Raw genomic sequence first — 46,509 nt, forward strand, 5'->3', positions numbered from 1 at the left:
CGTTGTCCAGCGCATTGACTGGACCATTACCTTCAGCAGCCATATATATTGGCTCGTTATCAATATTAATCTTCACGATCGCTTCGGATACAACAGAGCGATTGTTGGATTTCTCTACTAATATTTTAAAGGATTCAAACTGAAACGGTTCGTGTTCACCGCCAATCGCTTGTCGCAGCATCAGCTCTAATGAAGCATCGGCTCCTTCAAATTGATAGCCTTCATGCTCCAATTGCTTAATGCGTTCGATAATTGCTTTCATTGCAGGCTTGCCAGCGTCCAATTCATAGCCGAGCTGTTGTGCTTTAGACAATACGTTGCTTTGACCTGCAAGTTCTGAGACGAGTACACGCTGCTTATTGCCAACTAGTTCTGGTTGGATATGCTCATAGGTACGCGAATCTTTTAAAATAGCGGAGACATGTATGCCACCTTTATGGGCAAAGGAGGCATTTCCGACGTACGGTTGATTAACGGGCATATGAACGTTAGCGATTTCGCTTACGTAACGTGCAACAGAAGTTAATTGTTGAAGCTGATCGTCTCCGATGCAACTATAGTCGAGTTTTAGTTGAAGATTTGGTATAATCGAACATAAGTTTGCATTTCCGCAGCGCTCTCCATAACCATTCATTGTACCTTGTACTTGGAGGGCGCCTGCTTGCACGGCCGCCAAGCTGTTCGCGACTGCTAATTCACAATCATTATGTGTGTGTATGCCAATCTTCACTTGCGTACTTTGCAAAGCAGCGCTTACAATTTGCTGGATTTCATGGGGAAGTGTACCACCATTCGTATCACAGAGCACAACCCAATCGGCGCCAGCATTCGCAGCTGTACGCAGCACTTGTAAAGCATATTCACTGTTGTGCTTAAAGCCATCGAAGAAATGCTCAGCATCAAGCATCACTTCTAATTGATGCTGCTTCAAGTATGCGATAGAGTCAGCAATCATTGCTAAATTTTCCTCTAATGAGGTTTGCAGTGCGGTATGCACATGGAAATCCCATGCCTTGCCGACGAGTGTTGCTGCGGGAACTTGGGCTTCGATAATACGATTCAAATTGGCATCTTGATCGGCAATCGAGTCTTTGCGTCGTGTGCTTCCGAATGCGACAAAGCGTGCGTTCCAAGCGTAGGATTTGATTCTTCTGAAAAATTCGATATCTTTGCTGTTGGAGCCCGGGATGCCGCCTTCAATATAATGAACGCCAAGGGAATCAAGCCGCCTTGCGATCTTAAATTTGTCTTCAGCTGATAGACTAATGCCTTCTCCTTGTGTACCGTCACGTAAGGTCGTATCGAATATTGCAATCGACTTTTTCATGATAGTTCCTCCTCCAGATCGTTTCAGGATGAATCTGGTATTATTTTTTTTCTAATTATAGCACTGCGTTTGCATTTGTATAGCAGTAATTTCCTGCGTCACCCGATTAATGCCCCAAAGAATAACAAAGAGTATAAATGTATTACAATACATAAGAAGAACAAGCATCTGTGTTACAAGATATAGTATTGTGCTGAACTACGATGAACTACATAAGAGACTTTCATTTTCCTGAGAATATCTTAGTCTTTTAGTAAAGAAAGAGAGGAAGGTACGAGATGAACGAGAGTACTTCCAATGAAGATGTACATCGATACTACCCGACAAAGGGAAAAGTTATTCTTCATTTGGACATGAACGCTTTTTACTGTTCTGTACATGCAGCGGAGGAGCCGGATACGTATCAACATAAGGCAACGGCTGTAGCGGGTAGCATCGAGCAGCGTAAAGGGATTATTGTAACTTGTTCTTATGAAGCTAGACGTTATGGTATTCGCACAGGTATGCGTGTTCGTGAAGCTCAGAAAATATGCCCGTCTCTTATCATTATTAAGCCAGACTTTCATTTATATCGTAAATATTCACGCGCTTTTCTAAATATAGCTAGTTCCTATACACCATTAGTGGAAGCGGTATCTATTGATGAGTGTTATTTAGATATAACAGGTTCAAAATCGTTCGGAACTCCACTGCATATTGCAGAAGAGCTGCAGATGCGTATTCGTGAGGAGCTAGGCATTCCTTGCTCAATTGGTGTTGCGCCGAATAAATTGCTTGCTAAAATGGCATCGGATATGAAAAAGCCGAATGGCATTACGGTGCTGCGAATACGCGATGTGGCTGATAAGCTGTGGCATCGTCCATGTCAAGAGTTGTTCGGAATCGGGCGTAAAACGGCCGAGAAGCTACGTCGTCTTGGCATTCATACAATTGGTGAGCTTGCCCGGACAGATGTACAGAGGTTGGAGAACCATTTTGGCGTATTTGGAATAGGAATGAAGCAAGCTGCAAATGGCATTGATCATGGTGAAGTTCGGGCTGAGAGGGAAGCTAGCAAGTCCATTGGGCACACAACCACGTTACCGCAGGACGTTGAGTCAGATGGCGATATACGTCGAGTACTGCTAAATTTGGCTGACCAAGTGGCTCGTCGCATGCGTAAGCAGCACATGATGGCGCAGACGGTGCAGTTAACTTTGCGCACTCCAGATATGAAGACGTTTACGCGCTCATTAACGATGGATACACCGACAGATGATGCACAGCATTTGGTGGAAGCATCATGGAAACTGTACGAGCGCCATTGGCAAGGTCGTGGACCATTGCGGTTGTTGGGAATTACAGGGCAGAATTTAGTTCCTAAGGAAGAGGCGGTTGTACAGCTTGATTTATTTGCCTATGAACAACAACCGAAGCGAGACAAATTGAACGAGACGGTAGACAGTTTGCGTAACAAATATGGTGAAAACGCGGTCGTTATGTTGGGTATGCTAGGAGATGATCCTTCCACGCTTATCCGTAATCATCGAGTAAGGGGAACCTCCTTGCAAACGGATTTCTTAAGAGAATATGAGAATCGGGATGGTGAGGATTGGAAATAGCTGTGTGATAGTCATTTGGGACATAATAGTTTATACAAATTTAGGTGAAAATACTATCTAGAATTATTATAAAAAACATGGAAATCGTTTGAACTTGAGGCTTGTTTGTATTATATTTGAATACGGAGGAATCAAGACGATCTGACTTGAATACCAGGAGGGAACTACCAATGGGAAAATATACTTGGGTTGATAAAGACACGTGCATCGCTTGTGGTGCTTGCGGAGCAACGGCTCCTGACGTTTATGACTACGATGATGAAGGTCTAGCAGAAACAATTTATGATGGAGACGGCAACATGGGTGTGAAGCTAATCCCTGAAGACCTATTTGATGACATGCAAGATGCATGCGATGGCTGCCCAACAGACTCCATCAAGATTGCTGATACACCGTTCAACTAAGTTATATAGAGATTATAAAGAAAATACAACCAACCAACCAAATCCTCGCCTCGGCGGGGATTTTTAAATATATATATTTTCATACAAAGGAACACTTGTGATCTAGTCCACAATTGCCGATATAGAAAATATAGAGCCAGGGGGAGTTGAGGGCATAGTGAGCAATCGGCTGGATGAATGGACGGAAAAAGACGAAGCCTATATGAAGAAGTATGTACAATCTCATCCTGACAACCGCATGGCATGGTATTTACTGGGGAAGCAATATGAAAAAGAAGGTCAGCTGCGTAAAGCTAGCTATTGTTATAACCAAGCAGGTGATATATATAAGGCGTTTGAGAATGAGCCTTTGCCGATAGAGCGTTTTCAGGAAGAACAAATGTTGCTGATGCAAGCTATCCAGAAGCGGATAAGAAAGCGTAATCGAATCAAACAAGGAATGAGAGTGTTTGTAGCTCTTCTTCTATTTCTATTAATAGGGCCGATCATAATAGGTGAAGATGCGATGGCACCATCAACCGAGCAGAACGTGGAAAAGGTTGCCCAGCCAAATCCTGAAGGTGAGACTCATACTTCTAAACCTGTGGATAAACAATTAGAAGGTAAAGAGGAAGGTTCGAGCAAGGGACATATTTTGCCTGTATCAGGCCATGGATCGGTAGTGTACGTGGAAAAGACGAGTTCAGCCCAGAGTGATCGTCAGCTGAGACAGGCTGTAGTAAAGGCTGCGAAACAGAATCAGTCGTCCACACTTGTTACCTTACAGAAGCATGGTCGATGGAGTATTTGGACAACTGAGCCACAGGTATGGGCAATCGTTAAAAGTAAAGCGCAAAGTGAAAGTAGAAGCAGTCAAACGTATTTCCCTGGAGATGCAGATTGCGAATGTGAGCCAGAACGTATACAAGCAGAAAAGGAAGCTGCTGCATGGGCTCGTGATGCAGAACATCGCTTAATGGCGATGTCTACACATGCTACTGTCCTGGAACGAGGGGGGCTGCCACCAGTTTCGGTCGGAGAGCTAGCGAAGGGATATCCTCGTAATGTAGTTTCCGGCATACATGCAGAATGGTCAGAAATATATAAGGATGTACATAATAAGCTTGCTGTGAAGACTGTGCCTAAGGCGAAGCGCGCCCTAGACAAGCAGTGGGCCACAGGAGCAGCAGAACCTTTCAAAGAGCCACTTCGCATTATTATTGATAAAAAGTCCCATCGATTGGCTGTCGTGAGCGGTTCCATCATGCTACGCAATTATAAAGTAGGATTAGGCGGAGAGCGTACACCGGAAGGTTCATTCGTTATTTCGGAGAAAGTGGTCAATCCGAATGGGAGTTCCTCAGGTGCATATGGCAGCCGTGGAATGGCTTTGTCTCATACGCAGTATGCTATTCATGGGACTAATGATCTGGATTCCATTGGACAGGATCAATCACTTGGGTGTATTCGGATGTCCAATGCGGACGTGGAGGAGTTGTTTGATTTGGTGGCGATGGGTACGAAGGTGACCATTACGTCGGGGCATTTGCCAGACTTAACCGTTGTCCCAGCAGATGATGAGCGTTACCGTGTACCTTTAACACCAGGACAAGAGAATCCTAATAAAGTCTACAAATGGTTGGATTAAATTGTAATTTGATTTCATAAGGATAAAAGTAAGGTCTGCTCTGTGGAAGGAGCAGACCTCTTTTTGCTAGTAGAAGTGGATTTTTATTTCAGTAAAATAAATACGCTTAGTAGGACGGTAACAATAAGCAATGAACTCCCAACGATGTAGATTGCTTTGCGGTTTACCTGTGCTTCTTGTTTTGTTTTTCGAGTTGGCGGCATTCGCTTTGCACTCATAAATTCATCACCTTTCGTATGTATTCCTATTTTTATTGTAATCGCTTACTATGTAGAAGGCTAGTATGATATTGAATTTCGATCTCTTTTCATTTTGATTGGAAATCAGTAAAATAGGATAGGATGGATACGCAAAATTGTATCAGATTAAGCGTATTTTCGAGACCGAACCCCTTTTTTATGTTAGAATAGATAACATAACAAAATATAAAGCTATTTTAATGAAGAGCGAAGAACGGAGTGGAACGATTGATATACCGCAGCATTGGCAAACCGATATTTTTTCGAATGGATCCAGAACGTGCACACCACCTCGTCATCGGAGGGCTTGCAGGGGCTAGTAAAGTTCCTGGCATGAAGCCGCTGATGCGTTCGATATATGGGGTAAAAGAAGATCCAGCACTTGCGACCGATTTATTTGGCTTACATTTTCATTCGCCAATCGGACTCGCCGCAGGGTTAGACAAAAATGCCGCCGCTGTGGAAGGCTTCTCCTCCATTGGATTAGGATTCATGGAAGTAGGAACCGTTACTCCTGTCGGTCAGCTAGGCAATGAGAAGCCTCGCATGTTCCGACTCCCTCCAGATGAAGCACTCATCAATCGCATGGGATTCAATAATGAAGGCGCAGATCAAATGCTGAATCGCCTTTCCAACGTTAAGGAACGACGTATACCTGTATGGGTGAACATTGGCAAAAATAAAGTAACGCCAAATGAGCAGGCCGAGCAGGACTATTTGGCATGTATACGTAAACTTTATGATGCAGCAGATTTATTCGTGGTGAACATTAGTTCTCCCAATACGCCTAATTTGCGTAATTTACAGCATGGTGATGAGCTGCGATCTTTGCTGAATGCAGTTGTAGCAGAAATGCAGACACTAAATGATAAAAATCAGAAAAATAAAGCAATCCTTGTTAAAATAGCACCTGATGTCACAGACGAAGATTTGATCCATATGACAGAGACAATCGTGCAGAGCGGAGTTTCTGGAATTATTGCTACGAATACAACGTTGTCACGTGCAGGTACCAATCATCCGAATCGTATGGAAGCAGGCGGCTTGAGCGGCAAGCCATTGACTGAGCATTCTACAGAAATTATTCGGAACGTATACCGTCATACGGGCGGGCGTATCCCGATAATTGGCTCTGGCGGTGTATTTACAGCAGAAGATGCATACGCAAAAATATGTGCTGGTGCAAGCCTAGTGGAAGTGTATACAGGGCTTATTTATCGCGGTCCAGGCATTAGCCGTGAGATAACGACGGGCTTGAAAGCCTTGTTGAAGCGAGATGGCTACCGACACATATCTGAGGCAATTGGTCGAGATCATAAATAATTACCTATAATAAAGTCAGACAACGTTAACATACCTAACCGCATACAATGAACGATGGGAACGGACAGGAGGCGTTCGTTATGGACGGAAGAGATTGGAAGAAGTTTTTGCTGCCCTATGAACAAGCTGTCGAAGAATTGAAAGTTAAATTCAAAACGATGCGCAGCGAGTTAAAAAAGCGTGAGGAATATGCGCCAATAGAATTTGTAACGGGACGCATTAAGCGGATTTCGAGTATTTTGGAGAAGGCAAAACGATTATCTATCGATATGGATGATATTGAACGTGGAATTGAGGATATCGCAGGTATTCGAATCATGTGTCAGTTCGTAGAAGATATTCATTCACTTGCAGAATTGATCCGTCACCGTAAGGACATGACTGTTCTTTATGAGAAGGACTACGTAACGAACTTTAAGGAAAGTGGCTACCGCAGCTTCCATATGATCGTAGAATATCCGGTACAGACAGCGTTAGGTTATAAGCATGTACTGGCCGAGATTCAGATCCGTACGTTGGCGATGAACTTCTGGGCCACAATTGAACATTCATTGAATTACAAATATCGGGATAGCTTGCCTGATGAAGTGCGTGAACGCTTGAAAAAGTCTGCGGAAGCAGCCTTTATTCTAGATAATGAGATGTCCAGCATACGTCAAGAAATTTTGGATGCTCAAAAGAACTTCGAAGATGATGCGAAGCTCGTCCAGAAGTGCTTGACGCTAATTCAAGATTTGTACTTCTATCATCGCATTAGTGAAGCGATAGCTTTCCAAAGCCGCTTTAACAGTCTGTGGATGGAACGTGACCTCACAGGCTTCAAACAATTGGAAGAAGAACTTACTCTTTTGATTAAAGAATGTAAGAAAAAGAGTGGCGAATCAGAAGGATGAGAACGTCCTATGATCGATTGTTCGTCCGTTTTCTGAAACTGTTCAATGAACATCGTGATTACTATGCTTGCCATGATGTAATGGAGGAGCTCTGGCTGGAAGAAGGCCGGAAACCATTCTATCAAGGATTGCTGCAAGTTGCAGTGGGACTGCATCATTGGCACCACCATAATACGGTGGGAGCGATTAAATTATGGGAAGCAGCTTTACATAAGCTGTCGCCATATCCGGATAATTGTATGGGCATTGCGCTTGGTACTGTACGGATCGAGACAGCTTTACTACTAGAACTTGTGTCTAGTGATGAAGGAGCTCAAGCTGAGCCAAGAGACATCACTATTCCAATAACGGATGCTGAATTGATACAGCTTGTCAGCTTGGATGACATCGATTTACATGTGGACGAAACGAACGAAACAACACCCTAGCACAACTTGAGACATGATAACAAAAGCAGTCCAACCCATTTGCGTGGGAGGACTGCTTTTGTTCGCTTCGCATTTCGCATGTTAGTAATAGAAATGAATTATTGCAGTGTTACTTGCTCTCCAGGCTTTAGTCCTTCCAGCACCTCTGTCTTGTCGGCTGTCTCCAAACCTACTTTTATATTTTGACGCTTTACTGTACCATCAGCACCTTTGAGCATTACATAAGATCCTTCGCTGTCTTTCATAACTGCAAGTGTAGGTACAACAATCGTGCTATCCTTGCGTTCCACCTCAACCTTTCCGTTTAAGCTAAGGCCTGCAATCAGATTTGGATTTTTAGCTAGACTTACAATCACTTCGAATTGAGCCGGTGATACAACCGTACCGTCTGATCCTGTTTTAGCGAATTTAGATACTTTTACGACATCACCATTTAATTTAATATCTTTATGCGCAGTTAGCTCTACTTCGACGGACATGCCTGGTTTAAGTGAGAAGATATCTTGCTCCCCAACATAAGTTACAAGCTGAAGTTGATTCACATCTACAATTTTGCCTACACGCATATTTTCCTGTACTTGCTGCGGGAGCTTAGCCGCATCATCATAGAGGAAAATACCTGACACAGGCGCGATATAATGAGATTGAGCTATTTTTGATTTTTTCTCTGCAATCTCTTTTTGTTGAATGGTACGTGTAAGGGAATTGATTTCTTTCTGTACCCGTTCCGTTTCTTTTTGTACATAGTGCTGCTTGGAGCTTTCTTCCGTCAACGGAGCATTTTGTTCGTTTGTTGCAAACTCACCTTTGAACTTAGCTAGCTGCTCTTCGAGATCTTGTTTCTTTATTTCGGTTTCTGCTCTTGAAATCTCTTGTTGAATAGAAGTTGGATCGAGCTGGAACAACGTGTCACCACGTTTCACTTGTTGTCCATCCTTGACATTCCACTTGTTCACTTTTCCATTATAAGGTGCATATACAATCGTTTCACTGACATAAGATGACTTACCTGTTATTGCGATTGTCTTTACTAACGTTTCCTTAGTAACGGGGAAGGTAAGCTCTTGAGATGCTGCTGTATCTAACGGCATCGTTTTAGGCTGAGAAAATGAATATAGTCCATAGCTGATACCGCCTAACAATCCGAGAATAATCGTCCATTTGATTATTTTTTTTATTTTCATATCGGGAGTGCTCCTCTTCTAATTTACATATACTAGTCACGGCTTAGTCACGGCGAATGGCTGTCAGAGCATCTGTACGAGACGCATTGATTGCAGGGTATAGTCCAGCCAGTATTCCCGTAATAATCGCGAAGAACATACCCAATGGTATAATCCAAGGCGCGATAAATAGAATCTCAGCAGCTTCAGCACCGCTCGAAAGTACAAGGCCGTTAATTCCCCATATAATCCAATGAGAGAGGATTACCCCCATAATTCCACCGAGTAGACCAATTAGCGTAGCTTCTACGATGAACATGTTGCGGATTTGCCTTAAGTTAGCACCGAGTACCTTCATAATTCCGATCTGACGTCTACGTTGATGAGTAGACATCGTCATGGCTACAACAATTGAGATAGAAGCGATGAATAGAACAAATAAGCCGATACCAAGTGCGATCGTGCGCACCATAGCAAATTGTTTTTCAAGACGCTCTTTTTGTTCTAAGTTGTTCCTTGCAGTAAGACGCAGCTGCTTAATTTTGTTTTCCACTTGCGTTATGTGTTGTTGACTATCTACTTTTACTGTCACTAATGGATAATGCTCCACGCTTGCCGATACCGTATTCATGGATGCATCTGATGCAATAGGTCTAAATCCTGGCTGCTTACGCAACCATTCTGCTGTTTCGAGAGATACATAGATAATTTTCTGGTTCATTGACATATTATCGGTTTGGCTATCTGGTTTCTTCAGTACGCCCGTCACTCGAAGTGGGGGAGAAAGCATTTCTCGACCAGATTGTTGGTCGTATTGAACAAATTGAATAGACTGCTGGTATAAGTTCGCTGGCAGACGATCTAAATTTTCGAGCTGCTTGTATATTTCATCATCATATGGATTTTGACGCAGCTTATCGTAGAGCGATTGCCTTGCTTTTTCATCCACGTATCCGAATGTTGCGCCAAAGTTAGCAATTACGGTTTGAGGCAAATCCGAGACAGCTCCCAAACGCATTTGATGTCCGAAAGCTTGTAAGCTATTCAGATCAGTTGCGATCACTTGCGCATAAGAACTAGTTCCATTGGCTAGTTTCGTTTGATAGTGACCGATCTCCTCCATCGGAGCAGCGGCTAGTACATGTGGAAATGTACGAATCAGTTCAAGCTTCTGTGAAGTAAGCAGTGACCCTTCATCAATTTCAGGCTTTGCAGATGGATCACCAGATTGTCCCGCACTTTGTGGGGAGACGGTAATCTCATCAAGCTTAAACCAGCGGCTCATCTGCATTTCTGAATATTGGGCGGCAGATTCACCAATGCTCATCGCTACGACAATTGCAGCACAGCCGATCGAAATTCCCATTGCACATAGCATGGTAACGACTTTACGCCTACGAAGCTGGTCAAAAGATATGCGGATATAATCACCAAACCTCATGTATGTACGCCTCCTAGATCGGAGCCAGATGCTTGCGCATTTGTTGTTACTGCATCTTCAATAAGATGGCCGTCTTTAAGGGTTAGTACGCGTTCTGTATGCTCAGCAACTTCTCGTTCGTGGGTAACGATAACGAAAGTCGTATTCATCTTCTTATTGAGCTGCTTCAGAATGGAGATGACTTCATCCTCTGTTTTCGTATCCAAGTTTCCAGTAGGCTCGTCCGCAAAAATAACAGACGGTTCTGTAATAAGTGAACGTGCGATACTTACGCGCTGCTGCTGGCCACCTGATAGTTGAGAGACGAACATCTTTCCTTTGTCTGGTAAGCCGACTTGTTCGAGTAAATGTTGGGCTTTCTCACGTCTTTTACGAGGAGAGATGCCTTGGAACACGAACGGGAGTTCAACATTTTCGATAACGGTTAAGTTCGGAATAAGTTCATAGGCTTGAAAAATAAATCCGATATTTCCTCTGCGAAATTCAGCGAGTTGATTTTCATTCATTTTCACGATGTTGTGTCCGTTTATATAAATATTTCCTTCCGTAGGCTTCATAAGGCCTGCCATCAAATTGAGCAGTGTTGATTTGCCTGATCCTGAGCTGCCTAGCAGTGCGACCATGCTGCCTTTCTCTACTTGAAAGTCGATGTGCTGCAGGACGGGAGTGACCTCATCTCCATTGCGAAAGGAGTGGGACAACTGTTCGATACGTAGCATTGGGGCATTACCTCCTTCTTGTGTTCTAATGTCATGTTCATCTTGTTGTTGTGTCATGAGTATGACCAATGCCTTTCTATTAACTAAATTATCATATCAACTTATGGATGGGCATGCGAGCTTAAATATCGTGAAATTAGCTAATGTGACAAAAATGAAAGATTTAAGCAGGGAGAATCACGAATAAGACAACTTTCGACAGAGTTACCCCTTCATTTCTTTCAAAAAAATAGCCAGACGTGATATGCTATTTAGAGATGTTGTTTGGGTTGTTGCCTATTTCCTATGTGCAATAGCTAGCTGAAAGGATGACAAAATGAAGACGTTACCTCAAATGTTTATCGAACAGATGCAAAATCGACTTGGCGAGGAGTGGGAGTCTTTTTTGCACAGCTATCATATATCGCCTTATGCGGGATTGCGGGTAAATACGCTTAAAAAAAGTGTAGAGGCATGGAAAGAAATTGCCCCTATGGAACTGAAGCCGATACCTTGGACGCAGGATGGATTTTATATTGATCCTTCACTTCGCCCAGGCAAGCATCCTTATTATCATGCTGGTTTCTATTATATTCAGGAACCGAGTGCGATGGCGCCAGTTGAGCTGTTGGAGCCGCAGGATGGGGACTATGTGCTGGACTTATGTGCAGCACCTGGAGGAAAGTCGGTTCAAATCGCATCCAGGATTGGGCAAAATGGAGTGCTTGTTACGAATGACATTCATCCAGATCGGACCAAAGCACTTGTAAGAAACATGGAGCTGTACGGAGTCACACGAGCGGTTGTGTTAAATGAAGACCCATCACGAATTGCCGATGCTTTTCCGCAATGGTTTGATCGTGTGCTCGTGGATGCACCGTGTTCTGGAGAAGGGATGTTCCGCAAAGACCCTGATATGGTTCGTGCATGGGAACGTGAGCCGGTTACTGCTTATTCGGCTATGCAGCAGGAAATATTGGATAGTGCTGCCAAGCTTGTTGCTCCAGGAGGTCGTTTAGTCTATTCGACTTGTACATTCTCTCCTGAAGAGAACGAAGCTTCGATTGCACGATTCCTAACTAAATATCCTGACTTCCGTGTGAGAGCGGTAGATTTGAAACACGGAATGGAAGCGGGACGGCCAGAGTGGGCCCGAGCATGTATGGAAGAGCAGGGCTGGGAGGCTTCAGATGAAGCAATTGAAGCAACGGCAGGAACGATACGCTTATGGCCCCACCGAGTAAATGGCGAGGGTCATTATGTTGCTGTATTGGAACGTGAAGGGGAGCGATCAGCTCGCTCTGTTGCAAGCCTACAACAACCGGCAGCAGATGCTGATACAGTTCGTAAACTATCTTATGTCTCTAGTCGTCCCAAGCTGAAGGGCAAAGGGAAACAGACCCATAAGTCGGACTCCCGTAAAGATCAGATGGTAAGATTACCGAAAGGACTACGCCGTCCAGAACAAGAGTTTATTGATACGTATGCAGGGTGGAGCAAGCAACAGCTATCGAATGACAGGTATGAGCTAAATGCTTGTATTGGCAGTTATGCTTATGATTGTCCGCTTCCAGTAGAAATCTTGCTAAAGTTAAAAGTTGCACGACCAGGCCTGTTTTTAGGTACGTTGAAAAATGGACGCTTTGACCCTTCTCATGCGTTAGCACTTGCCTTGCAGCCAAGCGATATGCTTCGTGTATTGCCATTGGAATTGGAACAGCAAGAAGTGATTGCTTATTTACGAGGCGATACGTTGACGATTGATCCGGAGCGACTATGTACTGCTTCCGATTTAGGTGTGAAAGATAGGAAGGGTTACGTTATGATAACTGTAGATAATTGTCCGCTTGGCTTCGGCAAATGGGTGGATGGTATTTTGAAAAATGAATATCCAGCTGCATGGAGGTGGACAACCTAATGGCTAAAATGAGATTGGACAAGCTGCTCGGACATATGGGGTTCGGTTCTCGTTCAGAGATTAAACGATGGGCAAAGGCTGGGCTTATAACGGTAAATGGTTCTGCTGTCAAAGACAGCGGCAAGCAAGTGGAGCCTGATACAGATGATGTACGATTCGATGGGGAGAAAGTGGAGTATCGAGAGTATGTCTATATTATGCTGCATAAGCCGCCAGGGGTTATTTCCGCGACAGAAGATCGTCGTGAGCGAACAGTGATCGATTTGCTTCCTGACGAGATGCTATGCTTCGAGCCATTCCCTGTCGGAAGGCTGGATAAAGATACAGAAGGATTGCTGCTACTTACGAATGATGGCAAGCTGGCACATGAACTTCTAGCACCGCGCAAGCATGTGCCGAAGACATACTTCGCTCGTGTCAGTGGGGATGTAACAGAAGAGGATGTAGCAGCCATGACTCTTGGGGTAACGTTGGATGATGGTTATGTAACGAAGCCAGCACAGCTTGTCATAAAGAGCAAGGAGTCGTTGCCAACGGGAGAAGTTCTCAGCCACATTGAACTTACGATTACCGAAGGCAAGTTCCATCAGGTAAAGCGTATGTTTGAGTCAGTCGGCAAGCACGTTGTGTACTTAAAACGACTAACGATGGGACCTTTGCAGCTCGATTCTGAGCTGCCAATCGGCCAATGGCGGGAATTGAGCGAGGAAGAACTGGCTTCGTTGCAGCAAGCTACTACTTAGCTTTTTAGCTTCTTGGCTTCTTAGTTTATTAGTTTGAAAACAGCAGATGGAGGTTGACAGCATGAATAACATTAAAATGATTGCCCTTGATATGGATGGAACTTTGCTCCATGATGATCATTCTTTATCTGAGGTGAATGCGAATACGATCCGAGAAGTTGCTGCTCAAGGCGTGGAGATCGTATTGTGTACAGGTAGAAGCCCAGTGAGTACATTGCCTTATTTGGAGCAGTTGGGTCTAGAAGGTGTTGTTATTACTCATAATGGAGCGGCTACAGTAGCTTCTAAAGATAAAAGCATGCTTCATCAATTTGAGCTGAGTCAAATGGAGCTAGAGCCATACGTAACATACTGCAATGAAGAAAAGGTGCATTATGATATCAACACAGCCTTTGACCTTTATGTGAACCAAGTTGATTTACTATCCGCTGATTGGTTGGATACGTATAAGCAATTTTTAATTGAGCCGAAAAACTTCCCAGGCTGGGATAACCTACCAAGTCCTGTTTTGAAGCTGACGATGAGTGGCTACAAAGAAGATATGGATCGTGTTCAACAGGCGTTGAGCCTATGGGATCATAAAGTCCAATTTATTCGGTCTGGCGATTTCTTTATCGATATCATGCATAGGGAAGCAACGAAAGGTAACGCCTTGAAGCATTTGACGCAGCTGCGCGGCATTTCGAGCGAGAATGTAATGGCTGTCGGCAACTATTATAATGACATGACCATGATTCAATTTGCTGGTATCGGCGTTGCAATGGATAACTCACCGCTCGATGTCAAAGCAGCGGCAGATGAAGTTACGTTACCGAATAATGATGACGGTGTTCATGCAGTACTGAAGAAATATTTCTTAACTTAATAGATGAACGCCGAAAAAGGAGGGGAGCAGTCCCCTCCTTTTTCGTGTTGCCATCGTTCGCGGCATCAGTAAGTTAAAGCACGAGAGATGATGACCAACAAGATGAACAATACCAAAACAACACCTATCGAATTGTAGTATCCTCCTACTGCGCCCATCTTCTCATTCCTCCTCTACCCTTGTAGTTAGCTCTACCGAAGGGGGTACAGGGTTCCGTGCAGATGTATTGATGCGGCGGAACTTCCGTCATTCGGCATATCGTATCATATGCTTATATCACGTCTCGGTATAGGCGATTGTCCAAGGTGATGTGTAATTGGGCGCATGCCTAACCGTTTAGCTAGGCATGCTAATATTGATTAATACTTGTCAGAATAAGCAGGGGGTTATGTATGCATCTCTTAGAATTGAGACCGGACTTTGTAACGGCAGGGGCAGAAGCAATCGATATACTCATAGATGGCGTATATACGGCAACGTTGCTCGTCATGTATAGGGAAGGAAGTAGGTTATATAGTACGCTCATTATCGATGAAGAGGTGCTAAGCTCAGGTGAGATGGAGCAACAATTGGAACAAGTCGTAGAGCGCTACATTGATCGATTGTCTGATGCAGTAGATGCTGAGCAGCGGGAGCTGCAGGTTATTAATGGGAAGTATTCGCATATTGTAAGTTCTTCTGTTGAGACATCGTGGGAGGAATGGGACGATGAAGAAGAATATGAAGTTGATGATGAGTATGTTCTCGATGATGAATATCAAGAGGGTCAAACTGACGATAGGAACGTCGTTCAAGATTATTCAACGCTCAAGCTAACGACATCGAATCAAGGGCTTCAACAGCATATAGGCGACTACAAGCATGAATTAGCAATTTGTCCCCCACATCCAAGTGAGGCACTTGGCATCCAAATCATTCTCGCAAGAGATGATGGAGATACGCTAATGTATGATATTTATACGGAGCAGGGAGGCTCATTGCCGGTAGGTTTGGCAACGATTAATACGGAAGGTGAGCAGTTGTCAGGTTTTATTGACTTTAGAGTTCCAGGTACGAGCCGTGAGCGACATTATATGGGAGAGTCGATCGTGCAAGAGCTGGCAAAGGAACAATCGTTTGCAGCATTGCATCTGAACATGATGTACCATGATGAAATAATTGATGATGCTTTATTTTACGTTCATGTATGATGAAGATTAGGAAGAAATAGTATACAGATTTGTAAATGTGCATTGCCCATTACATGAGTGTAAAGCTGAGCAAAGATACAATAAACGAAACCGCGGCTATATTTATGTAGCCGCGGTTCGTTATACGTACAAGAGTACATGAAAGCTAGAGCAGGTAGACAGCACGCAATCCTTTTGGATAATGGTTCTTAATCATATCGTTAGCTAATTTACCCCAGCCAATTGGCAAGCCATCGATAGCGACAAGTGTCCAGCCTTTCGCAACTTCACTGCTGTCGGCTTGTATATCTTGATCAAGCAGTAATGCTTCACCGTTCAAGTATTTCTGAATGGCTGCTGCATCGGCTGCTGTAGACAACTGAATAGATGATGATGCAGATGCCGGATCAAGCAAAGATAATGCCAATGCATGAGCAGGCTCAATGCGCTGTTTGAGCACATGGGCAAGATGCAGGCCGGGACGTGGTACACGAAGTCCATTCAACTTTCCTTCCAGCCAGTTGCTCTGCTCCCCGCTGAAATCAGATGGAGCTGGGAGCCAGTATAGCTCCTCTCCGAACAGAATAGGCTTACCGGACAAAGGAGTTTGCCAGTCAGGCATATATTCGTACGTCCATTGCACAAACTGTTCATATACAGCATCTACATTTGAAGACGAATTATTTTTTCGGCCAGCTGCCTTTTTCTGTTTTCCTTTATTTCCTTTTTCAAAGCGAGTTGAAGTATCGCCAGTTGCGTACGACGTCATAGCAACGGAAGCTGATGAAATCGGGCTTTCTGCTGTATCCTCAAGATGGCTAGCACGACGTAATACAGCTACATAATGGCCTTCGCCGCGTTGTTTATGCGGCCATATGCGTTCTTGTTTCACAAGTGTAAAGTCTGGATAACGATCCAGCCAGCGTTCAATCGTATGTTCATTTTCCGCGTAATTGAACGTACATGTGGAGTAAGCGATCGTACCTCCAGGCTTTAGCATTTTAACCGCGGCTTGAATGATGTCCCATTGACGAGTTGCGCACAATGTCACGTGATCAGGAGACCATTCTTGAATAGCATCTGTATCTTTACGGAACATGCCTTCGCCAGAGCATGGCGCATCAAGCATAATGCGATCAAAGAACATAGGGAAGCGTTCTGCTAATGTATCTGGATCGGAGTTCGTAACGATTGCATTCGTACATCCCATCCGTTCCACGTTGCTTGCTAATATTTTGGCACGTTCGCGATGTATTTCATTTGCGATAAGCAGTCCTTTGCCTTGGAGGCGTCCAGCAATATGTGTCGTCTTCCCACCTGGTGCAGCTGCTAGATCGAGTACGATTTCACCTGGCTGTGGATCGAGCAATTGAACGGCTGACATGGCAGATGGTTCTTGGATGTAGTACAATCCTGCTGCATGATACGGGTGTTTACCGGGACGTGTATTGGAATCGTAATAATAACCTTCGTTACACCATGGCACCGATTGCAGGGAAAAGGTGCTCATCATTGGCTCTAGTGTCGTTTTATGCAGTTGCCACTTAAGTGGATGGATACGCAGTCCGTACGTACGTTCTTCATAAAAGCTCTGCAAAAATGCTTCTGTTTCTTCTCCCAGCATCTGTTTTATTTGCTGCTTATACGTTTCTGGGAGGGTAGGTTGGGTATTGATATTGGTCATACTTGAGTTATTGCTCCTTTTAGTAAATTCAGCTTGAACAATTATTTATTGTGTAATACTACTATAGTAGTAGTGTACCGAACGTAGGCCATTGCATGCAATGTTCTAGTTGATTCCATTTTCTTAAGATATTGTAACGAAACTAAGCAGCTATTGAAACGTAAGGACATAGTGTTCATTAAACGGATAAATGGATAATAAGTTTGTGTGAACAACCGTATCGCAGATGTTGGATACAGAGATAGATGAAAGGGGTCAACAACAGATGAATGATATCGTAGTGGAACTGCGAAATGTCACCAAAAAAATTCGTGGAAAAACACTAATTGATCAGCTCTCCTTCCAGGTAAAACGTGGAGAGATTTATGGTTTCTTGGGCCCTAACGGTGCCGGCAAGACAACGACCATTCGAATGATGGTCGGGCTAATGAGTATAACTTCAGGTACTATCCTTATAGAGGGACATGATGTAGTTAAGGATCGGGCTAAGGCGATGGCTCATGTTGGGGCGATTGTAGAAAATCCAGAGCTGTACAAGTTTATGACTGGCAGACAGAATCTTCTGCACTTTACGCGTATGAGCGGGAAATCGGTTTCTCAATCACGCATAGATGATATCGTAAAGCTTGTCGAGCTGGATCAGGCTTTGGACAAAAAGGTGAAAAACTACTCTCTAGGTATGAGACAGCGTCTCGGTATTGCACAAGCGCTGCTGCATCAGCCGTCGATTCTTATTTTGGATGAACCGACAAACGGTCTTGATCCTGCTGGAATTAGAGAGCTGCGGGATTATTTGAAGCGTTTAGCTAGAGAAGAGAACATTTCTATCTTGGTATCTAGTCACTTGCTATCAGAAATTGAGCTTATGTGCGATCGAGTAGTGGTTATCCAACACGGTAAATATGTAGGAGAACAAATTCTTGATACGAAGCACACAGAAGAGCAGCAGACGACTCGTACTATTCAATTCCATGTGGAGCAAGGAGAGGCGGCCGTACAGTCGTTGGAGGGAACTTCCTATCAACCAGCACAGGTGGAGAATAACGTCGTAACGCTCACACTTACTCGCGACCAAATACCTGAAGTTGTGGAACACTTCGTTCGTCATCACATCAAGATTTATGAAGTACGCTCTATTGCGGAAACATTAGAGGACAAGTTCTTGTCGATGACGAAGGGAGGTCACATTCAATGAGTTACTTTACATCATTAGTTCAGAATGAATGGATGAAGATAACGAGCAAGAGACAGCTGCCGTACTACCTTCTCTTCTTGCTCGTCGTTCTAGCCGCTGCAATTGGCCTTCAGTTATGGGTTCAATCAAAGGGTGGTAGTGAAGTGGGCAGTGTTGGATTCACTTCGGTTATTTTTGAAATCACGAGCGTGTTTACAGGTATTTTCTCCGTCGTCATTGCATCGCAGATCATTACAGATGAGTTCAAAGATGGAACGATTAAGCAATTGCTGATTAGACCTGCTAGCCGAACAACCATTTTAATGTCTAAGCTGGTTACGATTATTTTAGTCGTCTTGTTCGTTAATTTGGCCATGCTGCTTGTAACGGCGCTTGCCGCGTTTATTTTATTTGATGCTTCCGCTGGCGGAATTAATGTGTTATGGGAAGGAACCATTCTTCCATTCTTTTTGACTTTGCCAAATGAATTGTTTTATATATTTATTGCGTTCACAGCAGCTGTATTGACAAGAAGTCTAGGGCTTTCCATCAGTATTGCAGTAATATTGAATACGTTGGCCGGTATGATTAACATGTTTGTTTTCGATAAGCCGTGGTATAAGTATACGGTGTACCCTCATCTGAATTGGAATTCTTATTATGCTGGTGACCTACCATTTGAGGGAGCAACATTCGGCTTCTCATTCGCTATGTATGCACTGTACATGTTAGCGCTGCTTCTTGTCTCCATCTTGGTGTTCAAAAAGCGTGATATTCAATAATTGTTTGTTCGATTGTAAAATATGCATTGAGAAATGAATGAATGAAAAACCTCCAGATCCACTGCGCTAGTGGAAATGGAGGTTTTGTTCGTTATATGTATGGTGTTATTGTCGGCGTATGGAAAATGAAATTAGTACGAACTAAGTGGTGTAATTTTCCCTTCAATTTCTTGATAGCAGGTAACACGATTTTTGCCAGTTTGCTTGGAATGATACATCGCTTGATCTGCTTCTCGAACGAGTTCCTCGATCGTTTGTCCTTTTATTAGGGAACTGTAGCCGATGCTAATCGTAGAGCCCGTTTCTTCTTCAACTCGTGCTCGAATTTGTTCTGCGATATGTGCGGGAGACAGTTGTTTCTGCTTCTGCTGAACAAATGCAATAATTTCTTCTCCCCCAAACCGCCCCGCCAACCCACAATCATCTACTTCATCTCTGACGATTTGGGCGACTTTTATTAATACTTCATCTGCTACAAGATGGCCCTTCGTATCATTGAGTCGTTTGAAATTATCAATATCACAAAAGATAACGGATACTTTTTGGCTTTTGGCAATATATTGATTCATTCGTTGATACATAAAGCGACGATTGTACAATCCTGTTAATCCATCGGTAATGGAAGAACGATACGTGGTTTGTAAATTTTCGATAATTCGTTCAAAGAAGATAAACAGTACGATTGTAAAATAAATTAAAATCATAAACAGCTTCGTAATGAGCAGTGACTCACTCATGCCACCGTACCACAATACATTAATAAATATAGTAAGCAGTACGCCAAGGTAGGCAAGGATCGCACAGGTGTAACGAGTGCGTTGATTGATTTTTGGGGCGATCCACCTGTAACATAATAATGCGATGACTACTTGATAAATAATAAGCGGCCACGCTGTAATCTCGATGTAGCTACCATCAGGAGACAACAGCATAGATAAGTAAGAGGTGATCGGCACACCTAGAAACAAGATCATGAAACGCATGCGCATTTTGCGATTGAATCGTTTGTATAGTCGCAAAATGGCGACATTAATCATTAAAAATGAGGTCATGAATAATACGGATCTTCCCGCACCGAGCACTTGCTGTGTCGGATTGTCCAGAGCCGAGTCATTAATAATCATTAATCGATCCAACGCCATAATGACGACAGATAGGAAAAGTAATATATAAGCATTTGAACGTTGTTTCATATACAGGCGAAAAGCCATCAGCATCATAATAAGCATGATATATAAGTGACACATACTCGTTAGTGCGATGATGTCGCTATCTGTGAACAACAATTTCACATTCTCGTACATGGGGGCACTCCTAATATTGTACTTTACTGTTATTTAACTTCTAATATATTATAAACGATGGTGTGTGAAATGCGAAGAAAAAGGAGGGCCAACTTTGAAGATTTTACAAGCTTTGTTCTTCCCGCCTGAACAGCCCGGCGGTGTATCCTCCATGATTCCTCACTTATTGGAGCGATTCCAGTCCTCTAACTGGTCAATGGAGCTATTCTCACTGCCTAAACGCATTCGTGGTAAAGGTCAAGATAGTGTAGAATTTGAAACTTTTAATTGGGAGAAGTATGAGAGTTCTCCTATCGTTCAAAAATATATTCAGACCTATCGAGATTATATTTGGTGGACCAAGCTGCGTATCCAGCAGCCCTATGATCTTATTCATGCGCATCATCCAATCGCTGCGCTAGCGATGAAGCGGCTGTTCCCGGATACTCCGCTCATTGTGACGATTCATTCTAGTTATGAACAAGAGCTTATACTAAATGAGCATATTAAGCCAGGAAGCATTGAACATACATTTTTAACATCGATCTATAAGGAGCTGGAAGCGAGAGCGGATAAGATTATGACCGTGTCGGAGTCATTTAAGTCTTACTTGGGCGCGTATGTCCAGCAACCTGAACAGATTGAAGTATTGTCAAATGGATTCGATGAGAAAAGATTCAAGCCAATTGCACATGATAACGAGGTTCCTCAGTTAATAACGGTATGTCGTCTGGTTCCTGCAAAAGGGCTGGATGTTCTACTGCATGCTTGTGCTGAATTGAAACGAAGAGGGTATCCGTTCGTGCTTCATATTATTGGAGATGGCCCGATACGAAAGCAATTAGAGCAGATGGCTGTAGAGTTAGAAATTTATGATGAAACAATATTTTACGGCTATATGCTGCATCCAGAGGAGTTCATGCCGTTTTCTGATATATTCGTTCTACCGTCTCGTGCAGAAGCGTTCGGTTCTGTATTTGCAGAGGCTGCTCTGTGCTGGTTGGCGCTGGTGGGAACCAATGTGGGCGGAATTTCGGAACAAATTGAGGATGGTGTAAATGGATTGCTAGTTCCTCCTAATGATGTTGGAGCGTTGACGAATGCGATGGAGCGGGTAATAACAGACTCCTTTTTCCGCTATGAACTGGCGAGATCAGCATGGTCTAAAGCAAAGCAGGTGTATTCTTTATCACGTGTTGTGCACGAACTGAAGCAAACCTATCTTACGTATCGCAAGTAAGTAGGGGAGTATATCCCTGATCGATTGATACGAGGTAGCACGACAATGTAAATAAGCCTGTGTATGAAATAAGCCGGTGCATAGCGATGCATCGGCTTATTCGGTATACTAGAGAGAAAGTATGTTCGTAAGGAGGGCTGCCGATGAGCAGAATGCTGCGATTTATCCATGCGGCAGATCTTCATCTTGATAGTCCACTTCGTGGGCTGCAATCACTGCCAGATGTGCTGCAGGAACGATTAGAGCAAGGGGTGTTCCGAGCGTGGGACCGACTTGTCGATTTGGCGATCCAAGCAGAAGCGGATGCGATTCTACTAAGTGGAGATTTGCATGACAGTACACATCGTTCGTTAAGAGCAGTATGGCGATTAGAGAGAGGAATGAAACGGTTATCTGACAAAGGGATATCCGTGTTTATTATACATGGTAATCACGATCCATTGACGACAGAGGATTTTTGGTCATGGCCATCTGGGGTAACGGTATTTGGCACAGATAAGCCATCCTCTCATTTGATACATGATCGGTCTGGTAAGCCTGTAGCTGTCGTAACAGGTATGTCTTACGGTCAGAAGGCGGTCTATGACAATATTGCTCTACAATACCCTGAACAGCCAGAGCGTCATGTGAAGGAGTATCGATTGCAAGTTGATAGTGTGGTCAACGGAGACTCGATGTCATCAGAGCGTTTGTATCGTATTGGTATGCTTCATGGAACGGTTGATGGACGTGCTGAACATGATCCATATGCTCCGTGTTCACGAGGGGATTTAATTCGAAAAGGTTATGACTATTGGGCGCTAGGACATATCCACAAGCGGGAAGTCATACAGGAACAACCCTATATCGTATATGCGGGTAATATTCAGGGCAGGCACATAAAAGAAACAGGTGCGAAAGGTGTTTATGTGGTAGACGTGCAAGCGGATGGAGCTACTGAACTTGTTTTTCACCCTTTGGATGATGTTCGATGGTGTGATGAAAGCTTGTCTTTGCAAACAATTGAGACGAGGCAGGAGCTGTTAGAGGCCATGTTTGCTTGTATAGAGGGATTGCGTGGATCAGAGCGTTTGAGCTGTGCTCGACTGACCTTGACAGGTTCTTCGCCATTACATACAGAGCTCAAGCGTGGGAGATTGGCAATAGAGCTGGAAGAGGCGTGGAGAGAGGCGGAGCGGCTACGTTTAGAAGAGGGTCTTGATGCAGTGTGGCCGATTCAGCTTCGTGTACATAGTCAAGCTGTCTTTGAGCTGGATGAATGGAGGGAATCGGAATCTTTTGCAGGTGAGCTCATTCGAATGACAGACCAAGTACATGAATCTGATGAGGCGGTCGAAGAGCTTCTACAGGAAGCTTTGATAGCTTTAGGTGGGAATGCTAAGCTGCAGCAGTGGTTGGGAAGTCAGTCCATAGAAATCCGGCGTAAATGGTTAGAGGAAGGATTAGCATTGGCGGTCGAAATGCTGCAAGGAGAGGAGCAGACAACATGAAGATCGAACGTGTCGATATAGAGAGGCTCGGTCATTTGCACAATAAGTCCTACTCCTTCTCGCCTAATGGATTGACGGTTATTTTGGGTCCAAATGAGTCAGGTAAAAGTACGATAACAGATGCGATAAAAATGATGCTTTACGGTAGGCCCAAACGATCCTCGGATCGATATGGTTTATCAGGTGAGCAAGTGTTTGCAGGTCGAATGGAAGCGACAGATGTGCAAGGTCATAGATGGCTGCTCTCACGATCCAGCAACAAGGCCGATGGGAGTACTGCCATTCAAAGGCTCAGCAATGATGGAGCCATACATGAACTGCGCCAATCGGACATGGAACGGGAACTGTTAGGCGGCGTGCATCCTGAATTATTCGGTCGACTTTTCGCCATTTCGCTCGATGAGCTGCATGCAGTACATACGCTGCAAGGCGATGAATTGCGCGCATTTATGTATGACAGCGGCTTTCAGGCGGGGCGTTCGGTTGTATTAAGCGAGCAGGCTTTGCAGCAGGAGTTAGATAATTTGTTCAAGCAGCGGGGGCGTACACAGCCGATCGCAGTTACTTTGAATCATTTAGATCGTGTACATAAGATGAAGCGAGATGCGGAGCGATTGCAAGGGAAGCTGCAATCGTTGTATGAGGAGCAGGAACAATTGGAACGGCTGCGTTCTGCACTGCATGATGAAAGTGCGCAGTGCAGGCAGGATCGAGGATGGATGGAACGTGCTCTTCATATTTCGGATGACTGGGTCCGCTTACTTTCAATAAAGGCTCAACTCGCTGACTTGCAATCTTCCGCATCATGGCATGCGGCTTGGGATGAGCGCTGGGAGGCATTCACTCGTGAACGTGAGCGATTGGAGCTCCGAGAAGAGCAGCTGGAATTGGACAAGCGGAAAATAGTACTGGAGTTAAGAAAGCTGTCTCCACGCAAAGAAGTATTGCAGTCTGCTGCTGAAGTGAAGCGATTGGTCAGTATGGTCGAAACGGTTAGGCATTGGGCCGATACTGCACGTGAAGTAATGCTTGAGATAGATAGCTGTACAGCGGAATTGCAGTTGTTAGCACGACAAGCTGGACCAGATTGGACAGCAGAGCAGCTCTATGAGGGCGATTGGCCTTACTCATTGGGACATGAAGTTGAACGTATACATCTGGAAACTGAGCGAGTTAATAGAGACAAACATACAGCTTCGCAAGAACATGCTCGAAAGATGCGGGAATACAGTGAGCTGACCAATGGGTTGGAACAAGCGGAGTTAACTTGTGAAGCGCATAGGTCAGCGGGAGTAATAAATAGCGGGTGGTCACCTGAAGCTAACGAGATAGAGCGTATACAGCGCCTGTGGGTTCAATTGCAGGACACAGAAGTCCGGCTGCTGCGTCGTTCAAATTCGATGGTGCCCATGAACGCTGGACAAGATGAAGCAGTGCCGGATGATGGAAGCCTATCTCATCGAGGTAGTAGAGCTGCTCGTAATAGCCGCATTAGCCCTAGCACGGGCCGGTCGTCGAATCGTATTACAGCCTATATTTTAATGTCGATGGGTATTTGTACAGCAGCTGTATTAGGATTTAACGAATTATGGTTAGCAGCGGGTATGCTGTTTATTATAGGTATCATTGGAGCTTCTATTTCTTTGTTTGTGCTAGAAGACAGCAAGCATGATCATTCTGTGCGTGCGTCTATGCAAACTATGAATAGTGTCCAAACAGAGCTTCCACACGCAGAACTTATGCAGCAAATTGCTGCGATAAGAGAAGAGATTGTAAAGGGTTTGAAACCTATTCTAGCCATTGTGTCCTCCCAACATCAAGGGGAACGGAAAGAAATGATCGTTCAATTATCATGGCAAAAGGTATTGGACTGGAAAGAAGAATGGCTGCGATTGGAGCGGAGACGACAGTTGTCGGCAGATGAGGTTGAACAAGCAGAACGTCGTATTCGCATATCTGCTCAAGAAGTAGAGGCTGCTATTGGACATGTCGAGTTGAATCAACAAGAATGGCAAAGCTGGCTTCAAGAGCGTGCGATGCCAGAATCTTGGAGTTCGACAAGTGTACAGGAGCATTTGCGTCGTGTGGAACAAGCTATCCAGCTTCATCAGCAGATACAGAGGCTGCGTAAACGGGAGCATCGATTATGGGAACAAGTTCAATCTTATTGGGATGAATGTTATCGCATTATGCAGCAAGCTGAGCAAGCATTACAGTCGTCAGGTGATGAGTGTGCAGCGAGTATAGAAGATGTGGATATCATTGGCGGCATGAAGCTCGCTCCTGCTTTGCCATTTGACAGTAAGCGATGGATTGAATTAAGGGAGGTACTATTTTCTTCAATCGCTCGTTTGCAAGAACGGATGGAGCAGGAAGAACAGTCTTATGTTATGTTCCGTCAGCTTGAACAGCAACGTCGTGAGCTTGATCTGAAACAGGAAGAGCTACAAGCAGAGCGCAATCAATCATCCCGATTACATCAACAATTATGGGAAGAAGCAGGGAGCGCGGGGGAAGACGAGTTTCTTGCGCTTCAACGTCAAGCGGTAGCATATAAGCAATTACGTACAGAATTGCGCCAAGTCGAGGCCATTTGCTATCGTGGCAGTACTGAAGCAGATTTCATTCCGATAGAAGGGCTTCTAATCAAGCATGATAAGCAGGAGCTTGCTCAGAAAGTGAGTATGCTTCTAGAGCAAGTGGAGCGTCATGAGGAACAGCAGCGTGAAGTAGAGCGCCAATTTGGCAGAGTTCAGCAAGAGATCGATAGTTTACGGCAGCGTATTATGAACGAGCATATTGTTCAAGAACAAGCTTCTTTAGAAGCGAAGCTAGATGCACAGGCTGAACGATATGCTGTACATGCCATTGCGAAAACGCTAATAAGGCGCACACGACAGCGTTATGAAGAGGACAAGCAGCCACTTGTATTTCAACGTGCGAGTCAGTATTTACAGCGTATGACTGAAGGGCGATATGTGAGAGTGCTGACGCCGTTTGGTAGTGATTCTATTGCTGTGGAGCGTATGGATGGGAAATTGTTCGATAGTTTGCAATTGAGCAGAGGAACAGCGGAGCAGGTCTATTTGGCAATGCGCTTTGCGTTGGCTGATGGGATGTCTGAACGCACGTCACTTCCATTTGTGTGGGATGACATATTTGTGAATTTCGACGAAGCTCGACTTCGTGCGACGCTGGCTTGTTTGCCGGAACTGCTAGTTCGTCATCAAGTCATTTGGACCACTTGTCATCCACATATGGTGGATGTGCTGTTGGACATTGTGCCAGACGCTCGTGTGTTGAACGTGAGCGAATAAATAGAATATGGATTTGAAATGAGGACAAGTCTATTAAAAGAATAGGCTTGTCCTTTAGCTTTATTTTTAAATTAGAATTATTATTGATAAGTTGGATGGGGTGTGTTATATTGAAACAAGAATAATATGATAATAATTATCATCTAATAATAAATATGAGTATTAGATTCAAAATTAAGGTTAACAATGATTGGAGGAATTCCATTGACGAATAGGCAACGTATCGTATTTTCATTGCTAAAGCGTACATGGTCGCCAACAACGGCAATAGATCTTTATACGACGCTTCATAAGGAGAATTGCAATGTTTCACTATCTACTATTTATTTGAGCCTGAAACTATTCGTAAAAGAAGGTTGGGTAGAGGAAATAAATGGTGAAGGTTCATCGAAATATTACGTGGTTAATGAAGAAATGTTGATTGGGGCATGACGTTTTAAGATAATGACTAGAACGCTGTTCGTATTAAGAAAGACCAGTCGTGGGGGAGTATGCTAGCGAAATGGGATATACACATACAGTAAGCCTGTCGGGAATGCATCCTGACAGGCTTTTAAATTAGGTTAGTGTCGTTTAAACGGATTGAATTTGGAACGATGAAGTAGTGTAAAAGTGCTGGACCCTCGCATTAAGTCAGCAGGAGGTGCCTGTGGTATCGTTTCCGGCTTAATTCGGATGAGTAAATACATCCAAAGTATACTAAACGTGCCGAATAAGGGGTATAGAAACGCTACCAGTGGTTTGAATCCGAACTGACTCATTATGAAGCAGAATAACATTAGTCCTGCGATAACGAGCTTAGGAGGTAGCTTGAACCGCTGGCGAATTTGTAAGGAAACACCGTATACATCCGCGAGGAAGGTCGTGAATATTTCTGAGAAAATCAGCACGATATAGACGATCTGAATAAACATGCTGAGTCCATCTGCAATATGGCCCATCGGAATATCATATTGAGTAATGCCTGGCATATGGGCAGATAGGGCGAAATGTCCAGCAAACAGCATACCACCTATCATAATGCCTCCGATCCATCCTCCCCAGCGAATGACTTTTTCATCTCTCATGGAAGCACCTAATGGTACGAGAACGGCCTGAGCCATAGCCAAATTAAATGCGCTGTACAGAATGGGGGCTGACCATGCTGCGTAGAGAGGCTTGTCACTGATTAACATAAATGCATTTGAGGTACTTGGCATCTCAATTGTATCCCATAAAATAAAAGCAGTAAAAATAAGCATGGTCGGTACGACGATTGAGTTTAAGTGCAAAATCGCATTCATTCCCCGATTCAGCACGAAGTAGGCAGCGATCATCGTAAGGAGCAATCCCGTCTGGTAGTGCATATTTAGATGTTCCACGAAAATAGATCCGGCACCAGCGAGCATAACCCCATTAACGCTTATAAGCACGATTAACGTAAACATGCTAATATGCTTTCCGGTTCGTTCGCCAAACAAAGCGATATTAACATCTTCGTAGGATTGAGCCTGAAGACGATTAGCGATGAGCATAAGCTTCGTACCAAGCCAAACGAATAGGATGCTTGCTATTAATATCGTGATCATAGCTAATCTGCCATAGGACGTAAAGAACTGGACGATTTCCTGCCCTGTTGCAAACCCAGCACCAACTACGGTTCCGATGTATGTGAACGAGATTTGCATAATTCGAAGTAATGACTTCATAGTGGGGTAACCTCCTTGAGCGAAGTTGTACTTGTCCGAAGTAAGCTCATGATAAGATGTATGCCAAAAAGTAGTTGGACATGACTTGAAAAGGGACAAGAACAGCTAATTTGGCTTGTGTAAGATGAGGGCGGAGTAATTAAGGAGGGAGAAGTGATTGAAAAACATCGCAAAAAACCCTATCGAAGAGATGTAGAGGTTCGATAGGGTTCTGGGTTCCTTATGGGATGAATGTATTAACATCTTAGAAAGTACGGAATAAGATGAGTTACTTGAATGATTAAGCTGGATGGGAAAATAATTTAACGGATTGAATAATCTGTGTCTTCGGGTCGAGATCCAATCGTAATAAGGCATCGTCTCCTGTATAACTCCATACGTATCCTGTATTTCGATCAGGTTTGCCAAGCACTTTCTCGGCATTGCCTTGATGGTCTCCTACTTTTAGTCCTTCAATACCAGTCGATTGCCCTGTACCGGAAACTTCAACGAAAGCGATATTCCCGTTCTCCATGCATCCGACAGTATATCCATCATATTCCCATATTTCAATCTTAGGTGTGTCATCCATAATAAATTGTGATTGTGGCTGTCCCAATTGTTTGGTGATTTCTTTCTCCGTGGAGGTTAAAGATAATCCTAAAAGCTTAGGTGAATTGCGATCGAACGCGTCACCTTCTTGCTGCTTGTCCTTGGGAGCTGTGGTGGATGTAACTTTATTAGATTGAGACGAAGGGTTATTTGAATGGTTGTCCACTTCTTGTCTATGTGTGCTTTCTTGTTCAACTCGACATCCAGCTAGTATGCTGATGATGAGCGAGAAAGTCATGAGAACAAGAACGGTACGACGCCACTTTCGCATCATCATGTTTGCCTCCCTTAACCGCCACGCGACGGATCTATCCTATATTACCCTATATCGAAGAGTAGAATCAAATATAGGCTAAATAATGTGTCGTACATTGCCGGTGATAAACTATATATCGTTTTAGACGCATAAATCTCCATTTTGTTGCAGAAGAATAGCAATTGTTTACTTTTCTCATTGCGTATTGTTGGCATATAATAATAAGTAAGCAGGAGAGGGGGCTGAGCAAATGGTGCAGGAAACAACCGTTCCATTTATGCAGGGTAAAGTGTCAGAGGCTAAGGTGCATTTCGAACGTGCATTAGATTGCAAACACACAGAATTCGATGATCTGTATCCTTATATGATAGAGCATCCCCAGTTTTTTTGGTACAAACGATACGTGGCATGGTCAGAGCTTCTGACAGTGGTAAAGTTGTGCCAGGAGCTAGATGTACCTTGGAGACAATTGTTCAGTGTACAGCAGGCAGAATACGTAGATAAACGAGTAATGTCAGCAAAAGTACTGGATTACTGGTTTGAGAAGAATGATACACGTGAACATGTCGGACATTAATAGCTAGAGCATGTTTAGGAGGCCTGTGGAGCAGCGTGTTAGGTGCTTGACAGGCCTTTAAGCATATAGATTCGATGAAAGTGGCAAGACAATCAATTAAATGGCAAGTGAGAAGAAGGAGTATTTTTAAAATGGATGAGTTGACGTTAGATCAGTATCGCAACGAGGGGACTTTTGTCCGTGTTGTAAGAGATTTTTTAGAGACAAATGATGTAAAAGGTTATGTGGTTGCTTGGGACGACGAAACGGTGATGATTCGTAGGCGGAATAGACGCGTTGTGAAGTTAAAGCGGAGTTATTTCATCCAACGGATGGATGAGCCAAGACAACTTCCGCCTGGTTTGCTGGAAGATATTTGATCTATTGATATTCATGTATTCGATGGAGATTTTATTCGCAGTGTAACAGGCGCAGTGGCTGAGTGAGTCTTGTGAGACTATTTTAGATTGTGGTAAATTAAGGTTGTATTATTGCGATGGTTGTATCTACCTTTAAGGAGGCGCATCTATGAAATGTCCTGTATGTTCTGATGTTCGTATGCGTGAAGTGGAGAAAGAAGGTATTCTAATTGATATATGTCCAGATTGTAAAGGGGTATGGCTGGATCGAGGCGAGCTGGAGAAATTGATGAGCGGTGTGCGAGAGTTTCGTGATGAGTACAATTCATACGTTCAAAATTATCCTCCCAACTATCAGCAGCAGCCTACTGGCGGCTATACACAGCCAAATGCGTCGTACAATAACGGGAATGTCCCTATTCCGCCAAATCAATATAATCAACAGCCAAGTAAATATGATTCGCATAAATATGGACAACAAGGCTATGGTCAGCATTCGTATGGACATTCCAATCACTATGGACATAAGAAGCACAAAAAGTCCAAGACTGTGTTCGATGTGTTGGGGGATCTATTTGAGTGATCAGGCATAATAGCACGTGTGTACGGACAAGCTAAGGCGTGCCCTTTGGGGTCACCTTAGCTTATTTTTGTAGGAGTAGATGCTAATTGTCTAATGGAAATAGTAAAGTCACACTGTATAAAAATGAAATATCCCACCTAGAAGGCGTATTGCCTGATATCGTGCATGCTTATCATGCTTTCACAGGAGCATGCTTTCAGGATGGGGCATTAGATCAGAAAACGAAGGAGCTTATTGCATTAGGAATCAGTCTATTTGCCAATAATGAAGTTTGTACGCAGTATCATGTTCGTGAAGCTCGGCATAAAGGCGCTTCAGAGGCAGAGATATTGGAAGCGGTTGCGGTTGCAGCTGCTCTTGGCGGCGGTCACGCGTTATCGCAAGGAGTGACAAGGGTACAAGAAGCCTTACGGGGTGCGGAAAAGGAATAGCTGTGAGCACGGAACTTGTCCATTCATTAGGGCAAGTTTTTTGATTTGAGCGATGATATGGAAAACTTCTACAAGATCGTGTGTGTTTAATTGACTTCATATATTATGCATGCTATATTAGTATTTGTATTTATGTTCCAATAAGATATATGAATCTACTTTGTGTAATGATAGAGTTTATCCTAATTTGCAGTTATGGCGGAATTGGCAGACGCGCTAGATTCAGGTTCTAGTGCCCGCAAGGGCGTGGAGGTTCGAGTCCTCTTAACTGCACCATACATACACCTTTTGACCCTCTTGCTCAGCAAGGGGTTTTTTTGTTATTAATACATGAATATAAATAAATAGGAACACATTCTCATGACAACTTTGTAATAACCACGTATAGTAGAACTAATAACTGAGAGAGATTGTATAGTAACTTGCATGCAATCAGAGGAGGTACAACTATGAAGCAACAACACCAATCAAAGCATGAGCGCTTTAAAAATAAAGTAGCAGCTGTACTTGCATTTGCATTGTTATCTGGTACAGGTATGCTGTACGGCATGCCAGGGATGAATATCGTAGAAGCGGCAGCTATACCAGTTAGCATTCCTGTTGTGAACCAAAGTGCCAATCAAGCTGTAAGCAAGACAATTGCCCGCGAAATAACGATGCAGGGCATTTCGATTGGAATGACAGAAGCACAGCTTGTGAAGAAATTGGGGCAGCCAGTACGTAAGGATGCGAGTGAATATGGCTTCAAATGGTACATATACAACAAAGATTACAAAAAATATTTGCAAGTTGGCGTCAGTAACGGAAAAGTAGTCGCGCTTTACAGTAATTCTACAGGTTGGACATCCAAGAAAGGAATCAAGGTTGGCACGTCTCGTACTCAAGTAGAGAAGCTATACGGCAAGCCGATCAAAGAAATCAAAAAAGGAAATACGATTTATCGATATAATAAGGTACCTAACTCCGCTATCTATGCAGTGGATAATACGTACACTACTGTCTTTTATGATAAACATCGTAAAAATATCGTCACGGCTGTTCAAGTCATAGATAAACAAACAGAGTTGGCATTCAAAAGCTTCCACGGGAAGCCAAGCAAAGAATTGCAGCAAAGCTTTGAACGTCAGTTGTTAGACTTGGCTAATGCTTCTCGGGCACAAATGGGCAAGAAGCCATTTAAGGCGGACACTGAAATTGCCAGTACAGCGCGTAAGCATAGTCAAGATATGAGTAAGCGTTCTTTCTTCGACCATGATAATCCCGATGGTAAATCTCCATTTGATCGCATGGACGATGATAATATCTCGTATTCTTCAGCTGCAGAGAACATTGCTGCGGGTCAGACGAGTGCTATTATTGCTCATGAAGGATGGCTCAATTCATCGGGACATCGTAAAAATATTCTCGGGGATTTCGCGCGCTTAGGTGTTGGAGTAGCGTTTGGCGGTGAGATGGAAGTGTATTATACGCAAAACTTCTATACGCCATAGTTGGTATCATATTGGATGAAGTCAAATTTAAAGGAGGAGTCCTCATCAAGAGGGCTCCTTTTTACTGTTTGTATTTTACGGAATTCTAACACGACGCGACTTATTTTTGGATCAGCTGCTGCAGTAGTGCAAGAAATATGCGTACATATTAGTATATTTATGTTTAAATGATACTATGAACTGAAGTGATATTTACAACATGGTAAGAATTATAAGTTGAAGGAGCTCATCAGAGATATGAGAACAAAAAAGGTTCTACTCAGTCTAATTTGTATTTCTTTATTTTTAGTTGGATGTGTATCGCAAAATGAATTTGATCAAGTTCAGAATGAAAAGAAAAGTACAGAAGAAAAATTGATTACGGTAGAAAAAGAATTAGAATCAGAGCGTAAAAAAGTTGAAAGTCAGACGAGTGAATTGACTCAAGTTAGTAATGAGAATAAGCAATTGAAAGAGAAGTTGGCTCTTTATCGTAGTGAAAGTAATCCAAGTATGAATACAAATAATCACAACACTACTGTCGAAGAGGAATATATTAATAATTTGCTACAAATATCTGATTTTAAAGCGGTACATATGGATTCATGGCTTGATGGGAAAGTTCCAGGGGTTGTTTTTAAAATTAAGAATAAAGGAAAGAAGACGCTATCTGAAATCGAAGTTACAGTTTATTTCACAGATGGAAAAGGAAATAATATTGCTGAAGAAAAATATTATCCAGTATTGGATTCAGGTATAGGCGACTTCAAAGAATTAAAACCAAATTATACATTTCAATTGGAAAATGATCGATTCTATTCAGCGAAACTTGTACCAAAAGAATGGAAATCTGGAAATGCTAACATAAGCATCACAGGCATTAAATTCAAAGAAGAATAGTTATATTTGCTTAGTTTGTACTATCTCAAGCACGAATACCCTTGTGGAGAATTGAATCCGCAAGGGTATTTTTAATCTTCCTAAGTTATCAACATAAAAATCATGTAAGAAAAAGTGATCAAGTATACTAGAATCTATCACCCAGATCTATTTTTATAAATTACCAAAAATATTACAGTAAAATAAGAAAATGGCTCAACCTCAACGCCCCCAACGATTTGAATCCTGTTACTTCTGTAAACATAATTATATTCCAATATTTATAGCTTGTTCCTAAACTCTATCAGATGCATGATCTCAAGGTAAGATTTTAGGAGGTTATCATTTTTATGCAAGTAAAACCCTACATAAAGCGATGTATGGCAGGTCTACTGTTACTCACTTTAACACTCACCATGTTTCCTCTCTCTGCATTAGCCGGAAAATATTCGATGTCTTATATTTACTTCGGTAAGCCAAGTAAATATGTCCAAGCCGTGGATCAGACTCAAGATAGTCTGGATATGATCTCGCCAAGTTATTTTGATCTGAACAAAGATGGTTCTTTGTTGTTGAGCCCTGCGCTTGATCCTTCATTTATTACAGAAATGCACCGACGCGGCATAAAGGTTATTCCTTTTCTGAGCAATCATTGGGATCGTGAAGTTGGGAAACAAGCGATGCGCAATAAGGACAAGCTTGTGAAGCAAATTGCGGAAGCCGTGAAGAAATACAATTTGGACGGTGTTAATGTCGACATTGAAAATTTAACTACGGCAGAGCGTGACGTTCATACCGAGTTTGTGCGCATGCTCAAAAAGGCGCTGCCAGCTGACAAGGAAGTGTCCGTTGCGGTAGCAGCCAATCCACATGGGTGGAAGACGGGCTGGCATGGCTCGTATGACTATAAGGCACTCGCTGATGCCTGTGACTACTTGATTATGATGACATATGACCAAAGCTATCGTGGTGGCCCTGCTGGTCCTGTAGCTAGTTTGTCATTTGTGGAGAAATCTATTCAAGAAGGTTTGAAAGATATACCGAAACATAAATTAATTATGGGTATTCCTACATTCGGTCGTTACTGGAATGAGGATGGAAGCATCAAAGGAGATGCGATTCAGCACAGCCGTATTGATTCACTTGTGAAGCAATATGGTGGTCAATTCAGTTACGATAATAAATCTGAGTCAGCAAAGGCCACCTTTACGATAAAAAAAGGGGATCCGCTGCCGACCATTCACGATAAAAAGCTGACACCTGGTAATTATACCGTCTGGTACGATAACAATCGGTCGATTAAAGCGAAGTTAGGTCTTGTTAGTAAGTATGATCTCAAAGGTGCTGGTGTATGGAGCTTGAATGAGGATTCGGGTGATCTTTGGAACAATTATCGTTCATGGCTGAATGGAGTGCCTTATTTGGATACGGTAGGTCACTGGGCAGAGCAATCGATTTCGATGCTGCAGGATAAAGGTTGGATGACAGGACTGAAACCGAATTATTTTGCTCCTAATGCAGCGCTAACACGTGCGCAGGCTGCTTCTATTCTTGTTCGAGCTAATGGCTTAAACGGGAATCCGACACCAAGTGGAGGCAAGCAGCGGTACTGGGATGTACCGGTTCAACATTGGGCTGCAGAGGCGATTCATATCGCTTCTGCGGCTGGTCTTGTATCAGGGATGCCTGATGGAAGCTTTGCTCCGAATCGGGCAGTCACAAGGGAAGAAATAGCGGTTATGATTAACAGGTTGGTCAAGCAATCGCCTTCTTCGAAGACTACGAGACCAGCAATTGAATCGTTCAAAGATGTAACACCATCACGGTGGTCTTATAAAGCTATTATGGAGTTAACGAATAAAGGTATTGTTAGTGGATATAAGGACGGGACTTTTCGTCCTGTTCAACAAGTGACTCGGGCAGAGATGGCTTCGATGCTCTATATTGCATTTAAGTAACAAGTGACGAATAGCAAACCGAATAGGTTGTAGAAAGAAAGAACCCCTTATACGCTCATCTTATTGAAAATGAGGTGAGCGTATAAGGGGTCATATTATTTCCAGTCTTTCTCTTCGACTTGACCGTCGATTTCTTCTACGAAACGATCGAAGCATTTGCAGTAGAAGTCTTTACGGCAGATTGGGCATGGAATTGAAAGTAAACGAGTAATGCTCTTAATGCCGTCACCACGAATTAAGCGCAATTGTGTTGCATCTTGCAAAGTTACGATAAGCTGAACTAGCTCGGAGTCATTGTTCTTTGTTTGTGTCGATAGTACAACTGATTTCACAAGCGGTTGATACGTCGTCATGATAGTTTTCACCTGCATTTCAATTTTTGCGTACTATTCATCTTAGGTTATGAAGACAAGCCTTGTCAATGGAATCAAAGTGGAATTTCTAGCATGATATGCGATTTTTGAGCGCATATTATAACAAAATGGGTATTGTTGATTTTTTTTATACAATCCATTGTAGCAACTCCACTTGAAGTCAGGAGGCTTAAGGAATAAATGGTTGACAACTGTTATAAGCGAAAAACTTGTTCCAAGCGATCGGTGATTTTCATTTTTCTGAGTATGTTTGTAATGACACTTTTATTCGTCGTTAATGGGAAAGGAGCTGCGATAGCTGCTTCATCCAATCCTTCTGGAGCAGGACAGATATCTAAGACGACAATTGCTATCGTCATCGATGACTTTGGTAATAACATGAAGGGTACGGATGAGATGCTGAACCTTCCTGTTCCAATTACAGTTGCCGTAATGCCTTTCCTGCAAACTTCGGCTAAAGATGCAGAGAAGGCGTATCAGAAGGGCCATGATGTAATTGTACATATGCCGATGGAGCCGAAGTCTGGCAAGGCAAGCTGGCTTGGCCCAGGCGCGATCTTGGCTAATATGACTGACACAGAAATTGAGAAGCGTGTTCGCGAAGCGATTGCCGCTGTGCCGCATGCTGTAGGCATGAACAATCATATGGGTTCTAAAGTTACTGCCGACAAGCGAATTATGCGCATCGTGCTCACTGTTTGTAAAGAGAAAGGTCTTTATTTCCTAGACAGCCGAACTAATTTCCGCTCTATTGTTGGAGAAGTCGGACAAGAGGTTGGGGTAAAAGTACTAAACAACCATCTGTTCTTTGACCAACAATATACGGTGGCTCATATTAGTAAACAATGGAGTAAGCTCATGGAAATGTCCCAAACTCAGCCCGTTACGATTGCCATTGGGCATGTTGGTGTTATTGGGCCTAAGACAGCCTCTGTATTAAGAGATTCTATTCCGAGTGCGACACAGCAAGTTCGTTTCGTCCGTGTTTCTGACTTAGTAGAGGAACAGCGTACAGTGCCATCTCAAGAGAAAGTAGCGAAATAATGTATGATTGCATGGCACATCTGTTCGGCTACTACAGACTGTTTTGAAGAATGGGTGAGCATCGCGCGATCTGCATCATTGCTGATAAAGCCCATCTCTACGATAACAGCAGGCTGCTGCATTTTCCGCAGTAAATAAAAGGTCGGGCCAATTTGACAGTCATGGCGAGTGTTGAACGATGGATTCATATTTTGCTGAATAAGATGCGCGAGCAGTGAGCTGCGACCTTCTTCGGAATGAAGCACGATAGGGCCACGAGTTCGACTATTCTTACTCCAGTTCACGTGTAAACTTACAAACATGGATACGGGCAGTTCTTTAGCAAGTTGGCGTCGTTGTGCTAAGTCTTTACGATGGCGAGAGCGAGTCGCTGACCAACGATTATCATCACTTAGTGCGTAATCGCCCGTTCTGTTTAATACAGCGGGAATCCCTTTACTGCGTAGAAGCAAGTATAATTTGCGAGCAATAGCTAAGTTAATATCCTTTTCCAGTACATTTCCGTGTACGGTACCGCCATCAATTCCACCGTGACCCGCATCAATAAGAATTGCGCCAGGATGGAATATATGCTTTGTATTCGGATTTAGGCTTAGGTTGTTCTCGGGACGAGCATGATGTTCGACATTCTCCATTTGTTCAGACTCATCGCTTGGAATAAGATAAGTAGCTTGAACTGGCAAGCTGCTGGAGCAAATGGTGAATACGAGCAGCAGCATCGCTCCGATGAATAAAGTTCGTTTCATGGACATCACAAGTAACCTCATTTCCTCCATCATTCCTATTTTGTAGGCTGTCACGAATGAAGGGAATGCATCCTATGTGATCGTTGCCAGTGCTGCAATCGATTCCTTTGTTTAGATTAATGGAGTCATGAGCACACTATTGACAAAGCAAAAATTGCATACAATCCGAGGTGAGATCTGATGGCGAAAAAAGAAGATCTATTAAAATACATCACGAAGCAAGTTGTTACGTACGTAGATACCCCGCAAACAGAGCGTCAAGAGCGTCGTAATGAGGTACGTCAGCGTCCACGAGAGCATTGGATGGTACGCTGGTTTGGTCTTGTACCATTTAGCATTAGCATGTGGGCGGAGCATGTAAAGGGAAGTAAAGCAGAACAGCCAACGAAAGTACAAGGCCGCTCGATCAGCACCATGTTTACGAAATGGATGAAACGAACATCGTAGAAATCATTGTCGATTGGCAACGATGACTGCGATGAACAGGAAAAAGGCGTTCCACTGAATAGTGGTGCGCCTTTTGTATGATTCAATATTTCATCAATACTTATTCTGTAATAAATTCTTCTTCATTCGAAGTAATATATCCATGCTCCAGCAAAATGTCCTCGGCAAGCCATCGCTTTGAAGGAGAATCTGTTCCTGCCATAATCCAGTAGCGTTGATTAGGGGGAACAGATAGTGTGGAAGAAGGAGCTGGGGTAGCGATGGCATTTGTATGCGTTATTTCTCCACTCTGCTCCGTAGCTGCCGTCCATTGCTGTTTGCCAATGACTGCGTAAGGGATGTTCCATGCTTTTTTGCTTTGTTCTTTACGAATGACATAAATCCAGTTCTGGGATGAAGTTGCAGGGTTCCAACTTTGTATTCGATTAATGGCTCTCTCACCACGAAGCTGAGTATTACTTGCCATCCATAAAATATTGTCATAAGGGTCAAAAGCCTGCCCTTGTATGCTGGCATGAGCTTGCAAAGCGTTTATTGGATATACAGATTTATGGGATGAATCTAAGGCCGTCCCCGTCCTTTTTGAAAAGCCCGAATGTTGGCTGTTGATTGAACTTGTGCGCATCGTGCTGCCTGTACGAATGGGGACACGCTTCTTTGTTTTGTTAATTTTGTTACTTGTCGACACGGTCGTAATTTTCGTTTGTTCGGTCAGCCTTTTGTCCAACTGCTGCATCCACGCTTGAGGAAGTAGTTCCCCCGTAATTGCATCAATCCATTTTGTTGAGGAAGAGGATTTTATTTTCCATGCCGCAATTAACGGAGTGTAGTATACCGGTTCGATAGCTGTGACGGATTGCTGCTGGATACCATGCTGTGTTAATGCCTGTTTCAGTGCAAGATGATCATATGGTAGATCGGGTCCTTCACCATACTCGGTCAATTGGTAACCGCCTTGTTCGGTAGCATGAAAAATAAGATAGCCTATCGGCATGTTGTCATGATTCAGTACACGGACGAGCCATCCGTGTGTTCCAGCGCCTAACGGCTGGATATCAGTTGCAACTTGCGTCCATGAAGTAAAAGGGGCGTGCTGCGCCAATTGCGTGATTGTCGTTTGAACAGTCTGCTTCAGTGAAGTTTCAATGGTAGCTGTGTTAGTAGCCGAAATAGCGTTAGAAGAGACAGCGGCATTGGCAACGGTTGGCGTAATTGTACAAGACAATACGGTCATCATGATAACTATCATCCATAATTGTTGTTTGCGCGTCGTGCTTGTCCACTTTAAGCTGAAAAACATGGGTTGCACCTCACTTTTCCATGATCGCTGATAGTATAGCTTTACCCCAACTGACAATTTTTAAGCCGAGTGTCGAGTAAAGATATGCATTGATGCATAGAATCTCATAGCTATTATTGTAAAAATAAATAGACAAAAAGGCTGTCGGTTTAGCACATGCTCTGCTTCCGACAGCCGTTCTAATTTTGACGCAGTGTGGCGTATAGACGGATGAGGCGTAAATTAACGTCAAACTGATCTTCAAATGATGTCGTACGCTCATGTCATTACTTTGTTGGAACGTAAATAAACAATCGCAGCATTGATGATCGACATTTCAATCCGAGGTTGAAACTGCCATTCGATTTCGTTACGGCGCATTTCATATTGCTCTTCTAGCGTTCGTTGATTCGGCTCATTATCCGTCGTTTCTTGATCGGTTTCATCTGACGGCTCTTCAGTGACCTCGATGGTTAAAATAATGGATTGAGAAGCTTGGTCTGCTTTTGCTTCTATTTCTGATTCTGTTACGGATACCGTTACTTCATTTGCTGTTGCCTTGGCTTTGTTTTCTGCTTCTTCCTTTAACAGAGGCTCATAATAAGCAGCCAAACGATCCCATTCATCTTCTAGTCGCTCACTAGCTTCCACAGCCCATGTTTCGTCACTGTTACGCACATGTTCTGTCAGGAGATGTTCGATCTGCTGAACCGCCTGATCCAAGCTGTAACGCCAAGCCATCGTATGGACCTGTGCAGGAAGCTTCGGTGTAAGTTCGCATTGCATCATTTTATTCATAAAATTCGTATGCAAAGCCCCGCTAATGAGCGAGAACCCGATGGAATGGACTTCTTCACGTTTCAAATCACAAGCGAATTCCAGCTTTATATTAAGCATGATCCATGGCTCATAGGCAACAGAATGGCGTCCGCGAGCGAACTGAATTTCCGATCCACTGTCTAAGCTCTCGTACAAGGAAACGAAGCGCCCGCTTTCTTTAGCAACGTCCATAATTTGAGCCAACCGTCTTGAGCCAAAGTCCACATTTTCTCTTGGGATGCGGTCTGGGCCACGAGCACCACCATTGAAACCAGGCGCCACACCAAATGTACGCTGTATAGCCGCTTCTCCAGCTGCAACGGGGTTCGCAGGCACTGATGGTGCAGTTACATAGCTAATAGGAGCTCGATACGGATCGGGTGGCATATTAGCAGGATCGAAGACAAAGGTGTATCTCATCGTCTCTGCTTCGGTTCCTGTTCGATCAATAAAGCCCCAGTAATAAGGGCGATTCGTCAATAAACGATCTGCTTGCTCAGATAGTTTCACAGTCACGTAAACAGGCGTTTTCTCCATAATGCTGCAAGACATCGCATCAAGGTAGCGCATGACATAAGATGAGATTTGATCAGTATTCATACGCTTTTATGCCTCCGCTTCCGTGCCATATTGGTTCAAAAAGGATTGTACAGCTGCTCTTCGTTCATCTTGTATTTGTATCGTCTTATCCGTGTGCACTTCGTCGCGAATCGAGTTGAGTGATTGTCCTAATGAATGAACTTCACGGTCAATATCCTCTTTTGAATTGGCTTCCAGTAAAATACGGGAAAGATTACGTTCAAAGCTTCCTTGCTCCTCGAAACGTTCCAGTATCATATCGAGCCTGCCGATGACCATCTCAAACATATTAATTTTCTCATGCAGCAGGTTGAGGATATGCTCTTCGATCGTTCCTTGTGTGGAAAGGTTATAAATCTTCACATCATTCGTCTGCCCCAGACGATGTACGCGTCCGATCCGCTGTTCCACACGCATGGGATTCCAAGGCAAATCAAAGTTGATCATATGGTGGCAAAATTGAAGGTTAATGCCTTCACCACCTGCTTCTGTAGCTATCATCACTTGTGCGCGGCCGCGGAATAGATCCATCATCCAGTCTTTCTTGCCTCGGTTCATACCACCGCGATACGGTACGGCCAGCAAACCGTGATTACTGAAATATTGCATCAAATATTCTTGCGTAGCCCGATACTCAGTAAAGATGATAACTTTCTCATTCATTTCTCGAATTAGGTTCATCGCCGTTTCGGCTTTTGTATTTTCCTTGATGCCTTTGATTAAATCTACGAGCTCCCATATCTTACTTCGGATTGGAGAGTCTTCTGCGAGCTTCTTGGACAGGTTGACTAAGGTTAAAAAGACAGCATCACGGCTGGAGCATACTTCACGCTGCAAGGTGATCATGGAGAACATGCTACCAAGGTCTCCACCATTGGATTGATACTGTTCACGGACGAAGGTGGTAACCCCGTCATACAGTGCTTGTTCCTCTGCTGAAAGGGTAAGTGGGATGTTTTTGACGATCCGCTTCGTAAAATGAACACCGCCTTCGCCGCGACGGTTGCGAATCATGACTTTGGATAGTTCCTGCTGCAGACCGCCTTCATTTTTCGGAAGACGCTTATCTGCCACATAATTCGCACTATACTCGCCCTGACGGCCCAGTTGACCAGGCTTCAACAGTGTAATCAGGTTATACAGCTCATTCATGTCATTTTGCACAGGGGTCGCGGTTAGCAGCAGGCAGAATTTTTTGCGCAATTGTACAATGAACTGGTAGTTCGTTGTTTTACGGTTTTTTAATTTATGGGCTTCATCAATAATAATCATGTCGTACTCTTGATCCATCAAAATGGAACGATGCGGTTCACGTTTCGCGGTATCCATAGATGCGACGACGACTTCGGATTGCCAATGATACGGTTTCTTCTGTGCAACGGCTGAGATACCAAACTTATGATTTAGCTCGCGAACCCATTGCAGAACGAGTGAAGCGGGCACAAGGATCAACGTCTTTTTCACCAAATTGCGAACCATATATTCTTTCAGTATGAGTCCAGCTTCTATCGTTTTGCCTAGACCTACTTCATCCGCAAGTATGGCACGGCCTCGCATTTCATGCAGCACTTTACGGGCTGTGTCTAGCTGATGGGGAAGAGGTTCTACACTTGTTAGGTGCGTAAGGCATTGCAGCTCATCGAAACTCTTTACTAATCGTGCTTGCTCGGCTTCATAGGCTAGCTGGAACAGCGTCCAATCGTCCCAAGGACCGTTGTGATCGATACGTGTGCGGAACGATTCCAACCAACTGCGGTCGATACGAAGCGGAACACGCTCTTCCGCGTGCTGCGGTTGCAAATCTTCATTCACGTGATGCACCTCCTTGTAGGAATGTGTTGGAACAGGTAGATGTAGTATGAACGATTTGAGTAGGTTTCATAACTAAGTTTCATAACTAAAAAAGCTATTTACTTGCTTGTTACTTCTGGATTGTGTCCATTACCTATATGGTTTAGGGTGGGGTATAATAGATGAATCAGCATATTTTGGGAATGAAAAGAGGAAGCTTGCATGAGTATGTGGTTGGTGTTTGCTCTCTTGTCCGCTGTTTCTGCTGCGTTAGTGGCCATCTTTGGTAAGATTGGCTTACAAGGGATAGACCCGAACGTAGCCACGACAATACGTGCTGTCATTATGGCGCTGTTTATGATCGCGGTTATTGTCGTGCAAGGTAAATGGCAGCTGGTAGGTGAGGCGCTTGAGAATCGAAAAGCATTGCTGTATATCGGGTTAAGCGGTGTTGCAGGAGCGGCTTCGTGGCTGTTCTATTTCATTGCTTTGAAATACGGAAAAGTAACGCAAGTGGCGCCGATCGATAAGCTGAGCGTCGTCTTTTCGATCATTTTGGCGATGATTATTCTTGGTGAAACGTTGAATTGGATGTCTGGGATTGGCGTCGTGCTTATTACGGTAGGTGTACTGTTTATTGCATTCAGCTAAGGGGGAACCGCGGTGCTAACGATTGAACGAGTACATAAGCGTTATGATGTATCACATGTATTGAAAGGGATTTCGATGGAGGTGCCACGGGGGCAGTCGATTTTATTTCGCGGGGAGAACGGTTCTGGTAAAAGTACATTGCTGCGTATGATCTGCGGGCTCTTGAGACCAACTTCTGGACGTGTACGGTGGATGGATGGGTTGGAAAAGGAAGACCAGCGGACGATCGGCTATGTGCCTGAACGATTTCCTCAGTTGAATATGAGTCCGTATGAATATTTGATGGCGATGGGTCGTATTCAACGGATGTCTGATCGCGACATTCAGGGTAGGATGGACGAGCTTCTGGGGCTGTTCCGGATGGAGCCGTATCGCGATCAGCGCATGAATGGCTTTTCGAAAGGGATGTTGCAAAAGGTCAATCTCGTTCAAGCGATGCTGTTGCGTAAGCCCGACCTGCTAGTATTGGACGAGCCTTTATCCGGATTGGACATGGATGCACAGCGGAAGCTGCAGCAGCTGCTTATGGAATTGCATAGCGAAGGAACGGCGTTGATGATGGTTTGTCATGAATCTGATCTGCTGGATAGTGCGGCTGAGCGTATCATTACGCTGGAACGAGGTTTGATTGTAGGAGATGAGCTAGTAACGGTGAGTGAGAGCGTGTGTGGTACCGAGCGGATTGAGTCAGTTGAGCGGAAGGAGAAATTACTGCGTATGGAGTCAGCATGTGCTCGTATTGTGTGTTGTCGGGTGGGTGAGGAACTGCGTCGTTTGCTGGATGCTCATGAAGGTGTTGTTATGTTGGAGTCTTATGAGGAAGGGGAAGAGTGTGAAACACATTGCAAAACGCATTATATTTCCATAGAGGTACTTACGTCAGCTAGCGATGGTGTACTGCGATTGATCTTGGAAGGCGCTGGTTCAGTCATGTCTGTGCAGCAAATTAGCGCTGATAGTGCTAGGAGTACTGGAATTATGGAAAATGAGGAGGATGAATTATGCGCCTCTCATTAATTCGCTATTTTCTACTATCTTTCAGTCGTACGAATCGTTATGTAGCTCCATTGATGCTGTATGTGCTAACCTTTACTTTGTTCTATTCGCAGAAGCCTAATCCGATTATCGGCAGCTATGCCGCGACAGCGGTCATCTTTTTATTTATAGCGGGTTGGTTTAGTTACGCATTCCATGAATCGCACGATCGTGTGCAGGAGCAGTTGGCGTTATTACATACGAACAAGATGTCTACTTATTTTTTGAGCAAATGGGGAGCTTTGGCGTTAATGCTAGCGTGCCTTGCTTTACTAACTGTGTTGTACCCAATTGCAATCGGCGCTTTCGCTGATTCGGTTAGTTTTCAAATGGGACCATTAGCATTTTTGATTCATTTAGAAGTTGGGCTGATCGCCAGCGGTGTCGCGCAGCTGTTCCAATCCCGATTTGTTTCCAGTAAAGGAATGGCGGTAAGTGGGATTATTATCGTCTTCGCGTTATCGCTGTCTCAAAATAAGTTGGCTGAAGTACTGCCAGATATGCTGCACGTGCTACTATGGCTGCTTCCGCCGGTGAAGCAGACGGTTGAGGTAATCGTGCATAGTGCAGAGCTTCCGATACAGGAGATGTTGTGGACCAAAGCTGTTACGTTGGGCTATGTTGCGATTTTGCTCTTTATTTATGTGATGCGGATGAAGCGAACGGATATGCATTGTAAATAGGGTGTATCAGTAGCGTTAATCTTGATTTCACTTTGTTTAGTTATGTACAGTTTAGTTAAGAAAGATGATGTGTAATGGTATAATAAATGACATGGCTAGTGATAGATGGGCAACAGCGGCGTAATATTAATTTCGGAGATTTTGAAGGGCTGCTGTCAATTGTGTCGTCTTATCGATATATAATGACAAGATGGGGTGTCGAAAGATGAATGGAATTTTGAAAATATTCGGCCGATCGCTGTGGAGCATGTGCTTAGTGCTTCTCGTTCTGCTCGGAGTGGAAGGTATTCGCCTCGCCGTGAACACGACGTTAGTCGCAAATGGCGCGATGAATCAGATAGAAGTATCGCATGGAAATATCATTATGGCATTGCTCGTAGTCATGCCAATACTCGTTCCGTTGGTTGTGTACCGTAAATCGAAACGTGAAAATATATCGTCGAGTGCTTACTACGTTGGTGCGATACTATCTTACGTCGTGGCGGCAGCTGCCATGTCGGTGCTAAATATCGCATGGTACCAAGTAGAGCAGACGATGTTATCGAAACAGATTCAATATTTGAACTTTATTGATGTGTTTGGTTGGAGCCAGTTTGATAACTTCGGTATGTTTATGTACCAAGGTGCGGCATTTTTGCTAATTATGGCTTGCTTACATTTGCTCTTCTCCGTTCATGGGAAGCTGGGCTTTGCGATTTGGTTCGCGGCTATTGCCAGCTTGTCTGTCGGTTTGTCCGTCCATATGCTGCGTGAAAAGATTGCGAACGGTTTGACGTACTTACTGTTCAATGATACATGGATGGAAGTTAGTGTCATGATGGCTATTGCTGCGGGTGTGTTAGCAGCTGTAAGTTATCTCTTTATTGTCACGAAGAACAGGAAGAAAACAGCTGTAGAAGGAAACCCAGCGGAATCCAATAATGGCCCAGAAGGGGCGCAAGCTAACGGTTATGGTAATCCGGCGCAGCGTTTCGGTTTTGGAGATATGCAAGCTCGTGATGGTGCGTTCGTGCCAAACGGAGCAGGGACGGGTGCAGGATTTGCAGCAGGTGCTGGAGTAGGCGCAGTTGGTGCTTCGGTAACTACTGGAGCGCACCGTAAAACGGATTATTCTTGGGATGTAGCTGACTATAAGGAAGAGTTGGAATCGATTAAATCTTTCGAGCCTGCGGGAATGGAATACAGTTCTGAACCGAACAGCTCGTCGAGCGAATCATCGAAAGGTTCCTATAGTTCGTCTTACGGCTCGTCCAATAGTTCTAGCAGTGTGAAATATCCTGATCCACCAGTATACCCGCCAGAGCCGAGCATTCCAGATGGGCGGGAATAACATACAATAATAGAATTAAGAAAGCATTGGGGGCTGTCCCAAAAGTCATCTTTAGATGGTTGAGGGATACGCCCTTCTTCATATTGTAAAACAAAAAGAAACCGTTTCTTGGTAAAATGGAAGTGCGACCAACCATTTACAAAAGGAGCGGT

44 protein-coding genes and 1 tRNA gene (1 of these 45 only partly in view) are annotated in these 46,509 nt (G+C 43.7%); 30 read left to right on the plus strand and 15 right to left on the minus strand.

Annotated elements, in window-relative coordinates; all coding sequences use genetic code 11:
- Positions 1 to 1,327, minus strand: partial view of a citramalate synthase gene (gene cimA / locus IFO66_RS10295; protein WP_192025047.1) — the 5' portion only. It extends 287 nt beyond the left edge of the window; only the first 1,327 of its 1,614 coding nucleotides appear in the window; its start codon is at positions 1,325 to 1,327; its stop codon lies beyond the left edge, outside the window.
- Positions 1,328 to 1,605: 278 nt separating this feature from the next.
- Here cimA and IFO66_RS10300 point away from each other — a divergent pair, with 278 nt between their 5' ends.
- The 3 genes from IFO66_RS10300 (at position 1,606) to IFO66_RS24225 (ending at position 4,959) form a co-directional block, all read left to right on the plus strand.
- Positions 1,606 to 2,928 carry a DNA polymerase IV gene (locus tag IFO66_RS10300; RefSeq protein WP_192025048.1) on the plus strand — a complete coding sequence of 441 codons (1,323 nt, stop codon included), beginning with the start codon at positions 1,606 to 1,608 and terminating at the stop codon, positions 2,926 to 2,928.
- A 170-nt stretch (positions 2,929 to 3,098) separates the two neighbouring features.
- The gene (locus tag IFO66_RS10305; protein WP_192025049.1) at positions 3,099 to 3,332 is read left to right on the plus strand and encodes a ferredoxin; all 234 of its coding nucleotides are present in this window, start codon (positions 3,099 to 3,101) and stop codon (positions 3,330 to 3,332) included.
- Between the two features lie 157 nt (positions 3,333 to 3,489).
- Positions 3,490 to 4,959: a L,D-transpeptidase family protein gene (locus IFO66_RS24225; RefSeq protein ID WP_192025050.1), complete on the plus strand. Its 1,470-nt coding sequence runs from the start codon at positions 3,490 to 3,492 to the stop codon at positions 4,957 to 4,959.
- Positions 4,960 to 5,042: 83 nt separating this feature from the next.
- Here IFO66_RS24225 and IFO66_RS24090 read toward each other — a convergent pair whose 3' ends face one another.
- Positions 5,043 to 5,177, minus strand: a complete 135-nt coding sequence (locus IFO66_RS24090; RefSeq protein WP_273015255.1) for a hypothetical protein — start codon at positions 5,175 to 5,177, stop codon at positions 5,043 to 5,045.
- A gap of 249 nt (positions 5,178 to 5,426) precedes the next feature.
- On the opposite strand from IFO66_RS24090, the gene IFO66_RS10315 reads away from it, so the two are divergent.
- The 3 genes from IFO66_RS10315 (at position 5,427) to IFO66_RS10325 (ending at position 7,842) form a co-directional block, all read left to right on the plus strand.
- Positions 5,427 to 6,521 carry a quinone-dependent dihydroorotate dehydrogenase gene (locus IFO66_RS10315; RefSeq protein ID WP_192025101.1) on the plus strand — a complete coding sequence of 365 codons (1,095 nt, stop codon included), beginning with the start codon at positions 5,427 to 5,429 and terminating at the stop codon, positions 6,519 to 6,521.
- Positions 6,522 to 6,601: 80 nt separating this feature from the next.
- Positions 6,602 to 7,414, plus strand: coding sequence for a GTP diphosphokinase (yjbM, locus tag IFO66_RS10320; RefSeq protein ID WP_192025051.1), 813 nt, complete (start codon positions 6,602 to 6,604; stop codon positions 7,412 to 7,414).
- Positions 7,411 to 7,842, plus strand: a complete 432-nt coding sequence (locus tag IFO66_RS10325) for a DUF309 domain-containing protein (RefSeq protein WP_192025052.1) — start codon at positions 7,411 to 7,413, stop codon at positions 7,840 to 7,842. Before yjbM ends, IFO66_RS10325 begins: the two co-directional genes overlap by 4 nt.
- A 98-nt stretch (positions 7,843 to 7,940) precedes the next feature.
- Here IFO66_RS10325 and IFO66_RS10330 read toward each other — a convergent pair whose 3' ends face one another.
- From IFO66_RS10330 to IFO66_RS10340, 3 genes are read right to left on the minus strand one after another with little or no spacing between them, the layout of a single operon-like run.
- Positions 7,941 to 9,026 (minus strand): efflux RND transporter periplasmic adaptor subunit, encoded by a 1,086-nt coding sequence (locus IFO66_RS10330; RefSeq protein WP_225445652.1) that lies wholly within the window; start codon positions 9,024 to 9,026, stop codon positions 7,941 to 7,943.
- A 43-nt stretch (positions 9,027 to 9,069) separates the two neighbouring features.
- Positions 9,070 to 10,446 (minus strand): ABC transporter permease, encoded by a 1,377-nt coding sequence (locus tag IFO66_RS10335; RefSeq protein WP_192025053.1) that lies wholly within the window; start codon positions 10,444 to 10,446, stop codon positions 9,070 to 9,072.
- The gene (locus IFO66_RS10340; protein ID WP_192025054.1) at positions 10,443 to 11,165 is read right to left on the minus strand and encodes an ABC transporter ATP-binding protein; all 723 of its coding nucleotides are present in this window, start codon (positions 11,163 to 11,165) and stop codon (positions 10,443 to 10,445) included. Before IFO66_RS10340 ends, IFO66_RS10335 begins: the two co-directional genes overlap by 4 nt.
- A gap of 316 nt (positions 11,166 to 11,481) precedes the next feature.
- On the opposite strand from IFO66_RS10340, the gene IFO66_RS10345 reads away from it, so the two are divergent.
- The 3 genes from IFO66_RS10345 (at position 11,482) to IFO66_RS10355 (ending at position 14,670) form a co-directional block, all read left to right on the plus strand.
- Complete coding sequence (locus tag IFO66_RS10345) at positions 11,482 to 13,062, plus strand: RsmB/NOP family class I SAM-dependent RNA methyltransferase (protein ID WP_192025055.1); 1,581 nt, start codon at positions 11,482 to 11,484, stop codon at positions 13,060 to 13,062.
- An 8-nt stretch (positions 13,063 to 13,070) separates the two neighbouring features.
- Positions 13,071 to 13,805 (plus strand): pseudouridine synthase, encoded by a 735-nt coding sequence (locus IFO66_RS10350; RefSeq protein WP_192025103.1) that lies wholly within the window; start codon positions 13,071 to 13,073, stop codon positions 13,803 to 13,805.
- Between the two features lie 61 nt (positions 13,806 to 13,866).
- On the plus strand, positions 13,867 to 14,670 hold the full coding sequence (locus IFO66_RS10355) for a Cof-type HAD-IIB family hydrolase (RefSeq protein WP_192025056.1): 804 nt from the start codon (positions 13,867 to 13,869) through the stop codon (positions 14,668 to 14,670).
- Positions 14,671 to 14,735: 65 nt separating this feature from the next.
- Here the strand turns inward: IFO66_RS10355 and IFO66_RS10360 are convergent, their stop codons facing one another.
- The gene (locus IFO66_RS10360) at positions 14,736 to 14,828 is read right to left on the minus strand and encodes a sporulation protein YjcZ (protein ID WP_084509389.1); all 93 of its coding nucleotides are present in this window, start codon (positions 14,826 to 14,828) and stop codon (positions 14,736 to 14,738) included.
- A gap of 234 nt (positions 14,829 to 15,062) precedes the next feature.
- Between IFO66_RS10360 and IFO66_RS10365 the strand changes: the two genes are divergently transcribed.
- Positions 15,063 to 15,860, plus strand: coding sequence for a hypothetical protein (locus IFO66_RS10365; RefSeq protein ID WP_192025057.1), 798 nt, complete (start codon positions 15,063 to 15,065; stop codon positions 15,858 to 15,860).
- A 145-nt stretch (positions 15,861 to 16,005) separates the two neighbouring features.
- On the opposite strand, the gene IFO66_RS10370 is transcribed toward IFO66_RS10365, so the two are convergent.
- Positions 16,006 to 17,523 carry an RsmB/NOP family class I SAM-dependent RNA methyltransferase gene (locus tag IFO66_RS10370; RefSeq protein WP_192025058.1) on the minus strand — a complete coding sequence of 506 codons (1,518 nt, stop codon included), beginning with the start codon at positions 17,521 to 17,523 and terminating at the stop codon, positions 16,006 to 16,008.
- 265 nt (positions 17,524 to 17,788) lie between these two features.
- Between IFO66_RS10370 and IFO66_RS10375 the strand changes: the two genes are divergently transcribed.
- Both IFO66_RS10375 and IFO66_RS10380 read left to right on the plus strand, forming a co-directional pair.
- Positions 17,789 to 18,718 (plus strand): ABC transporter ATP-binding protein, encoded by a 930-nt coding sequence (locus IFO66_RS10375; protein WP_192025059.1) that lies wholly within the window; start codon positions 17,789 to 17,791, stop codon positions 18,716 to 18,718.
- On the plus strand, positions 18,715 to 19,479 hold the full coding sequence (locus IFO66_RS10380) for an ABC transporter permease (RefSeq protein ID WP_192025060.1): 765 nt from the start codon (positions 18,715 to 18,717) through the stop codon (positions 19,477 to 19,479). Before IFO66_RS10375 ends, IFO66_RS10380 begins: the two co-directional genes overlap by 4 nt.
- A 131-nt stretch (positions 19,480 to 19,610) precedes the next feature.
- Here IFO66_RS10380 and IFO66_RS10385 read toward each other — a convergent pair whose 3' ends face one another.
- On the minus strand, positions 19,611 to 20,783 hold the full coding sequence (locus tag IFO66_RS10385; protein WP_192025061.1) for a GGDEF domain-containing protein: 1,173 nt from the start codon (positions 20,781 to 20,783) through the stop codon (positions 19,611 to 19,613).
- A 94-nt stretch (positions 20,784 to 20,877) separates the two neighbouring features.
- Here IFO66_RS10385 and IFO66_RS10390 point away from each other — a divergent pair, with 94 nt between their 5' ends.
- The 4 genes from IFO66_RS10390 (at position 20,878) to IFO66_RS10405 (ending at position 27,241) form a co-directional block, all read left to right on the plus strand.
- Positions 20,878 to 22,002, plus strand: a complete 1,125-nt coding sequence (locus IFO66_RS10390) for a glycosyltransferase family 4 protein (RefSeq protein WP_192025062.1) — start codon at positions 20,878 to 20,880, stop codon at positions 22,000 to 22,002.
- A 143-nt stretch (positions 22,003 to 22,145) separates the two neighbouring features.
- The gene (locus tag IFO66_RS10395; RefSeq protein ID WP_225445654.1) at positions 22,146 to 23,492 is read left to right on the plus strand and encodes a metallophosphoesterase family protein; all 1,347 of its coding nucleotides are present in this window, start codon (positions 22,146 to 22,148) and stop codon (positions 23,490 to 23,492) included.
- Entirely contained in the window at positions 23,489 to 26,809 is a 3,321-nt protein-coding gene (locus IFO66_RS10400) for an AAA family ATPase (RefSeq protein WP_192025063.1), read from the plus strand. The genes IFO66_RS10395 and IFO66_RS10400 overlap by 4 nt, the downstream gene beginning before the upstream one ends.
- A gap of 204 nt (positions 26,810 to 27,013) precedes the next feature.
- The gene (locus IFO66_RS10405; protein ID WP_192025064.1) at positions 27,014 to 27,241 is read left to right on the plus strand and encodes a transcriptional repressor; all 228 of its coding nucleotides are present in this window, start codon (positions 27,014 to 27,016) and stop codon (positions 27,239 to 27,241) included.
- 131 nt (positions 27,242 to 27,372) lie between these two features.
- Here IFO66_RS10405 and IFO66_RS10410 read toward each other — a convergent pair whose 3' ends face one another.
- Together IFO66_RS10410 and IFO66_RS10415 are read right to left on the minus strand one after the other, a co-directional pair.
- The gene (locus IFO66_RS10410; protein ID WP_225445655.1) at positions 27,373 to 28,497 is read right to left on the minus strand and encodes a YkvI family membrane protein; all 1,125 of its coding nucleotides are present in this window, start codon (positions 28,495 to 28,497) and stop codon (positions 27,373 to 27,375) included.
- A 280-nt stretch (positions 28,498 to 28,777) separates the two neighbouring features.
- Entirely contained in the window at positions 28,778 to 29,365 is a 588-nt protein-coding gene (locus IFO66_RS10415; RefSeq protein ID WP_192025065.1) for a DNA uptake lipoprotein, read from the minus strand.
- 229 nt (positions 29,366 to 29,594) lie between these two features.
- Here IFO66_RS10415 and IFO66_RS10420 point away from each other — a divergent pair, with 229 nt between their 5' ends.
- The 8 genes from IFO66_RS10420 (at position 29,595) to IFO66_RS10455 (ending at position 35,579) form a co-directional block, all read left to right on the plus strand.
- Positions 29,595 to 29,921, plus strand: a complete 327-nt coding sequence (locus IFO66_RS10420) for a hypothetical protein (protein WP_028596259.1) — start codon at positions 29,595 to 29,597, stop codon at positions 29,919 to 29,921.
- Positions 29,922 to 30,052: 131 nt separating this feature from the next.
- Positions 30,053 to 30,280, plus strand: a complete 228-nt coding sequence (locus IFO66_RS10425) for a hypothetical protein (RefSeq protein WP_192025066.1) — start codon at positions 30,053 to 30,055, stop codon at positions 30,278 to 30,280.
- A 148-nt stretch (positions 30,281 to 30,428) separates the two neighbouring features.
- Entirely contained in the window at positions 30,429 to 30,842 is a 414-nt protein-coding gene (locus tag IFO66_RS10430) for a TFIIB-type zinc ribbon-containing protein (protein ID WP_192025067.1), read from the plus strand.
- A gap of 86 nt (positions 30,843 to 30,928) precedes the next feature.
- Positions 30,929 to 31,273: a carboxymuconolactone decarboxylase family protein gene (locus tag IFO66_RS10435; RefSeq protein WP_192025068.1), complete on the plus strand. Its 345-nt coding sequence runs from the start codon at positions 30,929 to 30,931 to the stop codon at positions 31,271 to 31,273.
- 189 nt (positions 31,274 to 31,462) lie between these two features.
- Positions 31,463 to 31,549: transfer RNA gene (locus tag IFO66_RS10440), tRNA-Leu, on the plus strand.
- A gap of 173 nt (positions 31,550 to 31,722) precedes the next feature.
- Positions 31,723 to 32,763 (plus strand): CAP domain-containing protein, encoded by a 1,041-nt coding sequence (locus IFO66_RS10445; RefSeq protein WP_192025069.1) that lies wholly within the window; start codon positions 31,723 to 31,725, stop codon positions 32,761 to 32,763.
- Positions 32,764 to 33,000: 237 nt separating this feature from the next.
- Positions 33,001 to 33,642, plus strand: coding sequence for a hypothetical protein (locus tag IFO66_RS10450; protein WP_192025070.1), 642 nt, complete (start codon positions 33,001 to 33,003; stop codon positions 33,640 to 33,642).
- Between the two features lie 329 nt (positions 33,643 to 33,971).
- Positions 33,972 to 35,579 (plus strand): S-layer homology domain-containing protein, encoded by a 1,608-nt coding sequence (locus IFO66_RS10455; protein WP_192025071.1) that lies wholly within the window; start codon positions 33,972 to 33,974, stop codon positions 35,577 to 35,579.
- Between the two features lie 95 nt (positions 35,580 to 35,674).
- Here IFO66_RS10455 and IFO66_RS10460 read toward each other — a convergent pair whose 3' ends face one another.
- Positions 35,675 to 35,932, minus strand: coding sequence for a hypothetical protein (locus tag IFO66_RS10460; RefSeq protein WP_192025072.1), 258 nt, complete (start codon positions 35,930 to 35,932; stop codon positions 35,675 to 35,677).
- A gap of 201 nt (positions 35,933 to 36,133) precedes the next feature.
- On the opposite strand from IFO66_RS10460, the gene IFO66_RS10465 reads away from it, so the two are divergent.
- A complete protein-coding gene (locus tag IFO66_RS10465) occupies positions 36,134 to 36,997 on the plus strand; it encodes a divergent polysaccharide deacetylase family protein (RefSeq protein ID WP_192025073.1) in 864 nt (287 codons plus the stop codon).
- On the opposite strand, the gene IFO66_RS10470 is transcribed toward IFO66_RS10465, so the two are convergent.
- On the minus strand, positions 36,976 to 37,749 hold the full coding sequence (locus IFO66_RS10470; protein WP_225445657.1) for an N-acetylmuramoyl-L-alanine amidase family protein: 774 nt from the start codon (positions 37,747 to 37,749) through the stop codon (positions 36,976 to 36,978). The two genes, IFO66_RS10465 and IFO66_RS10470, sit on opposite strands and share 22 nt — an antisense overlap.
- Before the next feature lie 174 nt (positions 37,750 to 37,923).
- Here IFO66_RS10470 and IFO66_RS10475 point away from each other — a divergent pair, with 174 nt between their 5' ends.
- A complete protein-coding gene (locus tag IFO66_RS10475) occupies positions 37,924 to 38,190 on the plus strand; it encodes a YqzE family protein (RefSeq protein WP_192025074.1) in 267 nt (88 codons plus the stop codon).
- A gap of 100 nt (positions 38,191 to 38,290) precedes the next feature.
- Here the strand turns inward: IFO66_RS10475 and IFO66_RS10480 are convergent, their stop codons facing one another.
- The 3 genes from IFO66_RS10480 to IFO66_RS10490 form a co-directional block, all read right to left on the minus strand.
- Complete coding sequence (locus IFO66_RS10480) at positions 38,291 to 39,427, minus strand: hypothetical protein (protein WP_192025075.1); 1,137 nt, start codon at positions 39,425 to 39,427, stop codon at positions 38,291 to 38,293.
- A 321-nt stretch (positions 39,428 to 39,748) separates the two neighbouring features.
- Positions 39,749 to 40,888, minus strand: a complete 1,140-nt coding sequence (locus IFO66_RS10485; protein WP_192025076.1) for a YqhG family protein — start codon at positions 40,886 to 40,888, stop codon at positions 39,749 to 39,751.
- 6 nt (positions 40,889 to 40,894) lie between these two features.
- The gene (locus IFO66_RS10490) at positions 40,895 to 42,679 is read right to left on the minus strand and encodes a DEAD/DEAH box helicase (RefSeq protein WP_420488660.1); all 1,785 of its coding nucleotides are present in this window, start codon (positions 42,677 to 42,679) and stop codon (positions 40,895 to 40,897) included.
- A 201-nt stretch (positions 42,680 to 42,880) separates the two neighbouring features.
- Here IFO66_RS10490 and IFO66_RS10495 point away from each other — a divergent pair, with 201 nt between their 5' ends.
- From IFO66_RS10495 to IFO66_RS10510, 4 genes are all read left to right on the plus strand, one after another.
- Entirely contained in the window at positions 42,881 to 43,309 is a 429-nt protein-coding gene (locus IFO66_RS10495; RefSeq protein WP_192025078.1) for an EamA family transporter, read from the plus strand.
- A 12-nt stretch (positions 43,310 to 43,321) separates the two neighbouring features.
- On the plus strand, positions 43,322 to 44,326 hold the full coding sequence (locus IFO66_RS10500) for an ATP-binding cassette domain-containing protein (RefSeq protein WP_192025079.1): 1,005 nt from the start codon (positions 43,322 to 43,324) through the stop codon (positions 44,324 to 44,326).
- Positions 44,311 to 45,027, plus strand: coding sequence for a hypothetical protein (locus IFO66_RS10505; RefSeq protein ID WP_192025080.1), 717 nt, complete (start codon positions 44,311 to 44,313; stop codon positions 45,025 to 45,027). Before IFO66_RS10500 ends, IFO66_RS10505 begins: the two co-directional genes overlap by 16 nt.
- A 205-nt stretch (positions 45,028 to 45,232) precedes the next feature.
- A complete protein-coding gene (locus IFO66_RS10510; RefSeq protein WP_192025081.1) occupies positions 45,233 to 46,357 on the plus strand; it encodes a hypothetical protein in 1,125 nt (374 codons plus the stop codon).
- The last annotated feature ends 152 nt before the right edge of the window (positions 46,358 to 46,509 follow it).

This window comes from Paenibacillus arenosi (genome assembly GCF_014841135.1).
GTDB lineage: Bacteria > Bacillota > Bacilli > Paenibacillales > Paenibacillaceae > Paenibacillus_B > Paenibacillus_B arenosi.

Excerpts from the sequence above, each read along its gene's own strand:
- IFO66_RS10305 (WP_192025049.1), top strand. The coding sequence starts at position 3,099 with ATGGGAAAATATACTTGGGTTGATAAAGACACGTGCATCGCTTGTGGT.
- IFO66_RS10480 (WP_192025075.1), bottom strand. The coding sequence starts at position 39,427 with ATGATGACCGTATTGTCTTGTACAATTACGCCAACCGTTGCCAATGCC.
- IFO66_RS24090 (WP_273015255.1), bottom strand. The coding sequence starts at position 5,177 with ATGAGTGCAAAGCGAATGCCGCCAACTCGAAAAACAAAACAAGAAGCA.
- IFO66_RS10350 (WP_192025103.1), top strand. The coding sequence starts at position 13,071 with ATGAGATTGGACAAGCTGCTCGGACATATGGGGTTCGGTTCTCGTTCA.
- IFO66_RS10495 (WP_192025078.1), top strand. The coding sequence starts at position 42,881 with ATGAGTATGTGGTTGGTGTTTGCTCTCTTGTCCGCTGTTTCTGCTGCG.
- IFO66_RS10325 (WP_192025052.1), top strand. The coding sequence starts at position 7,411 with ATGAGAACGTCCTATGATCGATTGTTCGTCCGTTTTCTGAAACTGTTC.
- IFO66_RS10465 (WP_192025073.1), top strand. The coding sequence starts at position 36,134 with ATGGTTGACAACTGTTATAAGCGAAAAACTTGTTCCAAGCGATCGGTG.
- IFO66_RS10380 (WP_192025060.1), top strand. The coding sequence starts at position 18,715 with ATGAGTTACTTTACATCATTAGTTCAGAATGAATGGATGAAGATAACG.
- IFO66_RS10415 (WP_192025065.1), bottom strand. The coding sequence starts at position 29,365 with ATGATGATGCGAAAGTGGCGTCGTACCGTTCTTGTTCTCATGACTTTC.
- IFO66_RS10455 (WP_192025071.1), top strand. The coding sequence starts at position 33,972 with ATGCAAGTAAAACCCTACATAAAGCGATGTATGGCAGGTCTACTGTTA.
- IFO66_RS10370 (WP_192025058.1), bottom strand. The coding sequence starts at position 17,523 with ATGACCAATATCAATACCCAACCTACCCTCCCAGAAACGTATAAGCAG.
- IFO66_RS10470 (WP_225445657.1), bottom strand. The coding sequence starts at position 37,749 with ATGTCCATGAAACGAACTTTATTCATCGGAGCGATGCTGCTGCTCGTA.
- IFO66_RS10430 (WP_192025067.1), top strand. The coding sequence starts at position 30,429 with ATGAAATGTCCTGTATGTTCTGATGTTCGTATGCGTGAAGTGGAGAAA.
- IFO66_RS10360 (WP_084509389.1), bottom strand. The coding sequence starts at position 14,828 with ATGGGCGCAGTAGGAGGATACTACAATTCGATAGGTGTTGTTTTGGTA.
- IFO66_RS10410 (WP_225445655.1), bottom strand. The coding sequence starts at position 28,497 with ATGAAGTCATTACTTCGAATTATGCAAATCTCGTTCACATACATCGGA.
- IFO66_RS10445 (WP_192025069.1), top strand. The coding sequence starts at position 31,723 with ATGAAGCAACAACACCAATCAAAGCATGAGCGCTTTAAAAATAAAGTA.
- IFO66_RS10385 (WP_192025061.1), bottom strand. The coding sequence starts at position 20,783 with ATGTACGAGAATGTGAAATTGTTGTTCACAGATAGCGACATCATCGCA.
- IFO66_RS10335 (WP_192025053.1), bottom strand. The coding sequence starts at position 10,446 with ATGAGGTTTGGTGATTATATCCGCATATCTTTTGACCAGCTTCGTAGG.
- yjbM (WP_192025051.1), top strand. The coding sequence starts at position 6,602 with ATGGACGGAAGAGATTGGAAGAAGTTTTTGCTGCCCTATGAACAAGCT.
- IFO66_RS10485 (WP_192025076.1), bottom strand. The coding sequence starts at position 40,888 with ATGAATACTGATCAAATCTCATCTTATGTCATGCGCTACCTTGATGCG.
- IFO66_RS10345 (WP_192025055.1), top strand. The coding sequence starts at position 11,482 with ATGAAGACGTTACCTCAAATGTTTATCGAACAGATGCAAAATCGACTT.
- IFO66_RS10475 (WP_192025074.1), top strand. The coding sequence starts at position 37,924 with ATGGCGAAAAAAGAAGATCTATTAAAATACATCACGAAGCAAGTTGTT.
- IFO66_RS10450 (WP_192025070.1), top strand. The coding sequence starts at position 33,001 with ATGAGAACAAAAAAGGTTCTACTCAGTCTAATTTGTATTTCTTTATTT.
- IFO66_RS10365 (WP_192025057.1), top strand. The coding sequence starts at position 15,063 with ATGCATCTCTTAGAATTGAGACCGGACTTTGTAACGGCAGGGGCAGAA.
- IFO66_RS10420 (WP_028596259.1), top strand. The coding sequence starts at position 29,595 with ATGGTGCAGGAAACAACCGTTCCATTTATGCAGGGTAAAGTGTCAGAG.
- IFO66_RS10375 (WP_192025059.1), top strand. The coding sequence starts at position 17,789 with ATGAATGATATCGTAGTGGAACTGCGAAATGTCACCAAAAAAATTCGT.
- IFO66_RS10460 (WP_192025072.1), bottom strand. The coding sequence starts at position 35,932 with ATGACGACGTATCAACCGCTTGTGAAATCAGTTGTACTATCGACACAA.
- IFO66_RS10395 (WP_225445654.1), top strand. The coding sequence starts at position 22,146 with ATGAGCAGAATGCTGCGATTTATCCATGCGGCAGATCTTCATCTTGAT.
- IFO66_RS10505 (WP_192025080.1), top strand. The coding sequence starts at position 44,311 with ATGCGCCTCTCATTAATTCGCTATTTTCTACTATCTTTCAGTCGTACG.
- IFO66_RS10425 (WP_192025066.1), top strand. The coding sequence starts at position 30,053 with ATGGATGAGTTGACGTTAGATCAGTATCGCAACGAGGGGACTTTTGTC.
- IFO66_RS10330 (WP_225445652.1), bottom strand. The coding sequence starts at position 9,026 with ATGAAAATAAAAAAAATAATCAAATGGACGATTATTCTCGGATTGTTA.
- IFO66_RS10510 (WP_192025081.1), top strand. The coding sequence starts at position 45,233 with ATGAATGGAATTTTGAAAATATTCGGCCGATCGCTGTGGAGCATGTGC.
- IFO66_RS10340 (WP_192025054.1), bottom strand. The coding sequence starts at position 11,165 with ATGCTACGTATCGAACAGTTGTCCCACTCCTTTCGCAATGGAGATGAG.
- IFO66_RS10300 (WP_192025048.1), top strand. The coding sequence starts at position 1,606 with ATGAACGAGAGTACTTCCAATGAAGATGTACATCGATACTACCCGACA.
- IFO66_RS10355 (WP_192025056.1), top strand. The coding sequence starts at position 13,867 with ATGAATAACATTAAAATGATTGCCCTTGATATGGATGGAACTTTGCTC.
- IFO66_RS10400 (WP_192025063.1), top strand. The coding sequence starts at position 23,489 with ATGAAGATCGAACGTGTCGATATAGAGAGGCTCGGTCATTTGCACAAT.